Genomic DNA, 57,671 nt, shown 5'->3' with positions numbered 1-57,671 from the left:
TCGTCGGCAGCACCGTTACCGGTGGCCTGCTTGGCGCAGGGGTAGGCGCATTCGCCGGCGGCGCCGGAACCATTCCGTTCGCTGGCGCAGGCGCGGCCATGGGCCTCAAGGTCAGCGGCTGGATCCTCGGTGCGCTGGGGCTGGCCTCCATCGCCGAGTTCTTCATCGACGGCTTGCCGCGTATCGGCGAGTACTACGTCGATGGCATCCGCTTCGCCTGGGAAGGCACCTGCGGCAATGAAGGCACCGGCCCGTTCTGCCGGGACGACCCCTATGCGATATCCCGGGCCACGCATCAGATTGCCCAAGGCCATGTGGAAGTCGTGGTGCTGTTGTTGGGGGCAATTGTGTCGTACCTCACCCGCGGGCGCGGCGATGCCCGGGTGCTGGCCCAGGAAATGGCGGCCAGCCGCAAAGGCGCGCGGCTGGGGCAATGGATGCTCCAGCATGAAGAGGGGTTGAAGAAACGGCCGGATCTGCAGGTGCCGGAGCGGCGCAAGGGGGCGATGGATGATCCGCAGCCCGTTAGCCCGAATCAGCCCAGGAAAGCACCAACAAAGACCCATCCGGGCGCGATGGCATTGCATAACGTTGAATGTTTCAAAGCTGATAAAGTACCGGAATACAAAATAGGCGAATTCAAACGACAGTTGAATGGCCAGGAAGATGGGCTCAACTGGATGACCGTTGAAGAATTTTTGGAAAAAGTTGAAAACCCAAATCAGCGCAATAAAGGGCTCGCCCAGAGAGCGAGAAAAAAGGAGCAAGAATTTATCAAGGAAAAAATTGAAAAAGAGCTCAGGAAAACCATGGGCCCATTTGAAGCGCAACGGGTTGCAATAGAAAAAGCCAGAAACCGGATGTCAATTACAGCAGCACTGCACAATCCGGATCTCGTCGCCGGAGGTAGAGACGTCATATCGGACTTTGGGGACCGTCAGGTAAACTCAGTGATAGGCGCCCAATGGAAAACCAGGATACCCAACTTAAAGAAAGCGGCCGAAACGGTACCCCTGGAGTCCAGAGGCTCAATCCGCATGAATGTCAAATTACATAAGTGCTAAGGTGAGAAGGTTGAAATGGATAAAGTATTTGCCAATTTGATTGAGAGTTTCGGTCCGTCGATTGACCGCCGGGAAGTACCTGGCTCCACAATCGAAAGATACAGAGACAAGCTTCCTCCCAAGCTTTTGGAATATTGGTCCGAGCATGGCTGGGGGGGCTACGGTGAGGGCATATTCTGGCTAGTCGATCCGCAAGAATATGACGCCGTAGTTTCCTGCTGGATTGCAGGCACGGCACTTGCTTCGCACGACAACTATCATTTGATTGCGAGAAGTGCCTTCGGAGACTTGTATCTTTGGGGAGAGAAAACTGGCTTTTCATTGGAGATAACAAGCGTTGGGTCTCAGTACATATTTTATCGAACTGAATTCACAAAGGAACAACTAAATGCTGAGCTTCAAGGCTTTATTTTGTCAAGAGAAGTGGAGTCAATGGATTTCAATGGTCTCTTCAATCCCGCCAAGGAAAAACTGGGTAGGCTTAAACATGACGAGATGTACGGCTTTTTCCCCGCGCTCATGCTGGGCGGGGCAGACTCCCTGCAACATCTTAGAAAAGTCAGTGCTGTTGAACACTTGATCTTTCTGGCGCAATTGACAGATCTTCAACCTTACTCCTTTTCCGAGCAGCCAGATTAATGCCGCAGTCAACCAGCACCGCCACCGAGGAAATCGCCCGGGTGATGGATGTGGTGGAACAGTTTTCCAGTCGGTTGAGTCTTTGATAATTTGTAATGGCCATGGGATCGAGTTTCGCCTGCGCGGCGCTCGATCTAAAGAACGATAAAAATCTCCAGCCTTACCCACGGTAACAACTGAACAGCTGAACTTCTAAGTTGCAGGAGAGAATTCTGAGAGATCTTATGAGAACTATGAATGCCATTGAAGCTAGACAGCTCTCGGTGAAGCAGGCAAAGGAAAACCCTGTCATCTCTCGCAGCTTTGCATAATCCATGAATGCTAGTCGCTTGAGGGTTTCGCCGTGGATGAGGTTTTTTCCCTGTTTGTAGAACAAGTTGGTGAGCCGTTTTTTCGACAGGAGGTTCCTCCCTCAAGTCTGGATCGATACAGAGGCATCTTGCCGAACAAATTGTTAGCGTATTGGAGTGAGCACGGTTGGTGCGGGTATGGTGACGGGATATTTTGGACTGTCAATCCCCAGGAATATGAAGGGGTAACTGCCTCGCTTATCGAAGGCACAATATTGGAGAGGCGAGATAGATACCACCTTATCGCTCGCGGCGCATTTGGTGACCTGTATCTCTTTGGAGAGCAAACGGGTTTCTCAGTAAAGATTTTGGCTCATATTTCACGATACAGGGGCAGTGAATATGAGTTGACGGCGGCGGATATGGACAGGGAAGTGCAAGGTTTCTTCCTTGGCAAAGAGAAGGCGTCTGTTGACTTTGATGGTATGTTCGAGCCCGCAAAGAAGAAATTGGGCATGCTAAAGCATGATGAAATGTATGGGTTCGTTCCAGCCTTGGCGTTCGGCGGGTCAAGCGACCTTGCTAACCTCGAGAAGGTTAAGGCAGTGGAACATCTAATACTGCTTTCTCAGATTGCCACCCTCGAACCCTACAGTTTCTCCGACTTCTAAAAAGCAATCCGCAAAAAGGGGCTGCCCTGCAGCCCCTCGCTCCTTCAGCTCCGCTCCCGCACCCAGAACAACGTAGCCCCGGCCACCGCCGCCGGCATCATCAGCACGTTCACCCCTGGAATCATCAGTGCCAGGTAGGTGATGCCGCCAAAGCCCAGGCTCTGCCAGCGCTTCTGCCGCAGCCAGGCGAGCATGTCCTGCCAGCTCATCTTGTTGTTGTCCGCCGGGTAGTCGATGTACTGGATGGCCATCATCCACACGCCGAAGATCAGCCATAGCGGCGCAGCCACCACGTTGACCACCGGGATCAGCGACAGGATGAACAGGCCGATGGCGCGTGGCAGGAAGTAGCCCAGCTTGCGCATTTCGCGGCTGAAGGTGCGCGGTACCATGGCTGCCAGCTCGCCCCAGCTGAAGGCTGGGAAGGTGTCTTCGCCACGCACTACCACCTCGACCTTTTCCGCCAGAAAACCGTTGAACGGCGCGGCAATGATGTTGGCCACCAAGGTGAAGGTGAAGAACACCATCAGCACCAGCAAGGCAACGAACAGCGGCCAGAGGATGTAGCTGAGGAAGCTCAGCCAGTCAGGCAGCGTGGGCATCAGGGCATCGAGCCACAGGCCGAACTGGTGGCCGGCGAAGTAGATCAGGCCACCGAACAGCAACAGGTTGACTGCCAGTGGCAGCAGCACGAACAACCGCAGGTTGGGGCTCAGCACCAGTTTCAGGCCTTCGCGCAGGTATTGGGGGCCAGAGAGGACAGGGGCTTGCATCTAGAGACTCCGCAGAGAAGGAAAACGCGCTGACCTTACCGAGTTTGCCGCGCCGACGAAAGGCACGCCGTGGGCGGGAAACGGGATGTAACAAAAGCGCCCGGGGCTTGTTTATCGATGAAATCGCAGCATAGGCGATGCCTATGAGGTGGATTGTCTAAGGATATTTCCTTAATCTTTGCGACCTCGCTACAGTGCGCTCAACTTTTCGCTTTGCGGGCCTGCGCGTTTTAGCCTTCCCCAAGTGCTGCGTGGGTCCTTTTTAATTTCTTGGCTGGCGCAGCCGGTACACCGATGCCGGCCCTGCGGCCCGCTCGACAGGAGTTCGACATGTCTGAAGTACGTCATTCGCGCGTCATCATTCTCGGTTCCGGCCCTGCCGGTTACAGCGCTGCGGTGTATGCCGCCCGTGCCAACCTCAAGCCGCTGCTGATCACCGGCATGCAGGCGGGTGGCCAGCTGACCACCACCACCGAAGTCGACAACTGGCCGGGCGACCCCCACGGACTGACCGGCCCGGCTCTGATGCAGCGTATGCAAGAGCACGCCGAGCGTTTTGAAACCGAAATCGTCTTCGACCACATCAACGCTGTCGACCTGGCCAACAAGCCGTTCACCCTGCAGGGTGACAGCGGCAAGTACACCTGTGATGCGCTGATCATCGCCACTGGCGCCAGCGCTCGCTACCTGGGCCTGCCGTCGGAAGAAACCTTCATGGGCAAGGGGGTTTCGGCCTGTGCCACCTGTGACGGTTTCTTCTACCGCAACAAGCCGGTCGCCGTGGTCGGTGGTGGTAACACTGCCGTGGAAGAGGCACTCTACCTGGCCAACATCGCCAGCAAAGTGACCCTGGTACACCGTCGCGAAACCTTCCGCGCCGAGAAGATCCTGGTCGACAAGCTGAACGCCCGTGTGGCCGAAGGCAAGATCGAGCTCAAGCTCAACGCCACCCTGGACGAAGTGCTGGGTGACAACATGGGTGTAACCGGTGCGCGCCTGAAAAACAACGACGGCAGCAGCGACGAAATCAAGGTCGACGGCGTGTTCATCGCCATTGGCCACACCCCGAACACTTCGCTATTCGAAGGCCAGCTGACCCTGAAAGACGGCTACCTGGTAGTCAATGGCGGTCGCGAAGGCAACGCCACCGCTACCAACGTCGAGGGTGTGTTTGCCGCTGGCGACGTGGCTGACCACGTTTACCGCCAGGCCATCACGTCGGCCGGTGCGGGCTGCATGGCGGCGCTGGATGTCGAGCGCTACCTGGACGGTTTGGCCAACGCCTCGTTCTGATCTGAGAAAAAGGGGGGCAAAGCGCCCCCAATAAAAAACCGGCCAAGCGCCGGTTTTTTATTGTCTGCTATCAGCTCACAGGCTCAGTCGCATCGACAGGTCCACCGCTTTCACATCCTTGGTCATGGCGCCAATCGAGATGTAGTCCACCCCTGTCTCGGCAATCACCCGCAGGGTCGTTTCGTTGACCCCGCCGCTGGCTTCAAGTTTGGCTTTGCCAGCGGTAATGCGCACGGCTTCGCGCATTTCTTCCAGGTTCAGCTCGTCGAGCATGATGATGTCCGCGCCAGCGGCCAGCGCCTGGCGCAGTTCGTCCAGGCTTTCGACCTCGATTTCCACCGGCTTGCCCGGCGCAATGCGGTGTGCTGCGGCCACCGCCTCGGCTACGCCGCCGCTGGCGGCGATGTGGTTTTCCTTGATCAGGAAGGCGTCGTACAGGCCTATGCGGTGATTGTCGCACCCACCGCAGGTCACTGCGTATTTTTGCGCCAGGCGAAGCCCCGGCAGGGTTTTGCGGGTATCCAGCAGGCGCACCTGAGTGCCGGCTACCAGGTCGGCGAGGAAGCGCGCACGGGTGGCGACCCCCGACAGCAGCTGCAGGAAGTTCAGTGCGCTGCGCTCCCCACTGAGCAGCGAACGGGCCGGGCCTTCCAGGTGGAACAACGGCTGATTGGCAGTGGCCTGCTCACCGTCGGCCACCTGCCAGTGCACTGCAACGCGCGGGTCGAGCTGGCGGAATACGGCATCGACCCAGGCGGTACCGGCGACCACGCAGTTTTCACGGGTGATGATGGTCGCCTTGGCCAGGCGCTCGGCCGGGATCAGTTGCGCGGTGATATCGCCACTGCCGATGTCCTCCAACAGCGCGCGGCGCACGTTGGCTTCAATTTCAGCGGTCAGGTCGGCAAGGCGTAGGTTCGGCATGGTCGGCTCCACAAGCTAGGTGCCCGCGATTATAGGGCAGGGGGCCGGTGTGTACAGCCGCCTTGGCGCTGACCTTTGGTCGGACGTCGTGAGTAATCGGAGCCGATCAGGGTCATTAGCCAGCCAGCGAAACGGCGCTGGTAGCTATGCGATTTTTTACCGATAATGGTGACTGGTATTTGGCGCCATGGCTTTGACGATTTTCCAGCCCTTTCGGGCAAGACACCCTGCAAGGAGTCCAGGATGCAAAAAGAAGGCAAGGTGGTGCCCTTGGCGGCAGCCATCGACCGAGGGGGGCGCACGCCTCATCCTTGCCTTCCGGTCGTGTTGCTGCAGGTGCGCGACAAGGCCGCGTTGCAGTTGCGTCAGGGCCTGCAGGACTTGTTCGACAATGCCGATGACATGCTCTTCGAAATGGCCGACAAGGCCTTTGACCGCAGTGACCAGAACCTGTACTTCGAGGCCATGCGTGACCTGCGCCTGAAGCGCAAGAGCATCGAGCGTGGTTTTCTGGATACGTTCCATGATGCTTTCCTCCGAGCCGGCCAGGTCGACTTGCTGGCAAACCTGGTCGAGCCGGGCAACCCGCGCAGCAAGGCTCAAATGGAGCGGGCCGCCGCCATCGAGGGCATGGTGGCGCGGGTGCTGTCACGCGATGGCATCGCCCTGCAGCAACTGGGTCTGCGCCTGCAGGCATTGCTCGACCGCCCCCTGTACGAGCAGCACAACCCATTGGGGCCAGCCGCGCTGTGTCGTTACTTTCTCGATGCCGGGCGTAATCTGGGCGTTGGCCTGCGGGTCAAGCTGGTGTTGCTGAAGCTGTTCGAGCGTTATGTACTGCGCGATGTCGATGTGATCTATGGCGAAGCCAACCAGTTGCTGGCCGCTGCCGGCGTGCTGCCCGAGCTGCAACCGGCGCCGCGCCGGCGTGCCGAAGACCGGCGCATGCGTGCGCGACCCGGGCCGGCGAACCTTGGCCAGGAGGAGGGGGCGGACGCCGCAGGGCAGGCGTTGTTTGCCTCGTTGCAGGCACTGCTGGCGCCGGTGCGCGGGCAGTTCGCTCCGCGCTTGCACGCGGTGGCTGCCGCCCAGCCGATCAGTACCGCCGACCTGCTCCGGCTACTGTCGCATTTGCAGCGCTATGTGCCCGCCACGTACGAGGCCGATGACTTCGAGCTCGGCCAGCAGCTTGAGCAACTGCTGTTGCGGGTGAGTGTGCGCAGCGGCACGCGTCGGCGCCTTCACGTGGCTGACGAAGACATGATCAACCTGGTTGGCCTGCTGTTCGCGTTCATCCACAACGACGACAACCTGCCGGCCAGCCTGCGGGCGCTGATTACCCGCCTTCATATTCCCCTGCTCAAGGTGGCACTACTGGACAAGGGGCTGTTCAGCCGGAGTAGCCACCCGGCGCGCCGTTTGCTCAACGAAATCGCCGGCGCCGCGATTGGCTGGGAGTGCGGCAGCGAGTGCCAGCGTGACAGCTTGCACATGCGGGTAGAGCGGATCGTCCAGCGCCTGCTCAATGATTTTGCCGACGATGCCAGCCTGTTCGCCGAGTTGCTCGACGACTTCCTGGCATTCAATCAGGACGAACGGCGACGTAACGAGTTGCTGGAGCAACGCACTCGCGACGCCGAAGAAGGCCGTGCCCGGGCAATGCAGGCCAGGCAGCAGGTGCAGCACGTGCTCAACCAGCGCCTGCGTGGCCGGGTACTGCCGCAGGTGGTGGTGCAAATGCTGGTGCAGGCCTGGAGCCAGGTACTGCTGCTGGCTTGGCTGAAACAGGGCGAGGCCTCACAGGCCTGGCACGACGCAGTGCAGACGATGGACATGCTGCTGGCCAGCATCACGCCGCCACATGAGCCACAAGCCTTGCTGCAGCAGGTGCCAGGCCTGCTCAAGGCGCTGCGCGATGGCCTGGCCAGCGTAGCCCTGGACGCGGTGGCGACTCGCGAGTTCTTCCTGCAACTGGAACAGTTGCACCTGCGGGCCTGCGCAGGTAATGAGGCGCTGCCGGGGGGCCAATCCTTGGGCGATGTGCGGGTGGCTGAAGAGATTGTGCTGACGATTGCCGAAGAGCCCGCCTGCGTGCCCCTGCACGCTGCCGACGGGCAGGCTGCAGCGCTGCGCCAGGCGCAACGCCTGCGCATCGGCACCTGGGTCGAGGTGCTCGACGAGGATGAACCACTGCGCTGCAAGCTAGTCGCGCGCATCGACAGCAGTGACAGGCTGGTGTTTGCCAACCGCACCGGCATGAAAGTGCGCGAGTGGAGCAGCGCCAGCCTGGCCCAGGCACTGCAGCGGCACGAAGTGCGCGTGCTGGATGACCGCCTGTTATTCGAACGGGCGCTGGAGGCGGTACTTGAGAGCTTGCGGCAAGGGCAGGCGCAATAGGTCGACGCATTACAATCATTCACATGCACACGGCGTGGGCCGCAGGGCATACTGTGGGCATGTTCACGGCGTTTTTCAGGATCTGCCCATGCAATTGGACCGTGCCACAGGCTGGTTCCACGGAATCGGAATCACCCACTGCCCCTCGCCGAACTTCAATGCGCGCCCCGAAGGCGAATCGATTTCCCTGCTGGTGATCCACAACATCAGCCTGCCCCCGGCCTGTTTCGGCACGGGCAAGGTGCAGCAATTCTTCCAGAACCGCCTGGCCCCTGATGAACACCCGTATTTTGCCAGCATCACCCACCTGACCGTGTCGGCGCACCTGTTCGTCGAGCGTGACGGCGCGGTGACGCAGTTCGTGTCGTTGCATGACCGTGCCTGGCATGCGGGTGTGTCGAGCTTTGACGGGCGCGAAGGCTGTAACGACTTTTCCATCGGCATCGAACTGGAAGGCACCGACGACCTGCCCTATACCGATGCCCAGTATGCGGTGCTGGAGCAACTCACCCGGCACATCCGCAGTGCCTGGCCGGCCATCGACCTGAACCGCATTCAGGGCCACAGCGACATTGCCCCGCAGCGCAAGACCGACCCCGGCCCGGCCTTCGACTGGCCGCGCTACCGCCAGGCGCTGCAGCACAATGAGGACAAGGCATGAGTTTTCTGGTGTTGTTGCTGGCGCTGTGGGTCGAGAAGTTTTCGGCCCTGCGCCATCAGGTGCAGCGCGACGGGTTCTTTCTTGGCGAACTGGTGCGTCTGGAACGCAACGGCAAGGTGCACCCATGGTGGACGTTGGCCATCCTGGTGTTGGCACCGGTAGCGCTGCTGGTGTTGCTACTGCATGTGCTGGAGCCGGTGGCCTATGGTTTGCTGGCGTTGCCGGTGCACCTGTTGGTGCTGATCTACAGCCTGGGCCGTGGCGATGCCAAGGCATCGTTGGGGGCGTTTCGTGATGCCTGGCGGCGGGGGGACGATCAGGCGGCGCTGCACGCGGCCGAGCGCGACCTGGGCCTGGTGGCCGATGAACCGCACAGCTTGCTGGTGCGGGTGCAGGGTAACTTGCTGTGGCAGGTGTACCAGGGCTTTTTTGCGGTGATCTTCTGGTATTTCGTACTGGGCCCTGGCGCTGCGCTGGCTTATCGATTGTTGGCGCTGTGTAGTGAGCACAGCAAGCAGCCGGCTTTGAAGGCGCGTGCCGAGCAGTTGCGGCACATCATGGACTGGTTGCCGGTGCGGGCGTTGGCATTGAGCTTTGCCCTGGTGGGCAACTTCCTCGCGGTGACACGGGTGATGCTGCACGAGGTGCTCAACTGGCACATCAGCGCCGGGCACCTGGTGGCTCGGGTGGGGCGGATTGCCGATGACATTCCCGAGGAAGAGGACAGCCAGCGCGGTTTGGGGCGGCTGGACAGCCTGTGGGAATTGCTGTTGCGCTGTGCAGTGCTGTGGTATGCCGGGTTCGCGCTGTGGACCGTGCTGGTCTGATTCGGGGCCAATCGCGGAATCCCGGTCCCCCGAGTGTTACCAGCCAAACAACGTGCAAGCATTGCGGGTGCTGGCCTGTGCCAGCTTCTCGACATCCAGCCCCATCACGTGCGCCAGCGCCGTGGCAATTTCCGGTAGATGCTCCGGGCTGTTGCGTACCCCCGGGTACATCGCCGGTGCCATGTCCGGTGCATCAGTCTCCAGCACCACACTGTCCAGTGGCAGCCGCGCCAGAGTCTTGCGCAGCCGCAGCGCCTGCGGCCAGGTACCCGCACCGCCCAACCCCAGCAGGAAGCCCAGCTTGATGTACTCGCGGGCCTCTTCGTAGCTGCCGGCAAACGCATGAATCACCCCCGCCCGCGCTGGCTTGTAGCGCTTGAGTGTGGCAATCACCTGGGCATGGCTGCGGCGCACGTGCAGCAGGGCCGGTAGTTCGAAGTCGCAAGCCATCTGCAGTTGCGCTTCGAACAGCGCCTGCTGGCGGGTCTTGTCAAGGTCTGCGAGGTAATAGTCCAGACCAAACTCACCTACGGCACATAGCCGCGGGTTGTCGCGCAGGCGCTCCAGCCACTCGCGCAGCTGCACCAGGTGCTCAGGGCGATACTGGTCGAGGTAGACCGGGTGCAGGCCAAGCGCGGCGAACAGGCGCGGCTCGGCGCAGGCCAGCTCCCACACGCGCTGGAAATTCGCCTGGCACACCCCCAGCACCACCATCCGCTCCAGCCCACGGGCCGCCGCGTTGGCCAGCAGGCGCGGACGGTCGGCGTCGAAGTCGGGGAAGTCCAGGTGGGTGTGGGTGTCGATCAGGCGCATGTTCAGGCCGCTGAGATGCGTTGCTTGAAGGTGCGGCCAACGGCGTGCACGCCGGGTTCATAGCGGTTTTCCTCGATGGCGGCCAGTGCCAGTTCAAGCGCAGTGGCGGCAATCTGGCCATGCTGCTGGGCCATGGCATTGACCGGCAGCGGCAGGAAGTCGAGCAACTGGTTGTCGCCAAAGGTACCCAGCTGCAGTTGGCGCGAGTCGACCGGGCGCGCCTGGAGGGTGTCGAACACGCCCTGCAACAGCACGTACGAAGTGGTCACCAGAGCATCCGGCAGGCCCCCCAGGTCGTCGATCAGTTGCTGCATCAGGCGTTGGCCGCACTCACGGCTGAACGCTTCGCCCTGATAGCGGCGCACTTCGCCGGTATAGCCTTGCAGGGCTTCGTCGAATCCGCCGGCACGCGCCTGGCTAACCGACAGCTCGGGGCGCGCGCCTATCAGGGCGATGCTGCGTGGGGCCGAGCTGAGCAGGCTGGCGGCCAACTGGCGGCTGGCATCGCGGTCGTCGCTGATCACCGAGCAGAAGTGTGCGGGGTCCAGGCGGCGGTCGATGGCAATCACTGGCAGGCCTTTGTCCTGCAGCTCGCGGTAGCTGTCATCTTCTGGGGGCAGGCAACTGGCAACGAACAGCGCATCGCATCGGCGCGCACGGAACAGTTGCTGCAGTTGGCGCTCGCTGTCTGGCTGGTCGTCGCTGCTGGCGATCAGCAGTTGGTAGCCGCGGGCGCGGGCGCCTTGCTCCAGTTGCTTGGCAATGCGGGCGTAGCTGGGGTTCTCCAGATCCGGGAGAATGAAGCCCAGGGTGCGGGTATGCCGGCTGCGCAGCCCAGCAGCCTGTGGGTTGGGGGTGAAGCCGTGGGCTTCGACCACCGCGCGTACCCGCTCGACAGTACTGTTACTGATGCGCTGCTGTTCAGCCTTGCCATTGATGACGTAGCTGGCAGTGGTCACGGACACACCGGCCAGACGGGCGATATCGCTGAGTTTCACCGAATTTTCCTTGTTATTTCCGGGGCTGCCTGTAAGGCCAGACCGGGTAGTTTGACCCGGTACAGGCATCACGCGCAGACGACCATTGTCGCAATTGTCCGACAGGATGGGGCTTTTTACTGGGCAGATTATCGAGTAACGTGGCCGTCTGGTCAGATTAAACGTTTCAGCTGCCGAATTTTCTGCCTCGGCTGCCACCTGCGCAAGGCTGCTGAACTGGCCCTTTATGTGAATTTCACAACAATACTCCAGTACCCGAACGGGAACTGCAAAAGGAGAAGGTCATGCTCGAGCTCGCCAATGAGCAGATAGCCATGGGCCAGAAGGCCGCCGACAAGGCCGAGGCATTGCGCCTTTTGGCGGATCGGCTGGTTGCGGACGGCCTGGTCGCCGACGGTTACCTGCAAGGGCTGCAGGCCCGGGAGGTACAAGGCTCCACGTTCCTTGGCCAGGGCATCGCCATTCCCCATGGTACGCCGCAAACACGTGACCTGGTGTATGCCACCGGCGTACGCCTGCTGCAGTTCCCCGAGGGAGTAGACTGGGGTGACGGGCAAATGGTCTACCTGGCCATTGGTATTGCCGCCCGCTCCGACGAACACCTGCGCCTGCTGCAGCTGTTGACCCGGGCGCTGGGCGAGACCGACCTGGCCGAAGCCTTGCGCCGGGCCAGCTCTGCCGAAGCGCTGCTCAAGCTGCTGCAGGGCGCGCCCCAGGCGCTGGCGCTGGATGCGCAGCTGGTCGGCCTGAACGTGCCGGCAGAAGACTTCGACGAACTGGCCTGGCGCGGTGCCCGCCTGCTGCAACGTGCCGACTGTGTCGACAGTGGCTTTGCCGCCGTGCTGCAGCAGGCCGAGCCGCTGCCGCTGGGAGAGGGCCTGTGGTGGCTGCACAGCGAGCGCCAGGTTCGTCAACCGGGCCTCGCCTTCATCACCCCGCAGCAGCCGCTGCGTTACCGCGACCAGCCGCTCAACGGTCTGTTCTGCCTGGCCAGCCTTGGGGCCGCTCACGAGGCCCTGCTCGAGCGTCTGTGCGAAGTGTTGATCGAAGGCCGCGGGCAGATGCTCTACCAGGCCACCAGCAGCCGTGCGGTACTGGAAGTGTTGGGCGGTGAAGCGCCGGCGGACTGGCCTAGCGCACGTGTCGTGCTGGCCAATCCACATGGCTTGCATGCGCGCCCGGCCAAGGTGCTTGCACAACTGGCCAAAGGCTTTGAAGGGGAAATCCGTGTGCGCCTGGTCGATAGCGCGCAGCCAGCCGTATCGGTGAAGAGCCTGAGCAAGCTGCTCAGCCTCGGCGCACGCCGTGGTCAGGCACTGGAACTGGTCGCCGAACCGAGCATCGCTGCCGATGCCTTGCCGGTGCTGCTGGCGGCTATCGAACAAGGCTTGGGTGAAGAGGTAGAACCGCTACCGCAGAGCGTCGCGCCCATTGCCGATGACGTACCCGAAGTACTGCAAGCACCAGCGGCCGGCAGCCGTATCCAGGGTGTGGGCGCCGCCCCCGGCATTGCCAGCGGCCCGGCGCATGTCTGTGTCGAGCGTGAGTTCGACTATCCCTTGCGGGGTGAATCGTGCGCCGTGGAGCGGCAGAAACTGCGCGAAGCCTTGGCTACCGTCAACGGCGAACTGCAGGCTTTGGTCCTGCGCAGCGACAAGGCCATTGGCGAAATTTTCGTCACCCACCAGGAAATGCTTGCCGACCCGGCCCTGACCGATGATGTCGAACAGCGCCTGGCCCAGGGCGAAAGCGCTGCGGCCGCGTGGATGGCCGTGATCGAAGCTGCGGCCCGTCAGCAAGAGGCGTTGCACGATGCGCTGCTCGCCGAGCGCGCCGCCGACCTGCGCGATATTGGCCGCCGCGTGCTGGCGCAGCTGTGTGGTGTGCAGGCGCAGACTGAACCCGAGCAACCCTATGTGCTGGTGATGACCGAAGTCGGTCCATCCGATGTCGCTCGCCTGGACCCCAACCGGGTTGCCGGCATTGTCACGGCCCAGGGCGGCGCCACGGCCCACAGTGCCATCGTCGCCCGGGCGTTGGGCATACCAGCAGTGGTCGGCGCGGGTGCATCGATACTGCTGTTGGAGAGTGGTACGGCGCTGCTGCTCGATGGCCAGCGTGGTATGGTCAGCGTCGCACCGCCAGCGGATGAGCTGCAGCGGGCGCTGGCCGAGCGTGACCTGCGCGAGCAACGCCTGCAGGCCGCTTGGGCCAACCGCTTCGAGCCGGCTATCACCCGTGATGGGCATGCCGTCGAGGTGTTTGCCAACATCGGCGATAGCAACGGCATCGCCAAGGTGGTGGAGCAGGGCGCCGAAGGTGTCGGCCTGCTGCGCACCGAACTGATTTTCATGGCCCACCCTCAAGCGCCGGATGTGGCTACCCAGGAAGCCGAGTACCGCCGCGTGCTCGATGGCCTCGATGGGCGCCCGCTGGTGGTGCGCACCCTGGATGTTGGCGGCGACAAACCGTTGCCTTACTGGCCGATCGCTGCCGAGGAAAATCCCTTCCTCGGCGTGCGCGGCGTGCGCTTGACCCTGCAGCGCCCGCAAGTGATGGAAGACCAGTTGCGCGCGTTGTTGCGGGCTGCCGACCAGCGCCCGTTGCGTATCATGTTCCCGATGGTTGGCCAGGTGCACGAGTGGCGTGAGGCTCGGGCCATGGTAGAGCGCCTGCGTGCAGAAATCCCGGTAGCCGACCTGCAACTGGGCATTATGGTCGAGGTACCTTCAGCGGCCCTGCTGGCAGCGCAATTGGCGCGCGAGGTGGACTTCTTCAGCATCGGCACCAACGACCTGACTCAATACACCTTGGCCATCGACCGTGGCCATCCCAGCCTGTCGGCACAGGCCGATGGCCTGCACCCGGCGGTATTGAGCCTGATCGACATGACCGTGCGCGCCGCCCATGCCCACGGCAAGTGGGTGGGCGTGTGTGGCGAGCTGGCGGCCGACCCGCAGGCGGTGGCCGTGCTGCTGGGGCTGGACGTGGACGAACTCAGCGTCTCCGCGCGCAGCATCGCCGAAGTCAAGGCACTGGTTCGCCAGGCCGATCATCAGACAGCCCGCGCCCTGGCGCGCGAGGCCCTGCAACAGGACAGCGCCGCAGCAGTTCGCGCGCTGGTGGAGCGTTACTGAATGGCCAAGATCCTCACTCTCACCCTGAACCCTGCGCTGGATATCACCATCGGCCTGGACACTCTGCGCCCAGGGCAGGTCAACCGTAGCCAGGCGCAGCACAGTCACGCCGCGGGCAAGGGGCTGAACGTTGCCCAGGTACTGGCCGACCTGGGGCACAGCGTAACCGTGGGCGGTTTCCTGGGGGCCGACAATCTGCAGCCCTTCGAGGCGCTGATCGACGGCCGCGGTTTTATCGACTGCTTTGTCCGTGTGCCGGGCGAAACCCGCAGCAATATCAAACTGGTCGAGGCCGATGGCCGCGTGACCGACATCAACGGGCAGGGCCCGGAGGTCGACGAGGCGGCACGCAGTGCCTTGCTGCACAGGCTGGAACAGATTGCCCCCGGTCACGATGCCGTGGTGGTGGCCGGTAGCCTGCCGCGTGGAATCAGTGCCGACTGGTTCCGCCAGTTGCTCGAACGGTTGAAGGCCCAAGGCCTCAAGGTAGTCCTGGACAGCAGTGGTGAAGCCCTGCGTGTCGGCTTGCAAAGCGCGCCCTGGCTGGTCAAGCCCAATACCGAAGAACTGGGCGAAGTGCTGGGCCTGGCTGTGGATAACCTGGCGCAACAGCGCGCCGCCGCCAAGCGCCTGCTGGACAGTGGCGTTGAACACGTGGTGGTGTCTGCGGGCGAGCAGGGCGTCACTTGGTTCAGTCGCGATCTGGCCCTGCAGGCCCGCCCACCCAAGGTGCGGGTGGCCAGCACGGTGGGGGCGGGGGATTCGCTCGTGGCCGGCATGGTCCACGGCCTGCTGCTGGCCGAGGCGCCTGCACAGACGCTGACCCGGGCCACTGCCATCGCCGCCCAGGCCGTTACCCAGGTTGGCTTCGGCATCCATGACCGCGAGCACCTGGCGCAGTTGGAAGCGGCCGTGCAACTGACAGAACAACAAGAGGGTTGCCGATGAACATTGCCATAGTCACCGCCTGCCCCAACGGCCAGGTATCGAGTGTACTGAGCGCACGCTTGCTGTCCGCCGCTGCCCAGCGGCGCGGCTGGAGCACCAGCGTCGAAGTACAGAATACTGAACACCCCGAGCGGCAACTGAGCGCCGCACAGATCGCCGAGGCTGACTGGGTGCTTGTGGTCAGCACCGGGCCGGTGGACCTGGCCCGCTTCGTCGGCAAGCGCCTGTACCAAAGCACGCCGTCCCAGGCGCTGGCTGATCGCGAAGGCTTTCTCGACGAAGCGGCAGCCAACGCTGAACTGCTGGCCGCTGTGACAGGCACCCCCGCCGCAGTTGGCAGTGCTGGCGCTCGCATCGTTGCCGTCACTGCATGCCCGACCGGCGTAGCCCATACCTTCATGGCCGCAGAAGCCTTGCAGCAAGCCGCACAGCAACTGGGCTACCAGTTGACCGTCGAGACCCAGGGCTCGGTCGGTGCGCGCAACCCCTTGTCCGCTGACGCCATCGCTGCGGCCGATGTGGTGCTGCTGGCCGCCGACATTGAAGTACCCACTGCACGTTTCGCCGGTAAACGTATTTACCGTTGTGGTACCGGCATTGCCCTCAAGCAGGCCCGCGCTACCCTGGACAAAGCCTTGGCGCAGGCCACGGTGGAAAACGCTGCCGACGCTGCAGCGGCGGCCACGCCGGCCAAGGGCGAGAAAACCGGCGTGTACAAGCACTTGCTGACCGGTGTGTCGTTCATGCTGCCGATGGTGGTGGCCGGCGGTCTGCTGATTGCCCTGTCGTTCGTGTTCGGTATCGAGGCCTACAAAGAGGCGGGCACCTTGCCGGCGGCGTTGATGCAGATTGGCGGTGAAGCCGCCTTCAAACTGATGGTTCCGCTACTGGCAGGCTATATCGCCTGGTCCATCGCCGACCGCCCCGGGCTGGCCCCGGGCATGATCGGCGGCCTGTTGGCCAGCACCTTGGGGGCCGGCTTTATCGGTGGCATCGTCGCCGGTTTCCTCGCCGGTTACAGCGCCAAGGCCATTGCCCGATGGGCGCGCTTGCCCAGCAGCCTGGAGGCGCTCAAGCCGATCCTTATCATTCCATTGCTGGCCAGTCTGTTCACCGGCCTGGTGATGATTTACGTGGTCGGCCAGCCGGTAGCGGCGATGCTCGAAGGCCTGACGCACTTCCTCGACAGCATGGGCACCACCAATGCCATCCTGCTGGGGCTGTTGCTGGGCGGCATGATGTGCGTCGACCTTGGCGGGCCGATCAACAAGGCCGCCTATGCGTTCTCGGTGGGGCTGTTGGCCTCATCGAGCTACGCGCCAATGGCGGCGACCATGGCCGCCGGCATGGTGCCGCCGATTGGCTTGGGTATCGCCACCTTCCTGGCCCGGCGCAAGTTTGCTCAGAGCGAGCGCGAGGCGGGCAAGGCGGCGCTGGCGCTGGGGCTGTGCTTCATCTCCGAGGGGGCGATTCCGTTTGCCGCCAAGGACCCGTTGCGGGTGATTCCGGCCAGTATCGCCGGTGGTGCGTTGACCGGGGCATTGTCGATGTATTTTGGCTGCAAGCTGATGGCGCCGCATGGCGGCTTGTTCGTGTTGTTGATCCCCAACGCGATCAACCATGCGTTGCTGTATTTGCTGGCGATTGTGGCGGGTAGCCTGGTGACAGCGGTGGTGTATGCGGTTATCAAGAAGAGCGAGGGTGTGGAGTTGGCCGTGGCGCCTGCTAAAAGTGTCTGAGCAGACCTCGTTCTGTGGGAGCGGCCTTGTGTCGCGAAAGGGCCGCGAAGCGGCCCCGGCATTATTTGCATCGACACTGAGATCCCGGGGCTGCTGTGTAGCCCTTTCGCGACGCAAGGCCGCTCCCACACGGATCGCGCCAGCTTTCAGAAATTGAGCAAGACAGTTGGTCCCACAGAGCCCGCGTTGGCCTTTCAACGGCGATGCTTCTGCCGCAACGGCACCAGTAGATCACCCAGCCCGTTGTGATCGATCTCATGCATCAATGCCAGCAACCCGCCCAGTTCTCCTGCCGGGAAGCCCTTGCGCGCAAACCACGCCAGGTAGTCACCGGGCAGGTCGGCAATGATCCTTCCCTGGTACTTGCCGAACGGCATGCTGCGGGTCACCAGTAGTTCGAGGGTTTCCGGCTTCATCTTCGCGCACCTGGCTGTGGAAAGGCGCCGACCATACTGCAATCTGCACGAAGCCCCAAGCGGCAATCATGCAGAACGCCGTAATCAGCAGTCGACAATAAAGCTATAAGTTATTGAATCATAATGGTTTTGCGTTTTTTAAAAGCGTGGCACGAACACTGCAACTCTCTAGAGGACTATCACCTGCCAAGGAGTTCGACCATGAGCAACCCCAACAAAGACGTGATCGACGTACTCAACGACCTGATCGAGTACAGCAAGGATGGCGAGAAAGGTTTCAAGGCCTCGGCCGATGATGTTAAGAATCCCGAACTGAAAGCGTTCTTCGTCCAGCGTGCGGGTGAGTGCGCCAACGCTGCCAGTGAATTGCAGGGCGAAGTACGCCGCCTGGGCGGCGACCCGGAAACCTCTACCAGCATCAGTGGCGACCTGCACCGCGGCTGGGTCAACCTCAAGTCGATGGTCACCGGCAAGGACGAAGAAGCCGTGCTGAACGAGGTGGAGCGTGGCGAGGACCACGCCCTCAAGGCCTACAAGGAAGCCCGCGAAAAGCTGGTGAAACTGGGCCGCACTGCCAGCGACATGACCTACAGCCTGGTGGAAAAGCAGCTGCAAGGCGTGCAGCGCAACCATGACCAGGTCAAGGCCCTGCGCAACGCTGCCCGCGCCCGCTCCTAATCGAGCGGGCCCTCTACCCGATTTCGGCCATTGGCCTTGGCGCGGTAGAGCGCTTCGTCCGCAGCACCCAGCACCCTGCCAAGGTCATGCTGGGTGCCGGACAGACCGATACCGATGCTCACGGTCACTGCGTGGGCATCATCCGCAAACGGCGCCAGCGCCTCGACGCTGGCGCGGATGCGTTCAGCCAGTAGCTGGGCCCCGGCCAGATCGGTTTCTGGCAGCACTACCTGAAACTCCTCCCCACCATAGCGCGCAGCCAGGTCTGCGGGGCGACGAATGCAGGCCTCGATGGCCTTCGCCACTTCGCGCAAGGCATGGTCGCCACCGGCATGGCCATGGCGCTGGTTGAATGCCTTGAAGTGGTCCACGTCCACCATCAGTATCGCCAGCGGCTTACGGCTGCGTTGGGCGCGGGCCCATTCCTGGCGAAGCACATGGTCCAGCCTGCGGCGGTTAGCCAGGCCAGTCAGGCTATCGGTGGAAGCGAGCATCGCCAGGTTTTCTTCGGCTTCGTGGCGGCGGCGCAGTTCGCGGCCGAGCAGCAACGTCAGCCACAGAATGCCCACGCACAGACCGCCGGTGGCGACGCTGACCAGAATGGCGGTGCGGCGCCAGGACTCGAAAACCTCGTCGGCCGAGTGCGCCACCAGCACGATCAGGGGCAATTGCGCGACCCGGGCGAAGGTGAATATGCGCGGCTTGCCGCTGCTGTGGGAGCGGGCGGTGAAGCTACCGCTCTGTTCACTGAGGATGCGTTTGAAATTGGGCCGTTCGGTGTAGTAGGTGCCAATCAGTGGGTCCTGCCCGCGGTAGGGCTGGCGGACGAGCAACTGCCCATCGGTATTGAACAGGTTGATGCTGCTTTCGTGGCCAATGTCCAGGCGCTGGAACAACTCATTGAAGTACGACAGGCGCAGCGCACCCGCTGCCAACCCGGCGAACTCGCCATTGGGGCCGGAGATACGTCGGCTGAAACTGATACACCAGTCCAGGTCGCCAAGCTTGGCCTTGAACGGGGGGCCCACCAGCAAGCCGAGATTGGCATTGTGCTGGTGGGCCTTGAACACCCCGGTGTCGCCGAAGTTGGCCTTGCGCGGCACGCTGCTGGTGGAGTCGCCGACGACATTGCCTTGCTTGTCCAGCCACAGCACGTCACCGCGCTTGCGGTCGACGAAGGCTTCATTGAACAGCAGGCGCTGGCGTATCGGGCCGGGGACTTCCGGCAGTTCCTTGCGCCCGACGGCCCAGATCAGGCCTTGCAGTGATTGGTCGTAGAGTTCGACGTTGCGCAGAATGTCGCTTTCAATCAGCTGGACGATGTTGTTCGAGGAGCGCACCGCCGACTGCTCGACACTCTCGCGCTCGCGGGCAAGCAGGTAGCTGACGATGGCCACGATGGCGAGCACGGCAAGGCAACTGCCCAGATTGAGGATCAGCTCGGGGTGCGACCTGTAGATTGCGAAACGCGGGGATTGGGTGGGCATGCTCGCTACTGCGTGGGCAGGGCCATTCGCGGCGGCGGTATTCTAGGGAAGCAGGGATTGTCGGACAAGATTTGTCCGACGGAAGCACGGTGTACTGTTCTTTTCGAGTTGCCGTGTGCCCCTGTAGGAGCGGATTTACCCGCGAACATCGGCGAAGCCTTCTTCGCGGGTGAACCCGCTCCTACACTGGCAGCAAAAGATCAGAACACGTTCAGTGGGTAGTCGACGATGACCCGCACTTCATCGTTGTCGCTGTTGCTGTCGATCGACGCATAACCCTGGCTGCCGCGGTGGGTGGCATAACGCACCAGCACCGACAGGTCCTTGAGGTCACCTTCCTGGAACACGTATTTCACGTCCAGGTCGCGTTCCCAGTGCATGGCGTTCTTGCCATCTTCACGGTAGTAGTCGTAGTGAGTGGTGTCCTGAGTGGCCTTGGTCAGGTCAGCCTCGCCGCGCGAGTAGGACAGCGAGGTAGACAAACCAGGCACGCCGACACCGGCGAAGTCATAGCCGTACTGCAGTTTCCACGAACGCTCGTTCGGCGCGTTGAAGTCCGAGTACATGCGCGAGTTGTCCAGGTACACGCTGTCGCCCAGGTTGATGTAGTCGAATGGCGTGTTGCCGTTCACTCGCTGGTAGGCGGCGGTGACGCTGTGGAAGCCTGCGTTGACGGTGAAGTGCACGCTGTAGGTGTTGTTGTCGATCTTGCCTAGCAGGGCCTGGCCGGTGTCCTGGGTGTGATAGAAGTGCACGCCCGGGTTCAGGCTGACCAGGTCATTGACCACATAGGTGTAGTCGAAGTCCGCGTAGTACTGGTTCCAGATGTCCTTCAGCTCGGCGGCGTACAGGTTGGCGGTGATGTGCTCGGTACCGCTCCACGACGCGCCGGCCCAGTTCAGGTGCTTGCTCTTGTCGTGCTCGTCCAGTGACCCGTAGTAGGTGTCGATGCGGCGGTGGCCGCTCTGGTTGTACGGGTGGGTGAAGCTGACCTGGCCGCCTTCGAGCAACAGGCCATCAATGCTGGTGTTGGTCAGGCTTACACCGCGGAAAGTTTGCGGCAGCATGCGCGTTTCACCGCCGGCGATCACCGGGTTGGTGAGGAACAGGTCACCGGCTTTCAGTTCGGTGTCGAAGGCCTTGAGCTTGACCGCAGCACCGGCAGTGGAGAACGAATGCGGGGCAGCGCCCAGTTCGCCGTCGTCCTTGATGTGTTCGGGCAGGATGCTGGTGCCGGCATGGCCGCCACCGCCGTCGAGCTTCAGGCCCAGCATGGCATGTGCATCCAGGCCAAAGCCGACCACACCTGGGGTGTAGCCCGACTCGAAACGCGCTACCGCGCCTTGGCCCCACTCGCGGGTGTCGCGCACGCCGGCGTTGTGGTTGTCGCGGTTGAAGTAGGCATTACGAAAATGCAGGTTGAAGGACGAACCTTCGATGAAGCCATCAGCCTTGTCTTCATCTGCCTGGGCGGCGAAAGGGATCGTTGCAGTCAACGCAATGAAAAGCGGGGTAAAACGAAACGCGGAAGGCACCGGTACTAGCTCCTTTGGTCTGACGGTGGGGCAGTTTTTATATTTGAATGTGCGTCTTTTTTATAGGTACACGTTACAGCCGGGCTGAGTGTTAAAGCACATAAAAAAAGCCGCTGATCGGCAGCGGCTTTAAAAGGCTAACATATCGGCACCGGAGGTGCCCATGGCGTAGCCAAGGGAAAGAAGGAACAGCGACAGCGTTTGATCAGCTGTCGGCATTGGCATCGACGGTCACTTTGGAAGCTGTCTGTTTCGCGTCTTTTGCGGTATCTGCCTTGTTTGCGGCAACAGCCTCACGGGCCTCTTGATGGACCGCCGCGAACGCTGCATTACGGGTAACGAAAGCCGGGGATTCTTCGGCCATGGCCAGGGGCGACAACAACAGGGAAGACAGGACGAAGACGCTGGCAATACCCATACTGTTGGACATTTGAAACTACCTTCTTGCGGTGCAAGTGCTAATGAGGACAGGGGTAAAGTTAGTCCTTTCAGTGCACTCGAAACAGAGCGAAGTGCGATAAGCACTGTTGCGCAAAAGGTAACGATCCTTGCAAAAATCAATAGGACTTTCGGCGAAAGTCCCGTGCTAGAGCACCTGCACAGGGTGCCGCCTTGGGCAAAATGGTCAGGCTAGAAACCGATAAAGGCGTAATAAACCGGGGTTTGATGGGTTGTGCGCAAACCCAGTGCCTGCAAGCTTGCCGTCAGCGCTTCATCCTGCACATGCAAGGTCCACTGCGCCCCTTCATTCCCCTGTACCTGTGCCAGCGCCGCAGCAAAGGCCCCCATATCCGGCAAGTAGGCGGTAAACCCATTCCCCTTGAGCGCACTGGTCGTCATGCCCAATGCCTGGCACACCGCCACCTTGGCGGCAATGTCATCGCGGTCGGCCTGGCGCGAAGCCTGTACCAGTGCCTGCAGTTCCACATCGACCAGTTGCGCGCCATGAATCAGCTCCGGCCCCTGTTGCCAAGCCTCAGGCGGGCAGTCTTTGCTGTCTGGCCGCAGCGGGATATGCGGGTTGATTTCTACCGGATAGATGCGACACACCAGCGGGCGCTGCTCATAGATGGTGCAGAGGTCGTTGGCGTCGAGGTTACGGCAACGTCCGGGGTTGAATGCAGCAAAGGTCACCGAGACGCGTGCCTCGCCCTTGCCGCAATGCACTGGATGGGAGCGTCGCAGCACATGGTCACGCTGCTCCAGCGGCATGCCGGGGCCGTCCACGACGAAGGCCTCGATCAGTACCACCACCTGGCCGGCATCGTCCGCCCAGCGACGCGCTTCGGCCAGCGTCAGTGGCACATGGTGGCCGGTGCAGCATTTGCCGCAGCCGGTACAGCCGAAACGTAAGCGGTCGGTCACTTGGCCTCCGGGCTCCATTCACTGACGAAAGCACGCTGGTGCTGGCGGTCGTACAGGCACAGTTCGGTGCCGGTGCGCTGCTGCATGTGCTTCTGTGGGTAGACGCCTTCGATCAGCAGGGCACTCATGCCGACCTGGTCATCAAACTCGGCGGGCTTGCCGCGGGCATGGGCGTCCTTGAACTGGCTGGCGGTCAGGCAAGCCTTGAGCATCTGCTGGCGTTGCTCGTTCCAGGCCTGGCTACTGGAGGCCTGGGCAATACCGCTGAAGAGGGCGCAGCTGATCAAGATAGAGCTGAGAAGCTTCATACGCGATTCCGGCAATTTTCTTGCGAGGGGCGCGAATTATGCCCGAGTCACCCCCGGCGGCAAGCCGGGGAGTTTGTCGCTGAATATATCAGTGCTCGGCGAACACCACGGTACGCGCAGCCACCACCAGACAATCGGTCAGCTCTGGCGAGGAGAACTTGGTAAGGATGGCATTGGCCCCGGCCTGGGTCGCCTTTTCACTGCTCATGGCACTGTCCAGCGAGGTGTGCAGCAGCACATACAGGTGCTGGAAGTCGGGGGTTTCACGCAGTGTGCGGGTGAAGGCGTAGCCGTCCATTTCGCTCATTTCGATGTCGGAGACGATGATGTTGATCTCCTGCGCGGTGCCTTGCAGCTCCAGCAGCACGTTGATGGCGTCTTTGGCGCTGCGCGCGGTGTGGCATTCGATACCGAGGTTGCGCAGGGTGTGCACTGACTGCTGCAGGGCCACCTGGCTGTCGTCCACCACCAGGATGTTGGCGGCGGCCAGCAGGCTGGCGTCTTCTTCGTTCAAGGTGCCGTGCACTGGTTCGGCGACGGGCGGGGCGATGGCGTGTATGACTTTTTCGATGTCCAGCACCTGCACCAGGGTGTTGTCCACGCGCGTCACACCGGTGATGAACGAGCGGGTGCCCGAGGCGTAGGGCGGCGGTTTGATGTCGGTGCTCAGGCAATGCACGATGCGGCTGACTGCCTGTACATGCAGGCCTTGGCGCGAGCGGCTGATCTCTGTAACGATCAGGCAGCCACCCTGCGGGTCGACCAGTGGCTGTTCGCCAATGGCGCGAGACAAGTCGATGACCGACAGCGAGTGGCCCCGCAGGGTTGCCACACCTTTTACGTGGGGGTGTGACTCGGGCAGCTTGGTCAGCGGCGGGCAGGGGATGATCTCGCTGACCTTGAGCAGGTTGATTGCCATCAGCTTGCCGCTGCGCAGGGTGAACAGCAGCAGGGATAGCGAATCCGCGCGGGCATTTTGCGTGGCCATGGTGACCTTCGGTGAGGAGCAGGGGATAACCGGTTATCGGCCTGTTTGGGTTGGGCTTTAGGCATTTTGCACAGAACCCAGGAGGGCTAGGGACCCTTGTGGAAGCGGGCATGCCACGCGGTACATGGCACCGGCTTCGCCGGTGTTCGCGGGCATGCCCGCTCCCACAGGGATGTGTGTAAATGCTCGGTTCAGCGGCTTGAACAGGTAACCCAGGATGGTTTCTGGCCAGGGTGTCCGGCGAGATGCCCACTACCCAAGAGTGCTAGGGTGGACTTGTGGGAGCGGGCATGCCCGCGAAGCGTGCGACGCGGTACATGGCACCGGCTTTCGCCGGTGTTCGCGGGCATGTCCACGCCCACAGGGGGAGGTGTTTAAACGCCTGGATCAGCGTTCACGCAGGGCCTCCTTGGCCCGGTTCAGCGGCTTGATCAGGTAATCGAGGATGGTTTTCTCGCCCGTTCGGATATCCACCGTGGCAATCATCCCTGGCACGATCGCAAAACGCTTGCCGGCCTTGTTTTGCAAGCTGTCCTGTTCGGTGCGGATGAACACGCGGTAGTAGTAGATTTCCGGTTTGACCTCGTCCTGCAGGGTGTCCGGCGAAATGCCCACCACCTTGCCGTCCAGCCCGCCATAGACCGAGTAGTCATAGGCACTGATCTTGACCTTGGCCGCCTGGTCGGGGTGAATGAAGGCGATGTCCCGTGGCGCGATGCGGGTTTCGATCAGCAGGCGTTCGTCCATCGGCACGATCTTCATCACCTGGCCACCGGGCTGCACCACGCCACCCAGGGTGTTGACCTCGATGTCCTTTACGATGCCGCGCACCGGCGAGCGCAGGGTCAGGCGGGTGAGCGAGTCGCTGCGTCCGCGGATCACTTCCGACAGGGCGTCCGCTTCGGCGCTGGCCTTGGCCAGTTCTTCCCGGGCGCGCACCAGATAGTCTGAGCGCGCCTCGTTGGCTTTGAGTTCCAGCTCGGAACGCTGGCGGTTCAGGCGGATCACTTCAACCCGGCTGGAGGCACCCATCTTTGCCAGGTTCTCGGTGATCTTCAGCTCGCTGCGCACCAGCTGCAACGAGTCCTGAATACCCGCCAGGGTCTGTTCCAGGCCGCGGCGGCGGGTCTGGTACAACGCGGTTTCGGCATCGATCAGGTCAGGAGAGTCGCGCAGGCTCGCCGGGAAGGTCAGGGGCTTGCCGGTCACCTCTGCCTGCAGGCGAGCCTGACTGGCTTTGGCAGCCCGGTACTTGGCCTCGCTTTCACCCACGCTGGAAGCCGTCTTGGTCGGGTCGAGCTGGGCCAGTACCTGGCCGCGCTCGACCAGGTCGCCTTCGGCCACGCTCATCTGCGCGACGATACCGCCCTCGAACGATTGGATGACCTGCTCTCGCGAACTTGGAATGACCTTGCCTGTGCCGGTGGATACCTCGGTCACCTCGAACCAGGCGGCCCAGGCCAGGAACGCCGCCAGCATCAGCGCGCAGAGGGTGATGATGCGGCCGGCGCGGAATACCGCCTGGTCGTCCTGCCCGTCCAGGTAGGAGGCCGGGAGTTCATGGTTGCTCATGCCTGGGCTCCTTGCAGTTTGGCCAGGGCGGCATCGCGCGCGTCATCGATGACGATGCGCCCGGCGTCCAGCACCAGGATGCGGTCGACCCGCTGAAGAACACTCAGTCGGTGGGTTGCGATCACCAGTGTACGGCCCTGACAGAAGCGCTCCAGGTTATCCAGCAGCTTGCGCTCGGTCATGTCGTCCAGCGACGCGGTCGGCTCGTCCAGCAGCAGCACCTGCGGCTGGCGTACCAGCAGGCGCGACAGCACCAGGGCTTGGCGCTGGCCGCCAGACAAGCCCAGGCCTCCTTCGAGGATCAAGTGGTCCATGCCCTTGGGCAGGCGGCGGACGAAGTCCAGTGCGCCAGTGGCGGCCAGCGCGGCCACCAGTTCCTGGTCGCTGGCCTGGCCGGCGCCGAGGGTGAGGTTTTCCCGCAGGGTGCCGTGGAACAGCCTCGCGTACTGCGGCAGCAGGCCGACGTCACGGCGCAGGTCAGCAGGGTCGAGGTGGGCCATGGCGATACCGTCCAGGCTGATCTCGCCCTGTACCAGGTCCATGGCCCCACCCAGCGCCTGCAGCAAGGTTGATTTGCCGGCGCCGTTGCGGCCCAGCACGGCAATGCGCTCGCCCGGCTGGATGTCCAGCCGGCCAATGTTCAGCACTGGCGGGTAGTCTTCGCTGTAGCGGAAGTTGGCCTGGCGCAGGCGGTACTCGCCGTGAATGGCTGGCAGGTGCACGCGGGCTTCGCCTTCGGGGTGGTCGACTGGCGACTGCATCAGCTTGTCCAGGCCTTGCAGCGCTACCTTGGCCTGCTGCCAGCGGGTCAGCACATGGGTCAGCTGGGCGAGCGGTGCCATCATCCGCGACGAAAGCATGGATGCCGCCACCAGGCTACCCGTGGTGAGGTCGCCGGCGATGACCATGGGTGCGCCGATCACGATGACCACGGCAAACACGGCACCCTGCACGTTCTGCGTCCAGGTCACCAGGCCGTTGGTGAGGGTGCGCAGGCGCAGGTTGGTGTGCGCGCAGGCCGCGTTGTACTGGTTCCACTGCCGTTCGAAGCGTGCCTCCGCCTGCAGTGCCTTGATCTCGTCCAAGCCTTGGATACTTTCCACCAGCATGGCGTTGCGCAGTGCCGACTCACGCATCGAGGCATTGGCCAACCGTGCCAGGCGCCGTTGTGCAAGCAACCCGGGTAACACCATGGCCAGCAGCGCGACCAGCGGGATGAACACCAGTACGCCGCCGATCAGCCAGAACACGAACAGGAACAGCAGGAAGAACGGCAGGTCGGCCAGCACCGTGGCGGTGCTGGACGTGATCAGGTCGCGGATCGACTCCAGCTCGCGCAACTGCGAGATGAACGAGCCGGTGGACTTCGGCCGCACCGAGTTGCGCAGGCGCAGGGCATGGCCGTAGACCAGGTCGCTCACCCGCAGGTCGGCGCGCTTGCCGAGCAGATCGGTCACCTTTAGCCGCAGCAGGCGCATGCTGAAGTCGAACACCAGTGCCAACACCACACCGCCAAACAGGACGTAGAGGGTGGGCAGGGATTCAGCCGGTATCACTCGGTCGTACACCTGCATCGAGAACAGCACGCCGGCCAGCGCCAGCACGTTGGCCACCAGTGACGCGACCATCACCTGCCCATAGGGACGCAGGTCGCGTAGTACGATGCGGGCGAACCAGTGGCGGTCGTAAGGCGCGGTGTAGTCGTCGGTGCGCACATCGCGCAGTGGCCGGGCCGGGCGCAGCAGGGCCACGCGGTTGATACGGCCTTTCAGGGTGTCGCGGGGCAGACGCGAAGTCAGGCCCTGGTCACCGGCGAACACCACTGCCAGGTCGTCCTCTTCGGTCACCGACTCGACCACCGCCAGCTGCCCATCGTCCAGCTCCAGCACCAGCGGCGTGCGCCATTGCCGCAGGCCCTTGGCATCGAAGTGCACGAAGCGCAATGCCAGCCCCGCCTGACGTGCCATGTGGCGGAGGATTTCATTCAACGGGCGGGCATCCTCCGCAGCGGCCAGGCGAATACGCTGGGGTGATACGTCCAGGCGGTAGTGGTGTGCCACCTGCAACATCACCTCAAGCCAGGGGCCCAGGTCTGGCCGGTGGGCGGCGGCCTGCTCCGGCGCGGGCGCCTGGTTGGGCAGGGTCACATCGATCGAATCACTCATGGCTGGATCTCCACACCTTGCAGGTTGCGCCCCTCAAGGCCAAAGGCCGTGCGCAGGGCGCCGGTGTTGTACAGGCAGTCGACATCCAGGCGCAGCAGATCGGAGCGGGTGCCGGCAAGTTCGAAGCGTGACTGGTAGATCTCCTGCTCGGCGTTGAGCAGGTCGAGCAGTGGCCGTGTGCCCAGGTCCAGGTACTGACGCCCGTAGAGCATGCGTGCCTCCTGAATGCTGACCTGGCGTGCTTCCAGCGAGGTCAGCCTGCGGCCCAGCCCGGAGGTTTGCGCCTTGGCCTCGGCCAGGCCCCGACGCGCCTGCAGGCGTGCGGCGTCTTCGGCGGAATCGGCGGCGGTCAGCGCGTGGCCGGCAGCGCGGGTACGGGCGCTGATGGAGCCCCCTTGGTAGATGGGGACTTCGACGTTCAGGTAGATGCCCGCCTGGGTGCGGTCCAGCCGTGCGTTATCGCGGTTGTAGTCGTCGTCCAGGTAATGATTGACCTGCGGTTGCAACGACAGGGTAGGGTAGGCCTCCGCCTTTGCCTGGGCCAGCTCGGCCTGGCCCTGTGCGCGCTGGGCCAGGGCCATCAGCACGGCTGGCAGGCGGTCATCACCCTGTGCAGGGCGCTTGCAGGCCTGGTTCAGCTCGGCGGGTGAGCCTTCGGCCAGTGCCGGTGGGGTAACGCGGCCCATCAGCGCCGCCAGGGTCGAGCGCCAGCGCTCGTACTGCGACTGGTACTCCTCCAGGGTGGCACGGGCGCTTTCCACGCGGGACTCGGCCTGTACCACGTCGGAACGGGTGCTGGCGCCCATGTCGCTGCGCTGGCGCGCCATGCCGGCAATGTCGCCCACGCCGCGAATCTGGTCGCGGGCAATCGTCATCAGTTGCTCGTAGCGGCGGGTTTCGATCCAGGCATAGGCTGTGTCGCGGGCCAGGTCGTCGACCACCAGCAGGATATTGGCCTGGGCCCGGGCGGCGGCAGCCTGGGCCGCGTTGACGGCGCTGTCGACCTTGCCGAAGTCATAGAGCATTTGCTTGAGCGACAGGTTCAGGGCCTGGCTATTGCGGTCGCCGCCATAGCCGGTGTCATAACCGGTGCGGATACCGCCGGAAATCTGTGGGTAATACCCCGCACGGGCGACGTTGATGCCTTCGCCCTGCTTGTAAAGGTTGCCGATGGCCTCAGCGATGCTCGGGTGCCATTGCGCTGCCTGCAGCACCGCGTCGGTAAGGCTCAGCCGTTCGCCACTGGCGACCGGGGCCATGCCGATGGGGGGCCGGGCGGGCACCGCTTCGGGCGCATCGCGTAGCAGCGACGGCCCGATCTGGCGCAGGTGGGGGTCTATATCATCGGCTGCCTGGGCAACCGGGTGGAAGTTCAGGGCCAGGAGCCCGAAGGCTCCCAGCAACAGCGGTGACAGCGGACTGCTTCGCTTCACATAATTCCCTTACTGCTGGTCGTCCATGCCGCCGGGTATTCACCCGACGGGTTTACAGCGGCCTCAAACCACATGGATACCGTTCTGTACCCACAGGTGATGGCTTGGATCCTCCTGGGCCGTGTACTGGTTATAGTCGATGCCGTCGGCAGTTTGGTTCCCGACCAGCGTCCAGTTGTCCGTCATGTGAACCGAGTCTTTGTCGTCCCCCTTGATGATCAGTGTGTCGGTACCGGTTTCGGTGATGGCCACCACATCCGCCAGGTTGAGGGTGAGCGCCACCGAACTGGTGTCGTTGAGGTCGAGGATTTCGATGTCGTGTACGCGCCCGGCCAGGTTGCCCAGGTCAATGCTGGCATCACCGCCGCCCCACAGCAGGGTGTCGGTTCCCGAGCCACCGTCGACGCTGGCGAAGTTCTGGTCGACCACCACCAGTGTGTCGTCACCCGCACCACCCTGCAGGGTGATGTGGCCACCCTGGCTGCCATCGAGGTGGTCGTTGCCGTCAGTGCCGGCGATCACATCGGTGGCCGCTGCCAGGCTGGCGAGTGCCGCGGACTCGTCGCCAGTATCGGCCAGCAGCGATGTGGTGGCGGTGAGGCCGGCGGCGCTGTCCACGTTGATGGTGAGGGTTGCGGTGTCGGTCGTGCCGTTCGGGTGGCTTAGCTCGTAGGTGAAGGTGTCGTGCTGGCCTACCACCGCCGAGGTGAGCCCTGCGTTGAGGGTGTAGGTGTAGCTGCCGTCGGCATGCACCAGCAACGTGCCGTAGGTGCCGGCCACGCTTACCCCGTTGTAGCCCGGGATGGTGTAGGTGTTGGCCGCTGTCAGCACGCTCAGCACGGTCAGGGCCGAACCGACGTTGTCGTCAGCCAGCAGGTTGCCGGTGGCGGCTGTCGCGCCACTGACCACGAACTCGGTCAGGTACGTTGTGGTGGTGTTCAGGCTGGTGGTGATGGAGCTGAGCAAGCCAATGCCGCCGGCGGTGACACGTACGTGGTAGGTACCGGCGCCCTGGTTCTCGAAGGTATACCCGGCGCCGCCGCCCAGGATGCTGACCAGCGAACCACCTGGCACCGACTGCACCAGCACGTACTGGCCGGTGGCCGGGTTGAGCTTGAGCAGCTCGATGGTGGTGCCGTTGAGCAGGCTCAACAGGTTGGTGGAGTTGACCACCACCTGCAGGTCGGCCGTGGTATTGGCGGCAACCGTGGTGGTGTAGGTGGCCTGGCGGGTACCGATCACTGGCAGGTTCAGCGAGCCCAGCGTACTGCTGCTGGTGTCCACGCGGTTGTCCAGGGTGACCTGGCTGGTACCTACGTCGTTGACTGCGTCGACCACCGTGGCCGGTGCACCGTAGTTGGTGTCGCTCCAGACCTCCGTGGCTTGCGGGCTGTCGATGCGCACGTACAGGTTGGCGGCATCGGACAGGCCGTTAGGGTGCACCAGTTGGTAGCTGAACACGTCCACCTTGCCGACACTGTTCGGGCTGCCGTTCGGCGTGTAGGTGTAGCTGCCGTCCGCACGGATGACCAGGGTGCCGTACTGGCCCTGAACCGTCGTGGCGGTCCCGGCCGAGACGTAGCTGCCGTCTTTGAGCACTTGCAGCACGGCGGCGCTGTCCGGGCCACGAGCATCCACTGCGCCATCGGTACCCACGTCGGTAATGACGTTGCCAGAGGTGGCAATGCCGGTGCCGGTGAATTGGGTCAGGCTGGTGGAGACGATGTCCAGCGTGGTGCTCACTTCGGTGATCAGGCCAATGCCGCCACTGCCCACGGTCAGTCGGTAATCACCGGCTTGCAGCACGCCGATGTCCACCTGCAAGCCGATTGGCAACACGATCAGGTCGAGCAGGCCCTGAGTGTTACCGGTGGCGATGGTCACCCAGGTGCCGCTGGCGTCTTTCACCTGCAGGGTGAAGCTGGTGTTATTGAGCAATGCCAGCACGCTGTTGGTGGTCAGTGTGAGGGTAGGGTCGGCCGTGGTGCCTGCTGCCACCGTCCAGGTGTAGGTCTTGGAGAACCCCGACAGTAGCGTGGTGAAGCTGTCGGTGTAGGTCTTCGTGGCGCTGACCGCTGCCAGGTTGACCGTGGCCGTGGCCAGGTTGTCGCTGGCGATGACCGGCGCGTTGGCATCCACATCCGGTGCAGTGACGTTGACGTTGCCCGACACGTTGCCGCGCGGGTCGCTGAGGGTCACCGAAAGGATCTGGCCGTTGTCCTGAGGCGGGCTCAGGGTCACGGTGAAGGTGCCGTCCGCCTGCACCGTCGCGGTCTGCAGCACGGTCCCGCCGGCGCTGCGTACGGTGACGGTGGCACCCACTTCGCCAGTACCGGTGAGGGTACTGCCGTCGGCACTGAACAGCAGGTTGCCGGCAGCCGCAGGCGGGGTCAGGTCCGGTGCGGTCAGTGCAGTGCCTGTGGACACGTTACCGGCGCTGTCGGTGAGGGTGACGCTGAGCGCCTGGTTGTCGATCTGCGCCGCAGTCAGGCTGACCACGAACAGGCCGTTGCTGCCCACCGTTGCGGTACCCAGTACGGTACCGGCGCTGTTGCGCACGGTGACCGTGCTGCCGACCTGGCCAGCACCACTGACCGAGGTGCCGTTGGCGTTGATGGTGGCCAGCGGGGCGGCTGGCGGGGTGGTGTCCGGCGCAGTCAGGCTGGTGCTGGCGGACAGGTTGCCGGCAGCATCGGCCTGGCGTACCACCAGCAGTTGCCCGTCGTTCTGTGGCGAGGTCAAGGTAATGCTGAAGGTGCCGTTGGCTTGTACCACACCGGTACCCACCTGGCCGTTCGGGCCTTGGACGGTAATGGTAGCGCCCGCCTCACCGCTACCGGTAAGCACGGTACCGGTGCCGTTGATGGCGACGTTGGTGGGGGCAGCAGGTGGCTGCAGGTCTGCGGCGGTGTAGCTTGTGCTGCCGGACACATTGCCTGCAGTGTCAGCCTGGCTCACGCCCAGTACCTGGCCGTTGAGCTGCGCGGCGTTCAGGTTGACGGTGAACACGCCACCGCCATTCACCACCGCCGTGCCGAGCACGTTGTTGCCGGCATCACGCACTGTCACCGTGGCACCGGCTTCACCCGTGCCGGTCAGCACCAGGCCATTGACAGACAGGCTGGTGACCACCGGGTTGGTCGGTGGCGTGATGTCGGCCGCTTGCAGGAAGGTCGGCTGCGATTCGCCGCCTATCAGCGCCACCGCTGTCACCGAAATGTGTTCGCCATTGAGCTGGGCTGCGTCCAGCGTCAGGGTGAAGGAGCCGTTCAGGCTTGCGACCCCTGTACCGATCAGGTTGCCTGCAGCGTCGTACACGCGAATGCCCACACCGCTGGGTGCACTGCCTGTCAGGGTCAGGCCGTCGCTGCCCAAGGTCACGTCGGTGGGCGGCACGGGTGGTGCGATCAAGGGTGTGAGGTAGGTCGCGACCGCAGACGTATTGATGCCGTCGGACTGTGTCACTTCCAGGGTTGCGAGCGAGCCCGCCGCCGGCACCAGCGTTATCTGGAAGTTGCCAGCGGCATCCACCACGCCGGTACCGATCACGTCTCCGTCGAGGCTGACGGTGACCGTGGCATTGGCTTCGCCCTTGCCGGTCAGCACGTTGAAGGTGTTGTTGATCGCCAGGTTGGTCACCAGGTCGGGTGGCGAGGTGTCGTTGGTCTGGTAAGGGACAGCCACCGAAGCGTTGCCGGCATCATCGGTGGACACCACCGTCAGCAACTGGCCGTTGTTCTGTGCCGGGCTGATCGGCACAGTGAACTGGCCGTTCTCACCCACTTCCACCGTGCCCACGATGTTGTTGTTCGGGCCGCGCACCGTGATCGTGCTGCCGGCTTCGGCCGTACCCGTCATCGACGTACCGGCTGCGTTGAGCAGCAGGTCGGTCGGCTGCACCGGTGGCGTCAGGTCTGGCGCAGTCACTGCCAGCGGTACCGACGGGTTGCCAGTGGCGTCCTGGGCGATGATGGTCAGCGTTTCGCCGTTGATTTGCGGGCGGTTCAGGTCAAGGACGAAGGTGCCGTCCGGCTCCACCGTTACCTGGCCCAGCAGGTCGCCGTTGTTGTTGACCACCGTGACGCGGGTGCCGGCTTCGGCAGTACCGATCACCTGGGTACCGCTGTCGTTGATGGTGGCGACCACGGTGGCCGGTGGTGTTGTGTCCACGGCCGTGACCGAACTGATTGGCGAGATGTTGCCGGCTGCATCGGTCAGGGTGACCTGCAGCACCTGGCCATCGAGCTGCGCTGCATCCAGCTCGACGATGAAGGTCCCGTCGACGCCCACTGTGCCGGTACCCACCTGCGTGATACCGACGTACACGCGCACGGTGGCGCCCACTTCGCCGACACCGCCCAACTCGTCACCTGCCGCATTGAGCCGCAGCTCGGTTGCTGCCGCTGGCGGCGTGAGGTCCGGCGCTTGCACGTTGACCGGCAGGCTGACGTTGCCGGGTGGATCGGCCTGCAGTACCGACAGTGTCTGGTTGTTGATTTGTGCGGGTGACAGTTCGACGCTGAAGCTGCCATCAGCCAGTACGATACCCGTGCCCAGTACGGTACCGGCCGCGTTACTGACGATTACCGTGGCGCCGGCCTCGCCCAGGCCGCTGACCACACTGCCGTCGGCGTTGATCACCACTTGGGTGAGTGGGTCGGGCGGGGTGAAGTCGGGGGTTTGCAGGGTTGCCACTGCCGACACGTTACCGGCCGCATCGGCCTGGGTGAAGCTGAGCAGCTCGGCGTTGCCCAGTGCCGGGCTCAGCGTGATGGTGAAGTGGCCACTGGCATCGACGGTGGCGCTGCCGATTTCCTCGCCTGCCGGGTTGGTCACGGTCACCCGCGCGCCCACTTCGCCGCGGCCGGTGAGGGTGACACCATCACCGGAAACGGCCAGTTCGCCGGGTGCCGCTGGCGGTGTGGTATCGGGTGCGGTGATGGCGCTGGCGGCAGACTGGTTGCCGGCCGCATCGGTCAGTACCACCTGCACCTGTTGGCCGTTGGCCTGGGGCGATGCGAGGTTGACCTGGAAAGTCCCGTCGGCGCGCACCGTGGCGCTGCCCAGCACCGAACCATCGGCGGCGAGCACACGCACGGCGGCACCCGCTTCGCCGGTACCGTTCAACAAGCTGCCACCCCCGGCGAAGGCCAGGTTGCCGGCAGCATCCGGCGCGACGCGGTCAGGGGCTGTCAGGCTGACGCTGTTGGACTCGTTGCCGGCCACATCGGACTGGCTGGCGCTGAGCTGTTCGCCGTTAATCTGCGCGCTGTTCAGGTTGACATTGAAGTTGCCATTGGCATCGACCACGGCAGTGCCCAGGTCGATACCGCCTTCGCCAATCACGGTAACGGTGGCACCTGCTTCACCGCGGCCACTGAGTACCAGGCCGTCGCTGGACAACGCCAGGTTGGTCAGTGGTTGCGGTGCCGTGGTGTCGGGTGCCTGCAGGGTAGCGGGTAGCGATACGCTGCCATCGGGGCCCGTTGCGCTGACCTGCAGCACTTCGCCATTGGCCTGCGCACTGCCGAGATTGACAGTGAACGTGCCGTCGTTGGCGACCGGGCTGCTGCCCAGCAATACGCCGTTGGTGCCGTACACTTTGATTGTGCTACCCGCCTCGGCGGTGCCGGTCACCGACAGGCCGTCGGCGGCCAGTATCAGGTTGTCCGGCGTGGCCGGTGCCAGCGCGCCTGGCGCCGTCACGCTCTGTGCAGGGGAGACGTTCTGTGCGGCATCGGCCTGGACCACGCTCAGGCTTTCACCCGTAATCGCTGCCGGCGACAGGGATACGCTGAAGTGACCGTCGGCGGCCACTGTAGCGTTGCCCAGCACGGTACCGTCCGGCGCCCGTACGGTCACGGTTGCGCCTGCTTCGCCATCGCCTGTCAGGGTGGCGCCATTGGCGGAGACAGCCAGGTTGGTCACGGCGGCCGGCGGCGTGGTGTCGGCTGCAGTATAAGGTGCGGCCGGCGACACGTTGCCGGCTGCGTCGGTGGCGGTCACCTGCAGCATCTGGCCATTGGTCTGGGCACTGTTCAGGGTGACCTGGAAGGTGCCGTTGCTGCCGGCTACCGCTGTGCCCAGCACGTTGCCGCTGGCATCGCGCACGGTCACGGTGCTGCCGGCTTCGGCGTTACCGGTCAGTTGCAGCCCGGTACCGGACAGCGCGAGTGCTGTCGGTGCCGTAGGCGGGGTGAAGTCCGGCGCGGTGACCGCCACGGCGGTGGAGGTGTTGTTGCCCGCGTCGGTCTGCGTAACGCTCAGGTGCTGGGCGTTGAGCTGGGCGCTGTTCAGGGTGAGGGTAAAGCTGCCATTGGCCGCCACCAGGCCGGTGCCGATGATGGTCCCGTCCTGGCCGTGAACGGTGACCCTGGCACCGGCTTCGCCCAGGCCGGTCAGGGTCAGGCCGTTGTTGTTCAGCACCACGTTGGTCAGCGGCGCGGGTGGGGTCAGGTCCGGGGTTGTCACATTGATTGCCGGCGAGGTGTTGCTGGCGGCATCCACTTGCGTCACGCCGATGACCTGGCCGTTGGTTTGCGGCGTGTCGAATGTCACCGTGAAGCGACCGTCAGCGCCCACCGTGGCGGAGCCGAGCAAGGCACCGGCGGCGTTGCGTACCTGTACCGTGGCGCCCGCTTCACCGCTGCCGGAAAGCTGCCGGCCGTCCTGGCTCAGCACCGGGTTACTGATGGCCGCTGGCGGCGTGTGGTCTGGCGTGGCCAGGCTGGCCGGGCCGGACACATTGCCCGCGGCATCACTGAGGGTGACCTGTAGCGGGCTACCGGTCACCTGCGCGCTGGGCAGGGTGATCTGGAACTGGCCGCTCTGGTTGACGGTGCCGGTGGCCAGGATGGCGCCGCTGGCGTCGCGCACGGTGACGCTGGCACCGGCTTCGCCCTGGCCGCTGAGCACGGTGGCTGCGCTATTGAGGCTGAGGTTACTGGCCGCCAGCGGTGCCTGCAGGTCAGGCGCTTGCAGGGTGGCCGCGAGCGAAACGTTACCTGCAGCATCAGCCTGGGTGACGATCAGGTTCTGCCCATTGGCCACGGCCGGCGAGAAGCTGACGCTGAACAGGCCATTGCTGTCGACGGTTGCAGTCCCCAGCAAGGTGCCTTGTAGGTCTGTCACGCGCACAGTTGCACCCACCTCGCCTTGGCCGGTCAGCGTACTGCCGGTGGCGTTGAGGTTTACCTGAGTCGGCACGTCCGGTGCCGTGGTGTCATTGGCCACGATAATGGCCGGCACCGAAGGCTGGCCATCGACGGTAGCCTTGGCACTGACCTGCAAGATCTGGGCGTTGAGCTGGGCGTTCTGGAAGAACACACGGAAGGTGCCGTCGCTGCCGACCGTGGCGCTGCCCAGCGTGGTGCCCCCGGAGGTTACGGTAATCAGCGAGCCGACCGTACCCTGGCCGGTCAGCAGGAAACCGTCGGCGCTGATGGCAAGGGCTGAAGGCGTGGCCACTTCGGTACCGGTCGGGCCAGCCAGTGGTATTTCAGGCGATTCGTTACCGGCAGGGTCGATCACCACCACTTCGACGGTTTCACCTGATGCCAGCGGTGGGGCGACCGGGATCACGAAGGTGCCGTCCGGCCCTGCAGTTACAGTGCCGCGCACGGTGTCATCCGGGTTGCGGATTTCCACTGTGCTGCCAGGCTCGGCTGTGCCGCCGACCGTGCTGCCATCCGGGCTTACGGTAAGCCCGGTCGCCGGTTCTGGGTTGGTCGTGTCCGGCGCGGTGACAGAGACCGGTGCCGAGTCGTTGCCGGCTGCGTCGGTCACTACCACGGTTACGGTCTGGCCGTTGTTCTGTGGTGTATCCAGCGGCACGCTGAAACTGCCATCCGGGTTGACCGCAACAGTGATCACATTGCCGGCCCCATCGCTCACGGTCACCGAACTGGCGCCAGGTGCGTTACCGGTCACAGCCGTGCCATCGCTGCTGACTGCAACGTCGGTGGGCAGTGCCGGTGGCGTGATGTCAGGCGCAAGGATCTGGCTGGGCTGCGAAATGTTGCCGGCCGCATCGGTCAGCGTCACATCCAGGGCCTGGCCGTCCAACTGGGCGGGCGATAGTGGGACCGTGAAGCTGCCGCCTGCGGGCACGACGACGGTGCCTACCAACGTGCCGTCGGCAAGCTTCACTTCCACCGTGGAGCCAGCTTCACCGGTACCCTGGATGGCACTGCCGCCCGGGGTGATCGTGAGGCCGGCAGGCGCAGCTGGCGCGGTACTGTCGTCAGCGGTGAAAGTGGCCGACGGCGAGGCATTGCCGCCGCCATCGATCAGCACCACCGACAGCACTTCACCGTTGGTCTGGGCCGGGGAGAGTGCCACTTCGAACGTACCGTCTGCATTCACCGGGATGGTGCCTAGCAGGTTGCCTGCGGCATCACGTACCTCTACCGTGCTGCCTGCCTCGCCCTGCCCGCTGAGCAGTGTGCCGGTAGGATCAAGGCCCAGCCCTTGCGCCGGCAGCGGTGCCTCGAAGTCAGGTGCGGTCACGGTGCCAGCGGGCGAGCCGTTGCCGCTGTTGTCCGCCTGAGTGACAGACAGCGTCTGGCCATTGAGCTGTGGCGGGTCGATGGCCACCTGGAAGGAGCCATCGGGCTGGACCGTTGCGGTGCCCAGTACTGTGCCGCCAGTGCCGGTCACGGTCACCTGCGCACCCGGCTCGCCGCTGCCGCTCAGGCTGCTGCCGTCGCCAGCCAGGACCAGACCGGTGGGGCTATCGGGTGCCTGGGTATCCGGTGCCGACACGTCGACTGCCGCCGACAGGTTGCCGGCCGCGTCGCGTTGCTCCACGGTCAGTGCCTGGCCGTTGGTTTGCGGCGTGTCGAGGGTGATTTCGAAAGCGCCACCCGCGCCAACCACCGTGCTGCCCAGCACGCTGCCATCCGGCCCGCGCACGGTCACGGTGGCGCCCGGTTCGCCGTTGCCGGTGATCGTGGTACCGGTGCCGTCGATGGCCGGGTTGGTGACCACTTGCGGCGGGGTAGAGTCGGGGGCGGTGAAGTCCACCGGCCCTGCGCTATTGCCCAGGTTGTCGGTCGCTTCGACGGTCAGGCTTTCGCCATTGCGCTGTGGCGCGTTGAGGGTGACGTCGAAACGGCCGTCGCCGCCCACGGTGGCAGTGCCCAGCACATTGCCGTCGGCGTCACGCACGGTGACGATTGAGCCGCTTTGACCCTGGCCGGTAAGGTGGATGCCAGCGGTATCGATGGCCAGCCCGGAGGGTTGCAGCGGGCCGTCGGTATCGGGCGCGACGATGTTGGCGGTCGAGGTGTTGCCAGCGGGGTCGCGCAGGACCACGTCCAGTTCCTGGCCGTCGGTCTGCGCTGGGTTCAGGACCACGCTGATCACACCGTCGGCACCGACCTGGGCGTTGCCCAGCACAGTGCCGTCGGCGTTGATGACCTGCACGGTGGTGCCTGGTTCGCCGCGACCGGTGAGCAGGCCGCCATCGGCACTCAGTTGCAGTTCACTGGCTTCATTGGGCGGGGTGATATCGGGCGCGGTGATCTGGGTCGGCAACGAACTGTTGCCAGCTTCGTCAACCGCGACGACATCCAGTGCTTCCCCGTTGGCCTGTGCGGGGGTCAGGCCGATGGTGAAGCTGCCATCCGGGCCGGCCTGGGTGCTGCCCAGGACATTGCCCTGCGCGTCGCGCACTTGCACTTGCGTATCTGCCGGTGCGGTACCGGAAACACTGGAGCCGTCACCGGCCACCACCACGCCGCTCGGGCTTTCGGGCAGCGGTGTATCGGCCACGGTCACGCTGACCCCTGCCGAGGTATTGCCAGCGGCATCGGTCTGCACCAGCACGAGGTTCTCACCTGCGGCCAACGGTGCCTCCAGGTCAATCACGAAGGTGCCATTTGGCGCCACGGTGCCAGTACCGATGACTGCGCCTTGGGCATTACGCACTTCGACTGTGGCCCCTGGCTCACCACGGCCAGACACGGCCAGGCTGCCATCGCCTGCCAGCACGTCAGTGACGATCGCCGGTGCGGTAATGTCCGGGGCCACGTAACTCAGCGGCACCGAGGTATTGCCTGCCGCATCGGTCACGGTGATGGACAAGGTTTCGCCATTGGCCTGGGGCGGGTCGAGGGTCAGGCTGAAGCTGCCATCCGGCTCGGCAATGGCGCTACCGATCAGGTTGCCCGAGGCATCTTTGACCTCAATCCGTGCGCCCCCTTCTGCAGTACCGACCAGGCTGTCACCATTACTCAGCACCAGGTCGGTGGGTTGCAGCGGTGCTACCTGGTCGGGCGCCGTCAGCGGGCTAGGTGTAGAGACGTTGCCGGCGGCATCGGTCAGGGTCACTTGCAGGGACGAGCCATCCACTACCGGGGTTGGCAGTTGCACGTTGAAGCTGCCATCGGGCTGAACGGTGCCGCTCACCAGCACCTGCCCCTGATCGTTGCGCACCTCCACGGTGGCGCCCGCTTCGCCGCGCCCGGAGACTGTGCGGCCATCGTTACTGATGGCCAGCTCGGTAGCGGGCTCCGGCGGTGTGGTGTCGCCGCCGTTGTCCACGATCGGTGCGGTGACGCTGCCGGCCGTGGAGGCGTTGCCTGCGACATCGGTGGCCGTCACCTGCAACTGCTCGCCTGCCACTTGTGGCGGGGTGAGGCCGATGCTGAAGGCACCGCTGGCCCCCACCACGACACTGCCCAGTACAGTGGTGCCATCGGCGGCCAGCACACGGACGGTGCTGCCTGCTTCGGCGCGGCCGCTGACAACGGTACCGTCGCCACTGATTGCCAGATCGCTTGGCGCCACAGGCGCGGTGATGTCTGGTGCGGCGACCTGCACCGGCAACGACGAGGTGCCGTTGTCGTCGATCGCCACCACGTCCAGTAATTCGCCATTGGCCTGGGCCGGTGTAAGCACCACGGTGAAGGTGCCCTCGGCACCCACCACGATGCTACCGACCAGCGTGCCGTTGGCATCATGCACTTCCACGCGGCTACCAGCAGGAGCAGAACCGCTGATGCTGCTGCCATTGGCGGCGACGACCAGTTCGCTCGGGCTGGTCGGGGTGACCACCAGTGGCACGTCGTAGGTCAGCGCTTCAGAGGCGTTGCCGCTCGGGTCGGTCTGTACCAGGCTCAGGCGTTCACCCGGCAGTGCAGCTGGATCGAGGTCGATCAGGAAAGTACCGTTCGCGGTCACTGTGCCGGTACCGATCAGCGTGCCATTGGCATCGCGCACCTCGACGGTAGCACCGGCTTCGCCGCGACCGCCCAAGGTCAGGCCGTCGGCGCCGACGACAATGTTGCTGACTGCGGCAGGCACGGTGATGTCCGGGGCCTCGAACTGCAAGGGGGAAGAGACATTGCCGGCGGCATCGATCAGACGGATGTCGAGGATTTCGCCATTGGCCTGGGCCGGCGACAGGCTGATGCTGAAACTGCCGGTTTCAGTGACCAGGCCAGTGCCGAGCAAGTTGCCCAAGGCATCGCGTACCTGCACGGTCGCGCCTGGCTCGCCGTTGCCGCTCAGGGTCACGCCGTCGGCCAAGGCTACACCGGTCGGTTGAGCCGGGGCCTGCAAGTCCGGGGTAACCACCGACGCCGGGGCAGAAGCATTGCCGCTGGCATCGGTCAGCACCACTTGCAGGTTGCTGCCATCTTTCACCGGTGGGTCAAGGGTGATCTGGAAGGTGCCGTCCGGGTTGACCGAGCCGTTGGCCAGTACATTGCCCTGGGCATCGCGCACCTGCACGCTGGCCCCGGCTTCGCCGCGGCCATTGAGCTGGGCGCCGGCCAGGCCGACTACCAAGTTGGTTGCGGCATCCGGTGGTGTGGTGTCGCCACCGTCGATGTCCGGCGCGGTGATGTCGCCGGCCGTGGAGGTGTTGCCGGCGGCGTCGGTGGCAGTGACTTGGAGTTCCTCACCACTCACCTGCGGCGGGTCGAGGGTGATGCTGAAACTGCCAGTGGCGTCGACCACCACACTACCCAGCACGGTGGTGCCATCGGCGGCCAGCACACGCACGGTGCTGCCCACTTCGGCGCGGCCGGTGACCTCGCTGCCGTTGGCACTGATCGCTAGCTCGCTCGGGGTGACCGGCGGGGTGATGTCTGGCGCAGCGATTTGCACCGGCAGGGACGAAGCGCCGGTGCCATCGATGGCCACCACGTCCAGCAGTTCGCCGTTGGCCTGGGCCGGGTTGAGGATGACGGTGAAGGTGCCACCGGCACCTACCACCACACTGCCGACCAGTGTGCCGTTGGCATCGTGTACTTCCACACGGCTGCCCGTCGGGGCTGTACCAGTGATGCTGGCGCCGTTCGCAGCCACCACCAGGTCGCTTGGGCTGGCTGGGGTCGTGGTTGCCGGGACTTCATATTGCAGGGCTTCAGAGGCGTTGCCGCTCGCATCGGTCTGCACCAGGCTCAATTGCTCGCCCGGTTGCGCGGCTGGGGTGAGGTCGACAAAGAAGGTTCCGTTGGCGCCGACTGTGGCGGTGCCTATGACAGAGCCGTTGGCATCACGTACCTGTACGGTAGCGCCGGCCTCGCCACGGCCACTGAGCACCAGGCCATCGGCGCCCACCACGACGTTGCTGACGGCAGCTGGCGGCGTGACGTCCGGTGCAGTGAACGCCAGCGGCGTTGAACTGTTGCCGGCGGCGTCTACCACGCGAATGTCCAGGGCCTCACCATTGGCCTGGGCGGGGAACAGCGTGACGCTGAAGGTGCCGTCTTCGTTGACCAAGCCAGTGCCGATCAGGCTGCCGGTGGCATTGCGCACCTGTACGGTGGCACCGGGCTCGCCGCGGCCGGTAAAGGTCACGCCATCAACCAAGGCCAGCTCGGTTGGCTGCGCTGGGGCCAGCAGGTCTGGCGCGGCGACCGAACCGGGTTGCGAGACATTGCCGGCAGTGTCGGTCAGGGTCACTTGCAGGGTACTGCCATCGGTGATGGCCGGGTTCAAGGTGATGGCGAAGGTACCATCGGGATTGACTGTGCCCGTGGCAACTACGGTGCCTGCGTCATCGCGCACCTGAACGCTGGTACCGGCTTCGCCACGACCGCTGAGTTGGCTGCCGGCAGCACTGATCACCAGGTTGGTCGGGGTCTGCGGTGGCGTTGTGTCGCCGCCATCGATGTCTGGCGCGGTAAGGTTACTGGCGGTGGAGGCGTTGCCTGCCGCATCGGTGGCCGTCACTTGCAGCACTTCGCCGTCTACCTGTGGCGGGTCGAGGGTGATGCTGAAGCTGCCGGTAGCGCCAACTACCACGCTACCCAGCACAGTGGTGCCGTCGGCGGCCAGCACGCGTACGGTGCTGCCCGGTTCGGCACGGCCGGTGACCACGCTGCCGTCGGCATTGATCACCAGTTCGGTCGGTGCGGCAGGGGCGGTGATATCTGGTGCGATGATTTGGGCGGGCAGCGAGGAAACACCGCCGTCATCAATGGCCACCACGTCCAGCAGTTCGCCGTTGGCCTGGGCCGGGTCGAGGGTGACGGTGAAGCTGCCGTCGGGGCCCGCCACCACAGTGCCAATCAGCGTGCCGTTGGCGTCATGCACTTCCACACGGGTGCCGGCAGGTGCGGTACCGCTGATGCTGCTGCCGTCTTCGGCGAATACCAGGTCGCTGGGGCTGGCAGGCGCAGTGGTGACCGGGACTTCGAATTGCAGTGCCGAGGAAGCGTTGCCGCTTGGGTCGGTCTGCACCAGGGTCAACTGCTCGCCCGGCTGCGCGGCTGGGGCGAGGTCGATCAGGAAGGTGCCGTTGGCACCCACCACACCCGTGCCGATCACGGTGCCATTGGCATCACGCACTTCCACAGTGGCACCCGGCTCGCCGCGACCGCTCAGGGCCAGGCCGTCAGCACCAACCGTAATATTGGTTACTGCCTCAGGTGGGGTGATGTCCGGCGCATCGAATTGCAGTGGCGCCGAGGCGTTGCCGGCGGCATCCACCAGACGCACATCGAGCGCTTCACCATTGGCCTGGGCAGGCGACAGGGTGAGGCTGAACAGGCCGTCGGCACCGACGACGCCGGTGCCAATTAGGTTGCCGGCAGCATCGCGCACTTGCACGGTAGCGCCGGGCTCGCCGCGACCGGTGAAGGTGACGCCATCGACCAAGGCCAGGTCAGTCGGTTGTGCAGGCGGCAGCAAGTCGGCCGAGGTGACCGAGCCCGGTTGGGATACGTTGCCGGCGGCATCGGTGAGGGTGACTTGCAAGGTGCTGCCGTCGTTCACGGCAGGATTCAGGGTGGCGGTGAAGGTGCCATCCGCGGCGACGGTACCGGTCGCGAGGATGTTGCCGGCCGCGTCACGCACCTGCACGGTAGTGCCGGCTTCGCCTCGACCACTGAGCTGGCTGCCGGCAAGGCCGATCACCAGATTGGTCGGTGCTTCAGGCGGGGTGGTATCGCCGCCGTCAATGTCCGGCGCGGTAAGGTTACTGGCGGTGGAGGCGTTGCCTGCCGCGTCGGTGGCCGTCACCTGCAGCACTTCACCGTCTATCTGTGGCGGGTCGAGGGTGATGCTGAAGCTGCCGGTAGCGCCAACTACCACGCTACCCAGCACAGTGGTGCCGTCGGCGGCCAGCACGCGTACGGTGCTGCCCGGTTCGGCACGGCCGGTGACCACGCTGCCGTCGGCATTGATCACCAGTTCGGTCGGTGCGGCAGGGGCGGTGATATCCGGTGCGGTGATTTGAGCGGGCAGCGAGGAAACGCCGCTGTCATCAATGGCGACCACGTCCAGCAGTTCGCCGTTGGCCTGGGCCGGGTCGAGGGTAACGGTGAAGCTGCCGTCGGGGCCCGCCACCACACTGCCAATCAGCGTGCCGTTGGCGTCATGCACTTCCACACGGGTGCCGGCAGGTGCGGTACCGCTGATGCTGCTGCCGTCTTCGGCGAATACCAGGTCGCTGGGGCTGGCAGGCGCAGTGGTGACCGGGACTTCGAATTGCAGTGCCGAGGAAGCGTTGCCGCTTGGGTCGGTCTGCACCAGGGTCAACTGCTCGCCCGGCTGCGCGGCCGGGGCGAGGTCGATCAGGAAGGTGCCGTTGGCACCCACCACACCCGTGCCGATCACGGTGCCATTGGCATCACGCACTTCCACAGTGGCACCCGGCTCGCCGCGACCGCTCAGGGCCAGGCCGTCAGCACCAACTGTAATATTGGTTACTGCGTCAGGCGGTGTGATGTCCGGCGCATCGAATTGCAGTGGCGCCGAGGCGTTGCCGGCGGCATCCACCAGACGCACATCGAGCGCTTCACCATTGGCCTGGGCAGGCGACAAGGTGAGGCTGAACAGGCCGTCGGCACCGACGACACCGGTGCCAATCAGGTTGCCGGCAGCATCGCGCACTTGCACGGTAGCGCCGGGCTCGCCGCGACCGGTGAAGGTGACGCCATCGGCCAGGGCCAGGTCAGTCGGTTGTGCTGGCGGCAGCAAGTCGGCCGAGGTGACCGAGCCCGGTTGGGATATGTTGCCAGCGGCGTCGGTGAGGGTGACTTGCAGCGTACTGCCATCGGTGATGGCCGGGTTCAAGGTGATCGCGAAGGTACCATCCGGATTGACCGTGCCCGTGGCAATTACGGTGCCTGCGTCATCGCGCACCTGAACGCTGGTACCGGCTTCGCCACGACCGCTGAGTTGGCTGCCGGCAACGCCGATCACCAGATTGGTCGGTGCTTCAGGCGGGGTGGTATCGCCGCCGTCGATGTCCGGCGCGGTAAGGTTACTGGCGGTGGAGGCGTTGCCTGCCGCATCGGTGGCCGTCACTTGCAGCACTTCGCCGTCTATCTGTGGCGGGTCGAGGGTGATGCTGAAGCTGCCGGTAGCGCCAACTACCACGCTACCCAGCACAGTGGTGCCGTCGGCGGCCAGCACGCGTACGGTGCTGCCCGGTTCGGCACGGCCGGTGACCACGCTGCCGTCGGCATTGATCACCAGTTCGGTCGGTGCGGCAGGGGCGGTGATATCCGGTGCGGTGATTTGGGCGGGCAGCGAGGAAACGCCGCTGTCATCAATGGCGACCACGTCCAGCAGTTCGCCGTTGGCTTGTGCGGGATTCAGTTCGATGCTGAAGCTGCCATCGGCGTTGGCAATGGCACTGCCAATCAGCGTGCCGTTGGCGTCATGCACTTCCACACGGGTGCCGGCCGGTGCGGTACCGGTGAGGGTGGTGCCATCAGCATTGATGGCCAGATTGCTCGGGCTGTCGGGCGCGGTGGTCAGTGGTACATCGTACTCGGTAGCCACCGAAGCATTACCGCTTGGGTCGGTCTGCACCAGGCTCAACTGCTCGCCTGGCTGTGCGGCTGGGGCGAGGTCGATCAGGAAGGTGCCGTTGGCACCCACGACACCCGTGCCGATCACGGTGCCACTGGCATCACGCACTTCGACAGTGGCACCCGGTTCGCCGCGACCACTCAGGGCCGTGCCACCTGGGCCGACCAGGATGTCGGTGACCGCCTCGGGCGGTGTGATATCCGGGGCTGTGAACTCCAGCGGTATCGAACTGTTGCCGGCGGCATCCACCAGACGCACGTCGAGTGCTTCACCATTGGTCTGGGCAGGCGACAGGGTGAGGCTGAACAGGCCGTCGGCACCGACGACACCAGTACCGATGACAGCACCGCCGGCATCGCGTACCTGCACGGTAGCGCCGGGTTCGCCGCGACCGGTGAAGGTGACACCATCGGCTAGGGCCAGGTCAGTCGGTTGTGCGGGCGGCAGCAAGTCGGCCGAGGTGACCGAGCCTGGTTGGGATACGTTGCCGGCAGCGTCGGTGAGGGTGACTTGTAAGGTGCTGCCATCGTTCACGGCGGGGTCCAGGGCGATGACGAAGGTGCCATCTGCAGCGACGGTGCCAGTCGCGAGGATGTTGCCGGCCTTGTCACGCACCTGCACGGTAGAGCCGGTTTCGCCTCGACCGCTGAGCTGGCTGCCGGCAAGGCCGATCACCAAGTCAGTCGGGGCTGCGGGTGGCGTGGTATCGATACCGTCGATATCCGGTGCGGTAACTGCGCTGCTTGGCGATGTGTTGCCAGCGGCATCGGTCGCCGTGGCTTGCAGCACTTCGCCGTCAACTTGTGGCGGGTTGAGGTTGAGGCTGAACACGCCGGTCGGGCCGACCACGGCAGTGCCCAGTTCGGTTCCGTCGGCAGCCACGATGCGCACGGTGCTGCCCGGTTCGGCACGGCCGGTGATAACGCTGCCGTCCGCGCTCACCGCCAGTTCGGTCGGTGCGGCAGGGGCGGTGATGTCGGGCGCGGTGATCTGTGCGGGCAGCGAGGAAACGCCGCCGTCATCGATGGCAACCACGTCCAGCAGTTCGCCGTTGGCTTGTGCGGGATTCAGTTCGATGCTGAAGCTGCCATCGGCGTTGGCAATGGCACTGCCAATCAGCGTGCCGTTGGCGTCATGCACCTCCACACGGCTGCCAGCCGGCGCGGTACCGGTGAGGGTGGTGCCATCAGCATCGATGGCCAGATTGCTCGGGCTGTCGGGCGCGGTGGTCAGTGGTACATCGTACTCGGTAGCCACTGAAGCATTACCGCTTGGGTCGGTCTGCACCAGGCTCAACTGCTCGCCCGGCTGTGCGGCTGGGGCGAGGTCGATCAGGAAGGTGCCGTTGGCACCCACGACACCCGTGCCGATCACAGTGCCATTGGCATCGCGCACTTCGACAGTGGCACCTGGCTCGCCGCGACCGCTCAGGGCCAGGCCGTCAGCACCAACTGTAATATTGGTTACTGCGTCAGGCGGTGTGATGTCCGGCGCATCGAATTGCAATGGGGCAGAGCTGTTGCCGGCGGCATCCACCAGACGCACGTCGAGTGCTTCACCATTGGTCTGGGCAGGCGACAGGGTGAGGCTGAACAGGCCATCGGCACCGACGACACCGGTGCCAATCAGGTTGCCGGCAGCATCGCGCACCTGCACGGTAGCACCAGGCTCACCGCGTCCGGTGAAAGTGACGCCATCGGCCAAGGCCAGGTCGGTCGGTTGTTCAGGGGCTGTGGTATCTGGGGTGTCGACGTCCGGCGCCGTGATGCTGGCAACTGGCGAGATATTGCCAGCCGCGTCTGCGGCGCTGATCTCCAGGGCCTGGCCGTCGATTTGTGGCGGTTGCAGAGTGATGCTGAACTGGCCGTCCGCACCGGCCACCGCAGTGCCCAGCAATACGCCACCAGCGCCTCGCACGGAAACCGTCGAGCCGGGCTCGGCACGACCGGTGAGGGTGTTACCCTGCTCATCGATAGCCAGGTCGGTCGGCGCCAGTGGTGCAGTTGCGTCCGGCGCAGTGACAGTGCCAGGCGCCGAGACATTGCCGGCGGCGTCGGTCAGGGTGACATCAAGGTTTTCGCTGTTGATCTGCGGTGCATTCAACGTCACGTTGAAATTGCCGTCGGCACCCACTGTGCCGCTGCCGATCAGGTTGCCGGCGGCGTCGCGGATGTTCACCGTGGTGCCTGCTTCGCCACGGCCGGTCAGACGCAAGCCATCCGGCGAAACCAGCAGGTCGATCGGTGTGGCCGGTGCGCTGGTGTCGGGGTCGGAACCGCCGCTGCTGCCCCCGCCTCCATTGTCCGCCGCTGCTGCTGCGCCGCCCACGCCCAGCAGGCTGAGCCCGGCAATCGCCCAAGTTGGCATGGCACTGCCTGCAGTACCGATGCCTGCGACCAGTTCGTCCAGCGAGGCCACTTCTTCGAAGGTGAAACCGGTGAACGCTGCCGCATCGTACTGGGCATGCCACAGGGTGCCGTCTTCGCCGACGAAGACCATATCGCTGCCGACCCCGGCCTGGTCCACGGCGAAGAAGTTACCGATGGTGATCTTTTCCCCCGACTTCAGGGTGACGATCAGGTCCTGCCCGCGCTGGGTGACCGTGGCCACTTTGTCTGGAGAAACCGGTACCTGCACGACGCTTGGTGCGTTTAGATTGATATTGCCCCAGGCGCTCTGAGTGGCGACTTCGGATTGCTTATCGGCGACGACGATGTTGTCCATGGATGCTCCCTGCTGATATCCGGATCCCCCGGCCCGAGTGTTCGGGCCACAACCGACGTAACAGAGCCCTTTCAGGGGTCTTACGCACAGCCTCGACCAGGCAGTCGACAAACGGGTGGTTAGGGAGATATAGCAGCCGGTGGGGAAGCAACCAGATGGCTTTCTGGGTTAATCCTTTGGTAGAAAAGCCTCAGCGAAGCCCTAGCCTGCGGGCCAAACGGCTCAGGTTTGCGCGGTCCAGACCGAGTTCCCGGGCCGCTGCTGCCCAGTTGTCCTGATGCCGCTGCAGGCAGGCTTCGATCACCTGTCGCTGGTAAATATCGACGGCTTCACGCAAGCCGCCTTCAGGCGGGGTGACCACTTGCAGCGGTGCAGCGGGGGAGGGCAGCGTGCCTGGCGTGGTTGCCGACACACGCAGGTCCAGGTCGATGGCTTCGAGAGTGAGGATACGTGGCCGATCAGGGTGCTGGCCCAGCGCCTTGAGTGCCGAGCGGCCGATCAGGTGTTCCAGTTCGCGCACATTGCCTGGCCAGTCGTAGGCGATCAACGCGGCTTGGGCCTCATGGCTCAGGCGCAGGCTGTTCAGGCCAAGCCGTGAACGGTTCTGTTCGAGGAAGTAGCCCGCCAATAGCAGCACGTCTCGCCCACGTTCGCGCAAAGGTGGCACATGCAGCGGGTAAACGCTGAGGCGGTGATAGAAGTCGGCGCGAAAGTTGCCCGTACGCACCTCGGCAGCGAGGTCGCGGTTGGTAGCGGCGATCAGGCGCACGTCCACCCGGTGCTCGCGGTCCGAACCCAGGCGCTGCAGCTGGCCGCTTTGCAGCACGCGTAGCAGTTTCGCCTGCACCGTCAGCGGCAGTTCGCCCACTTCGTCGAGGAACAGCGTGCCGCCGTTGGCCAGTTCGAACTTGCCGCGGCGCTCGCCATGCGCGCCGGTGAAGGCGCCGCGCACATGGCCGAACAGTTCGCTTTCCACCAAGGTGTCGGGCAGGGCGGCGCAGTTGAGGCTGACCAGCGGCTTGTCGGCGCGGTTACTGGCCTGGTGCAGGGCCTGGGCCACCAGCTCCTTGCCAACCCCGGTTTCGCCGGTGATCAGCACGGTCAGGTCGCTGCTGCCGACCAGACGAATTTCCTCCACCAGGCGTTTGTGCGCGGGGCTCTGGCCAATCAGCTCTCTATCCTGGCCGCTGGCCTGGCGGTAGAGCTCGGCGCGATGGTGTTCGTCTTCGGCGCGCAGGGCCAGGTGCTCGATACGCTCGGCCACGGTAACGGTGGCGGCAGCCAGGCTGGCAAAGGCCTGCAGGGCATCCAGCTCCAGGCTCTGGAACTGCCCGGGGGTGAGGGCGTCGAGGGTGACCAGGCCCCATGGGCGCTCATCGACCATCAACGGGCAGCCCATGCAGTCGTGCACTTCAAGGTCGGCATCGGGGGCATTGACCAAACCATCGTAGGGGTCGGGCAGTTCGGAATCGCTGGCGAAACGGGTGGGTTCCGGGCGGCTGAGCAGTATCTGGAAACGCGGGTGCTCGCTGACCCGAAAGCGCCGGCCGAGGGTGTCGGGGCTAAGGCCATCCACTGCCAGCGGCACCAGCCATTCCCCGTCCAGCCGCAGCAGTGCTGCAGCATCGCACGGCAGCAGGCCACGCATGGCTTGCAACAGGCGGCGGTAGCGTTCCTGGTCGGGCAAATCGCGGGACAGGTCGCTGACCAGAGGCAGGAGGGTGGTGAGCAGTGGCTGTGTAGTCATATGGACTCCTATGGGTCGATATGACTATACGCAGGGGTGGGTCGTTTTGACATGACCTGCATCAAACCCCTGATTTTGCTGGCGATAAAAGTTGGCACGATTGCTGTAATGGCAGGGGCAGTCATTTGAAGCCACAGGCTCAGGAGTTGTTGCAATGCTCAATGCCGAACAACGTGCAATCATCAAGGCCACTGTACCTCTGCTGGAAAGCGGCGGCGAAGCGCTGACCACCCACTTCTACAAGATGATGCTCAGCGAATACCCCGAGGTACGGCCGCTGTTCAACCAGGCCCACCAGGCCAGTGGCGATCAGCCGCGTGCGCTGGCTAACGGCGTGTTGATGTATGCCCGCCATATCGACCAGCTGGAGCAACTGGGCGGCCTGGTCGGGCAGATCATCAACAAGCATGTTGCCCTGCAGATTCTGCCGGAGCACTACCCGATTGTCGGAAGCTGCCTGCTGCGCGCCATTGAGGAAGTGCTGGGCAAGGACATTGCCACCCCTGCGGTGATCGACGCGTGGGGCGCGGCCTATGGCCAGCTGGCCGACATTCTGATTGGCGCTGAAGAAAACCTCTATAAAGAGAAGGAAGAGGCCGAGGGTGGCTGGCGCGGTACCCGTGAATTCCGCCTGGTACGCCGCGAGCAGGAAAGCAGCGAGATCGTTTCGTTCTACTTCGCCCCGGTGGATGGCATGCCGGTGCTCAAGGCAGAACCTGGCCAGTACATCGGTCTGAAACTTGACATTGACGGTGCCGAGCAGCGCCGCAACTATTCTCTGTCGGCGCTGTGCGACGGCAAGGAATACCGCATTAGCGTCAAGCGCGAGGCGGGCGGCAAGGTCTCCAACTACCTGCACGATGAGCTGGTGGTGGGCGATACCCTGAAACTGTTCCCGCCTGCGGGTGACTTCACCCTGGCAGCCAGCGACAAGCCGCTGGTGCTGATCAGCGGAGGGGTGGGCATTACCCCGACCCTGGCGATGCTGCAGGCAGCACTGCAAACCCGGCGCGAGGTGCATTTCATCCACTGTGCGCGTAATGGCGCGGTGCATGCCTTCCGGGACTGGATCGATGGCCTGGCGGCGCGCCATCCACAGCTCAAGCGCTTCTACTGCTATGCCGAGCCGGAAGGTGGCGCTGCGGCCGACGCCGTGGGTTTGCTCAGTGAAGACCTGCTTGCCGAGTGGCTGCCGCAGGAGCGTGACGTGGACGCCTACTTCCTCGGGCCGAAAGGCTTCATGGCGGCGGTCAAACGCCAGCTGAAGGGCCTGGGTGTGCCGGAGCAGCAGAGCCGCTACGAGTTCTTCGGGCCGGCGGCAGCGCTGGAGTGATATAGCGCCTGTGCCGGCCTCTTCGCGGGCACGCCCGCTCCCACAGGTATTGCACCGGTCTTGAATGTGGTGCCGTCTCTGTAGGAGCGGGTTTACCCGCGAAGGGGCCGGTACAGGCTTATAAAGTGCTCGTCCCCCAGCTGCAGCACACCTTTCTGCCTATATATAAAGGAAAGATGAAACCGGGCGCTGCGCTTTCATCCTTAATCATCCTTTAATCACGGTATCCTTCACTCCCGGGTGTCGAGGGGCTTGCCCCTGCGCGGCACCTGGGCAGCCGTTTTTTTGCCGCCCGGCGTTGAACCGACGTCGTTGCGGCCGGTCTCAGCCACACTGGATAGCCCTGCGCAGTGCTTCCGCGACGCTCCCTCGGCATGCTCACAGGCCATGCCCAGCGTGTAGACTTGCGCCCAGGCAGGCGGACCACGCTGCCACTATCCATCGAAGGAACCGGCAATGAACGAACAAACATCGCGCCTGAATCGGGAACGGCGCTTTCTGGTGCTGTTGGGGCTGATCTGCCTTTCACTGATCGGCGGCGCCCTCTACATGCAGGTGGTGCTAGGCGAGGCACCCTGCCCGTTGTGCATCCTGCAGCGTTATGCGTTGCTGTTCATTGCCGTGTTTGCCTTCATCGCTGCGGCGATGCCTGGGCGCCGCAGCCTGACCTTCTTCGAGGCATTGGTGGTGCTCAGTGCAATTGGCGGAATCGTTGCGGCTGGCAACCATGTGTATATACTCGCCAACCCCATGGTCAGTTGCGGTATCGATACCCTGCAGCCGATCGTGGATGACCTGCCACTGGCAAAGCTGTGGCCACTGGCGTTTCAGGTCGACGGCTTCTGCAGCACGCCGTATCCGCCGATCCTCGGCCTGTCGCTGGCGCAATGGGCACTTGTGGCGTTCGTGCTGACCGCTATCCTCGTCCCGCTCGGTATCTACCGCAATCGACGCCAGGCTTAGACAAAAGTCCCGAATTGCATGGGGTCTTTTGCACCGCATGAGAAGAGGGAAAAGTTGCGCACCGCTTGATCCAGATCAACCCACAGGCCTTGCAGAATGCGGCTTTGAGGCCTAGCAAGCGGGGTGCGACAAACTGTCGCGAAGTTGAATTATTGAGCAGCATTGTTACGGATTCTGTAAAAGACTGTTGCTCAATAAGTCATAGTCAAGGGTTGGCGACCTATCTACAATCGCCCCCAATTTCCGTTCGGCACTGCTTGCGAGTCGCAGGATTGAAGGAAGCCCCAGCGCTCCTTTTTGCTGACTTCGTCAAGTTTCGCCCAACGGCGATACCGGGCGGACACCCCTCCGCGTTTTCCCGCACCAAATGGACTTGGTCTGAAGTACAGGCCTGTTGCCTACGAAACCATAAGCACCGCTAACCCGCTTGAAGCCAAGGTCCTGCAGTCGGACCCCAGGCAGGAGCGAGTACGGGCGCGAAATGCCTCACTTGGCAGGACGAAGTGTTGGCTACCAAAACACAAATTGCATTGAAGCAAGCTGATCTAGAGGTCGTGAGATGAGTAAAAAGCGTTACCCCAGACTGTTTGGCATATTGCCCTTTTTAGGCATGCTTTTACTCAGTGGGTGCAACTGGACCCTGCTCGACCCGAAGGGCCAGGTCGGCATTGAGCAAAAGAACCTGATCCTGATCGCTACCGGCCTGATGCTGCTGGTGGTAATCCCTGTGATCATCATGACCCTGGCGTTCGCCTGGAAGTACCGTGCTTCCAACAAGGCAGCCACCTACACCCCTGACTGGTCGCACTCGACCAAGATCGAGGCCGCGGTGTGGATCATCCCGATCCTGATCATCATCGCCCTGGGTTACGTCACCTACCACTCCACCCACAAGCTGGACCCTTATCGTCCGCTGGATTCGGACGTTAAGCCGATTCAGATCGACGTGGTCGCGCTGGACTGGAAGTGGCTGTTCATCTACCCGGAGCAGGGCATTGCCACGGTCAACAAGATCGTCTTCCCGGCTAACACTCCGGTCAACTTCCGCGTCACTTCCGACGCCGTGATGAACTCGTTCTTCATCCCGGGCCTGGGCGGCCAGATCTACGCCATGGCCGGCATGACCACCAAGCTGCACCTGATCGCCAACGAAAACGGCGAATTCGACGGTATCAGCGCCAACTACAGCGGTGCTGGCTTCACCGGCATGAAATTCAAGGCTACTGCCACCTCTCAGGAAGACTTCGACAAGTGGGTCGCTGAAGTCAAGCAGTCGCCGAAGAAGCTGGACAAGGCCGAATACGACGCCTTGGCCAAACCAAGCGAAAACAACCCGGTCGCGCTGTATAGCGAGGCTTCGCCTGAGCAGTTCCAGCTGATCGTCGACAAGTACGAAGGCATGAACCGCGGTCGTAGCCACGAAGAAGCAGGCAGCAAAGATCTGGCCACAACCAAGGGTGTGGAATCGAGTATGCAACCAGCTGCCGGTGCAGAGGAGTAAGAGATGTTCGGTAAATTAAGCCTGGAGGCGATACCCTATCACGAGCCGATAGTCATGGTGACGCTTGCCATGATCGCGCTCGGCGGTATCGCTGTCGTCGGTCTTATCACCTATTTCCGCAAGTGGACCTACTTGTGGAGCGAGTGGCTGACTACTGTCGACCACAAAAAGATCGGCGTGATGTACATCATCGTCGCGATGGTCATGCTGCTGCGCGGCTTTGCCGACGCCATCATGATGCGTACCCAGCTGGCTGCCGCAACCGGCGGCTCCGAAGGCTACCTGCCGCCTGAACACTATGACCAGATCTTCACCGCTCACGGTGTGATCATGATCATCTTCATGGCGATGCCGTTCTTCACCGGCCTGATGAACCTGGCGGTTCCTCTGCAGATCGGTGCACGTGACGTTGCCTTCCCGTTCCTGAACTCCCTGAGCTTCTACCTGCTGCTGGCAGGCGTGCTGCTGGTCAACATCTCGCTGGGCGTTGGTGAATTCGCCAAGACCGGCTGGGTTGCCTATCCGCCGCTCGCGGGCATTCAGTACAGCCCTGGGGTGGGTGTCGACTACTACATCTGGGCGCTACAGCTATCCGGATTGGGTACGACGCTTACCGGCGTGAACTTCCTCGTCACCGTGATGAAGATGCGCGCACCTGGCATGAAACTGATGGACATGCCGATCTTCACCTGGACCTGCACCTGGGCCAACGTACTGATCGTCGCTTCGTTCCCGATCCTGACTGCTGCACTCGCTCTGCTGACTGTTGACCGTTATCTGGACTTCCACATCTTCACCAACGAGCTTGGTGGGAACCCGATGATGTACGTCAACCTGTTCTGGGCGTGGGGTCACCCTGAGGTTTACATCCTGATCCTGCCGGCCTTCGGCGTGTTCTCGGAAGTCACTTCGACGTTCTCTGGCAAACGCCTGTTCGGCCACCACTCGATGATTTACGCATCGGGCGCGATCGCCATCCTCGGCTTTGCTGTATGGCTGCACCACTTCTTCACCATGGGTGCCGGCGCCAGCGTCAACACCTTCTTCGGCCTGGCGACGATGCTGATCTCCATTCCGACCGGTGTGAAGCTGTTCAACTGGCTGTTCACCATGTACCAAGGCCGTGTGCGCTTCACCGCACCGATGCTCTGGACCCTGGGCTTCATGGTCACCTTCTCCATCGGTGGCATGACCGGCGTACTGCTGGCCGTTCCGGGTGCTGACTTCGTCCTGCACAACAGCCTGTTCGTAATTGCGCACTTCCACAACGTGATCATCGGTGGCGCGGTATTCGGCTACATCGCCGGTTTCGCCTTCTGGTTCCCGAAAGCCTTCGGCTTCACCCTGAACGAGAAGTGGGGCAAAGCTGCCTTCTGGTTCTGGCTGTCGGGCTTCTACGTTGCGTTCATGCCGCTGTACGCCCTGGGCTTCATGGGCATGACCCGTCGTCTGAACCACTCCGACAACCCACTGTGGGAACCCTACCTGTACGTAGCCGTTGTCGGCGCCGTGCTGATCCTGTTCGGTATCGCTTGCCAGCTGATCCAGATCTTCGTTTCGGTCCGCGACCGCAACCAGAACCTGGACGTGACCGGCGACCCATGGGGCGGCCGTACCCTGGAATGGTCGACTTCTTCGCCACCTCCGTTCTACAACTTCGCTCACATGCCTGAGAAAGTTGGCCTGGACTGCTGGCACGAAGCCAAGGAAGCAGGCGTTGCGTACAAGGCCCCGGCCAAGTACGAAGCCATCCACATGCCGAGCAACACTGCTACCGGTCTGTTCATGGGCCTGTTCCTGACCGTCTTCGGCTTCGCCTTCATCTGGCACATCTGGTGGCTGGTGGGCGCGAGCCTGGTTGCAACCATCGCTGTCTTCGTTCGCCACGCTGCACGTGACGACCAGGGCTACATGGTTCCGGCCGAAGAAGTGGCGCGCATCGAAGGCGAGCGTATGAAAGCGCTGGCCAAAGCAGGTGCTCTGCCTGCCGGCGCACGTGTCGAATCGTTTGAGCGGGTGTAATCAATGTCCAGTCAAGTAATGCACGGCGGCGCTGCTCATGGTCACGACCATGGGCATGACGACCACCACCACGACTCGGGCCAGATGACCGTACTGGGTTTCTGGCTGTACCTGATGACCGACTGCATCCTGTTTGCGTCGCTCTTCGCCACCTACGCGGTGCTGTCCGGCAGTTTTGCCGGCGGCCCGTCGGGTCATGACATCTTCCAGCTCGATTTCGTAGCTGTTGAAACGCTGTTCCTGCTGCTGTCCTCGATCACCTTCGGCTTCGCCATGCTGAAGATGTTCGATGGCAAGAAAGCAGGTGTACTGGGCTGGTTGGCTGTGACCTTCCTGTTCGGTGCAGGCTTCATCGCGATGGAGATCTATGAGTTCCATCACCTGATCAGCGAGGGCTTCGGCCCGCAGCGCAGTGGCTTCCTGTCGGGCTTCTTCGCCCTGGTAGGTACCCACGGTCTGCACGTGACTGCTGGTCTGATCTGGATGGCAATCATGATGTACCAGATCAACAAGCACGGCATCACGCCGACCGCCAAGACCCGCATGAGCTGCCTGAGCCTGTTCTGGCACTTCCTGGACGTGGTCTGGATCTGCGTATTCACCGTCGTTTACCTGCTGGGGGTTCTGTAATGGCTAACGCACACGACACTCATCACGAAGGTAATCACGGCAGCGTCAAGTCGTACATGATCGGTTTTGTACTGTCGATCATCCTGACTGCGATCCCGTTCGGCCTGGCCATGACTGCCAGCCTGCCGAAGAACCTGACCGTTCTGATCATTGTTGCCATGGCCGTGATCCAGGTAGTTGTTCACCTGGTTTACTTCCTGCACATGGACCGCTCGAAAGAGCAACGCAACAACGTTTCGACGTTCCTGTTCACCACCCTGGTGATCGCTCTGCTTGTCGGCCTGTCGCTGTGGATCATGTTCAGCATCCACTTCGAAATGTTGGCCAAGTGAGGTAAGACTGCATGTCCGTTAAGCACTTTATCCAAATCACCAAACCGGGGATCATTTTCGGTAACGTGCTTTCCGTGGCAGGCGGTTTCTTCCTTGCCTCGAAGGGCCATGTGGATTTCGCCCTGTTCCTGGCGGTGGTGATCGGTACTTCGCTGGTGGTTGCGTCCGGATGCGTGTTCAACAACTGCATCGACCGTGACATCGACCACAAGATGGAGCGCACCAAGAACCGCGTCATGGTCCAGGGCGGCATGTCGCTGCCCCTCGCGCTGATCTACGCCACCCTGCTCGGGGTGGCGGGTTTCAGCCTGCTGTATGTCCAGGCCAACCCGCTGTCTGCGTTCTGCGCACTGATTGGCTTTGTCGTCTATGTCGGTTTCTACAGCCTGTGGCTGAAGCGTAAATCGGTGCACGGCACCTTGGTCGGCAGCCTGTCCGGTGCCATGCCTCCGGTGATCGGCTACTGCGCCGTGAGCAACAGCTTCGACCTGGCTGCGGTAACCCTGCTGGTGATGTTCAGCCTTTGGCAAATGCCGCACAGCTTTGCCATCGCGATCTTCCGCTTCAAGGATTACAGCGCTGCCAACATTCCGGTCCTGCCGGTGGCACGTGGCATCCTCGCGGCGAAGAAGCAGATTGTGCTGTACGTGCTGGCCTTTGTGCTCGCCACCTTGATGCTCACCCTCGGCGGTTACGCCGGCCTCGGCTACCTGGCCGTGGCAGCTGCCATGGGCCTGTACTGGTTGTACATGGCCTGGGGTGGTTACAAGGCCGAGGACGACAGCAAGTGGGCCCGCAAGGTGTTCGGCTTCTCCATCCTTACCGTCACTGCCCTGAGCGTGATGATGGGGGTGGACAGCCAGACCGCTGCGGATGTGCTGATGACCTACGCACGCTGAAACTGCTGCCTGTTTCACGAAAACCCCGGCCACTGTGCCGGGGTTTTTTTTGGGTATTTTTCCTGTGCCGGCCTCTTCGCGGGTAAACCCGCTCCTACAAGGTTCCTGTAGGAGCGGGTTTACC

The 57,671-nt window shown here is 63.4% G+C and carries 34 protein-coding genes (1 of these 34 running past the window's edge); 18 read left to right on the top strand and 16 right to left on the bottom strand.

What is annotated here, in order from left to right:
• The 3 genes from AC3WLP_RS20465 to AC3WLP_RS20455 form a co-directional block, all read left to right on the top strand.
• Window positions 1–1,064: the 3' portion of a DUF6861 domain-containing protein gene (locus AC3WLP_RS20465; protein WP_064590532.1), read on the top strand. 274 nt of this gene lie to the left of the window's left edge; 1,064 of the gene's 1,338 nt are visible here — the last part of the coding sequence; the start codon falls outside the window, past its left edge; the stop codon is at window positions 1,062–1,064.
• A gap of 15 nt (window positions 1,065–1,079) precedes the next feature.
• Complete coding sequence (locus AC3WLP_RS20460) at window positions 1,080–1,703, top strand: GAD-like domain-containing protein (protein WP_014755351.1); 624 nt, start codon at window positions 1,080–1,082, stop codon at window positions 1,701–1,703.
• A 343-nt stretch (window positions 1,704–2,046) separates the two neighbouring features.
• On the top strand, window positions 2,047–2,664 hold the full coding sequence (locus tag AC3WLP_RS20455; RefSeq protein ID WP_014755353.1) for a GAD-like domain-containing protein: 618 nt from the start codon (window positions 2,047–2,049) through the stop codon (window positions 2,662–2,664).
• A gap of 44 nt (window positions 2,665–2,708) precedes the next feature.
• Here AC3WLP_RS20455 and cysZ read toward each other — a convergent pair whose 3' ends face one another.
• A complete protein-coding gene (gene cysZ, locus AC3WLP_RS20450; protein WP_004575866.1) occupies window positions 2,709–3,437 on the bottom strand; it encodes a sulfate transporter CysZ in 729 nt (242 codons plus the stop codon).
• Between the two features lie 330 nt (window positions 3,438–3,767).
• Between cysZ and trxB the strand changes: the two genes are divergently transcribed.
• On the top strand, window positions 3,768–4,730 hold the full coding sequence (gene trxB, locus AC3WLP_RS20445; RefSeq protein WP_003247318.1) for a thioredoxin-disulfide reductase: 963 nt from the start codon (window positions 3,768–3,770) through the stop codon (window positions 4,728–4,730).
• 75 nt (window positions 4,731–4,805) lie between these two features.
• Here trxB and nadC read toward each other — a convergent pair whose 3' ends face one another.
• Window positions 4,806–5,654: a carboxylating nicotinate-nucleotide diphosphorylase gene (gene nadC / locus AC3WLP_RS20440; protein ID WP_012051209.1), complete on the bottom strand. Its 849-nt coding sequence runs from the start codon at window positions 5,652–5,654 to the stop codon at window positions 4,806–4,808.
• Window positions 5,655–5,897: 243 nt separating this feature from the next.
• Between nadC and AC3WLP_RS20435 the strand changes: the two genes are divergently transcribed.
• From AC3WLP_RS20435 to ampE, 3 genes are all read left to right on the top strand, one after another.
• The gene (locus tag AC3WLP_RS20435; protein ID WP_088513043.1) at window positions 5,898–8,051 is read left to right on the top strand and encodes a DUF1631 domain-containing protein; all 2,154 of its coding nucleotides are present in this window, start codon (window positions 5,898–5,900) and stop codon (window positions 8,049–8,051) included.
• Window positions 8,052–8,139: 88 nt separating this feature from the next.
• Window positions 8,140–8,712, top strand: coding sequence for a 1,6-anhydro-N-acetylmuramyl-L-alanine amidase AmpD (gene ampD / locus AC3WLP_RS20430; protein ID WP_012051211.1), 573 nt, complete (start codon window positions 8,140–8,142; stop codon window positions 8,710–8,712).
• Window positions 8,709–9,539, top strand: a complete 831-nt coding sequence (gene ampE / locus AC3WLP_RS20425; protein ID WP_014589705.1) for a regulatory signaling modulator protein AmpE — start codon at window positions 8,709–8,711, stop codon at window positions 9,537–9,539. Before ampD ends, ampE begins: the two co-directional genes overlap by 4 nt.
• Window positions 9,540–9,575: 36 nt before the next feature.
• Here ampE and AC3WLP_RS20420 read toward each other — a convergent pair whose 3' ends face one another.
• Complete coding sequence (locus tag AC3WLP_RS20420) at window positions 9,576–10,352, bottom strand: TatD family hydrolase (RefSeq protein WP_088513042.1); 777 nt, start codon at window positions 10,350–10,352, stop codon at window positions 9,576–9,578.
• A gap of 2 nt (window positions 10,353–10,354) precedes the next feature.
• On the bottom strand, window positions 10,355–11,350 hold the full coding sequence (gene cra / locus AC3WLP_RS20415) for a catabolite repressor/activator (protein WP_017148101.1): 996 nt from the start codon (window positions 11,348–11,350) through the stop codon (window positions 10,355–10,357).
• A gap of 284 nt (window positions 11,351–11,634) precedes the next feature.
• Between cra and ptsP the strand changes: the two genes are divergently transcribed.
• The 3 genes from ptsP to AC3WLP_RS20400 are packed head-to-tail and all read left to right on the top strand — an operon-like array spanning window position 11,635 to window position 17,174.
• Complete coding sequence (ptsP, locus tag AC3WLP_RS20410; protein WP_088513041.1) at window positions 11,635–14,487, top strand: phosphoenolpyruvate--protein phosphotransferase; 2,853 nt, start codon at window positions 11,635–11,637, stop codon at window positions 14,485–14,487.
• Entirely contained in the window at window positions 14,488–15,435 is a 948-nt protein-coding gene (gene pfkB / locus AC3WLP_RS20405; RefSeq protein ID WP_088513040.1) for a 1-phosphofructokinase, read from the top strand.
• A complete protein-coding gene (locus AC3WLP_RS20400) occupies window positions 15,432–17,174 on the top strand; it encodes a PTS fructose-like transporter subunit IIB (protein ID WP_088513039.1) in 1,743 nt (580 codons plus the stop codon). The genes pfkB and AC3WLP_RS20400 overlap by 4 nt, the downstream gene beginning before the upstream one ends.
• Window positions 17,175–17,368: 194 nt before the next feature.
• Here AC3WLP_RS20400 and AC3WLP_RS20395 read toward each other — a convergent pair whose 3' ends face one another.
• The gene (locus AC3WLP_RS20395) at window positions 17,369–17,590 is read right to left on the bottom strand and encodes a DUF3820 family protein (protein WP_003247308.1); all 222 of its coding nucleotides are present in this window, start codon (window positions 17,588–17,590) and stop codon (window positions 17,369–17,371) included.
• A gap of 201 nt (window positions 17,591–17,791) precedes the next feature.
• Between AC3WLP_RS20395 and AC3WLP_RS20390 the strand changes: the two genes are divergently transcribed.
• Complete coding sequence (locus AC3WLP_RS20390; protein WP_003247307.1) at window positions 17,792–18,268, top strand: ferritin-like domain-containing protein; 477 nt, start codon at window positions 17,792–17,794, stop codon at window positions 18,266–18,268.
• Here AC3WLP_RS20390 and AC3WLP_RS20385 read toward each other — a convergent pair.
• From AC3WLP_RS20385 to norR, 11 genes are all read right to left on the bottom strand, one after another.
• A complete protein-coding gene (locus tag AC3WLP_RS20385) occupies window positions 18,265–19,755 on the bottom strand; it encodes a sensor domain-containing diguanylate cyclase (protein ID WP_014755361.1) in 1,491 nt (496 codons plus the stop codon). The genes AC3WLP_RS20390 and AC3WLP_RS20385 overlap by 4 nt on opposite strands.
• A 200-nt stretch (window positions 19,756–19,955) precedes the next feature.
• Window positions 19,956–21,290 carry an OprD family porin gene (locus tag AC3WLP_RS20380; protein ID WP_003247305.1) on the bottom strand — a complete coding sequence of 445 codons (1,335 nt, stop codon included), beginning with the start codon at window positions 21,288–21,290 and terminating at the stop codon, window positions 19,956–19,958.
• A gap of 205 nt (window positions 21,291–21,495) precedes the next feature.
• On the bottom strand, window positions 21,496–21,720 hold the full coding sequence (locus tag AC3WLP_RS20375) for a hypothetical protein (RefSeq protein WP_012051219.1): 225 nt from the start codon (window positions 21,718–21,720) through the stop codon (window positions 21,496–21,498).
• Window positions 21,721–21,920: 200 nt separating this feature from the next.
• The gene (locus AC3WLP_RS20370) at window positions 21,921–22,655 is read right to left on the bottom strand and encodes a YkgJ family cysteine cluster protein (protein WP_088513038.1); all 735 of its coding nucleotides are present in this window, start codon (window positions 22,653–22,655) and stop codon (window positions 21,921–21,923) included.
• On the bottom strand, window positions 22,652–22,963 hold the full coding sequence (locus AC3WLP_RS20365; RefSeq protein ID WP_003247302.1) for a hypothetical protein: 312 nt from the start codon (window positions 22,961–22,963) through the stop codon (window positions 22,652–22,654). The genes AC3WLP_RS20370 and AC3WLP_RS20365 overlap by 4 nt, the downstream gene beginning before the upstream one ends.
• A gap of 88 nt (window positions 22,964–23,051) precedes the next feature.
• Complete coding sequence (locus tag AC3WLP_RS20360) at window positions 23,052–23,951, bottom strand: chemotaxis protein (protein WP_088513037.1); 900 nt, start codon at window positions 23,949–23,951, stop codon at window positions 23,052–23,054.
• 387 nt (window positions 23,952–24,338) lie between these two features.
• A complete protein-coding gene (locus tag AC3WLP_RS20355; RefSeq protein ID WP_003247300.1) occupies window positions 24,339–25,523 on the bottom strand; it encodes an HlyD family type I secretion periplasmic adaptor subunit in 1,185 nt (394 codons plus the stop codon).
• Complete coding sequence (locus AC3WLP_RS20350) at window positions 25,520–27,688, bottom strand: type I secretion system permease/ATPase (protein WP_003247299.1); 2,169 nt, start codon at window positions 27,686–27,688, stop codon at window positions 25,520–25,522. The genes AC3WLP_RS20355 and AC3WLP_RS20350 overlap by 4 nt, the downstream gene beginning before the upstream one ends.
• Window positions 27,685–29,121 carry a TolC family outer membrane protein gene (locus tag AC3WLP_RS20345; RefSeq protein WP_088513036.1) on the bottom strand — a complete coding sequence of 479 codons (1,437 nt, stop codon included), beginning with the start codon at window positions 29,119–29,121 and terminating at the stop codon, window positions 27,685–27,687. The genes AC3WLP_RS20350 and AC3WLP_RS20345 overlap by 4 nt, the downstream gene beginning before the upstream one ends.
• 63 nt (window positions 29,122–29,184) lie before the next feature.
• A complete protein-coding gene (locus tag AC3WLP_RS20340) occupies window positions 29,185–48,120 on the bottom strand; it encodes a BapA/Bap/LapF family large adhesin (RefSeq protein ID WP_088513035.1) in 18,936 nt (6,311 codons plus the stop codon).
• A 190-nt stretch (window positions 48,121–48,310) separates the two neighbouring features.
• Window positions 48,311–49,867: a nitric oxide reductase transcriptional regulator NorR gene (gene norR / locus AC3WLP_RS20335; RefSeq protein WP_003248614.1), complete on the bottom strand. Its 1,557-nt coding sequence runs from the start codon at window positions 49,865–49,867 to the stop codon at window positions 48,311–48,313.
• Between the two features lie 154 nt (window positions 49,868–50,021).
• Between norR and hmpA the strand changes: the two genes are divergently transcribed.
• From hmpA to cyoE, 7 genes are all read left to right on the top strand, one after another.
• Complete coding sequence (hmpA, locus tag AC3WLP_RS20330; protein ID WP_012051223.1) at window positions 50,022–51,200, top strand: NO-inducible flavohemoprotein; 1,179 nt, start codon at window positions 50,022–50,024, stop codon at window positions 51,198–51,200.
• Window positions 51,201–51,656: 456 nt separating this feature from the next.
• Window positions 51,657–52,163 (top strand): disulfide bond formation protein B, encoded by a 507-nt coding sequence (locus AC3WLP_RS20325; RefSeq protein ID WP_012051224.1) that lies wholly within the window; start codon window positions 51,657–51,659, stop codon window positions 52,161–52,163.
• 559 nt (window positions 52,164–52,722) lie between these two features.
• Window positions 52,723–53,664, top strand: coding sequence for a ubiquinol oxidase subunit II (cyoA, locus tag AC3WLP_RS20320; RefSeq protein WP_003248605.1), 942 nt, complete (start codon window positions 52,723–52,725; stop codon window positions 53,662–53,664).
• Between the two features lie 3 nt (window positions 53,665–53,667).
• Window positions 53,668–55,686, top strand: coding sequence for a cytochrome o ubiquinol oxidase subunit I (gene cyoB, locus AC3WLP_RS20315; RefSeq protein ID WP_003248603.1), 2,019 nt, complete (start codon window positions 53,668–53,670; stop codon window positions 55,684–55,686).
• 3 nt (window positions 55,687–55,689) lie between these two features.
• On the top strand, window positions 55,690–56,316 hold the full coding sequence (gene cyoC, locus AC3WLP_RS20310) for a cytochrome o ubiquinol oxidase subunit III (protein ID WP_012051225.1): 627 nt from the start codon (window positions 55,690–55,692) through the stop codon (window positions 56,314–56,316).
• Window positions 56,316–56,648 (top strand): cytochrome o ubiquinol oxidase subunit IV, encoded by a 333-nt coding sequence (cyoD, locus tag AC3WLP_RS20305; RefSeq protein ID WP_003248599.1) that lies wholly within the window; start codon window positions 56,316–56,318, stop codon window positions 56,646–56,648. Before cyoC ends, cyoD begins: the two co-directional genes overlap by 1 nt.
• A gap of 11 nt (window positions 56,649–56,659) precedes the next feature.
• Window positions 56,660–57,547, top strand: coding sequence for a heme o synthase (gene cyoE, locus AC3WLP_RS20300; protein ID WP_003248596.1), 888 nt, complete (start codon window positions 56,660–56,662; stop codon window positions 57,545–57,547).
• Window positions 57,548–57,671 lie beyond the last annotated feature (124 nt).

The sequence above is a fragment of the Pseudomonas sp. FW305-E2 genome, assembly GCF_058782925.1.
Note: the sequence above shows the minus strand (reverse complement) of the source record. Positions and strands in the feature narration are given on the sequence as shown.

Bases quoted from the DNA above. Each gene is read 5' to 3' on its own strand.
- AC3WLP_RS20460 (WP_014755351.1), top strand. From the start codon at position 1,080: ATGGATAAAGTATTTGCCAATTTGATTGAGAGTTTCGGTCCGTCGATT.
- cysZ (WP_004575866.1), bottom strand. From the start codon at position 3,437: ATGCAAGCCCCTGTCCTCTCTGGCCCCCAATACCTGCGCGAAGGCCTG.
- trxB (WP_003247318.1), top strand. From the start codon at position 3,768: ATGTCTGAAGTACGTCATTCGCGCGTCATCATTCTCGGTTCCGGCCCT.
- nadC (WP_012051209.1), bottom strand. From the start codon at position 5,654: ATGCCGAACCTACGCCTTGCCGACCTGACCGCTGAAATTGAAGCCAAC.
- AC3WLP_RS20435 (WP_088513043.1), top strand. From the start codon at position 5,898: ATGCAAAAAGAAGGCAAGGTGGTGCCCTTGGCGGCAGCCATCGACCGA.
- ampD (WP_012051211.1), top strand. From the start codon at position 8,140: ATGCAATTGGACCGTGCCACAGGCTGGTTCCACGGAATCGGAATCACC.
- ampE (WP_014589705.1), top strand. From the start codon at position 8,709: ATGAGTTTTCTGGTGTTGTTGCTGGCGCTGTGGGTCGAGAAGTTTTCG.
- AC3WLP_RS20420 (WP_088513042.1), bottom strand. From the start codon at position 10,352: ATGCGCCTGATCGACACCCACACCCACCTGGACTTCCCCGACTTCGAC.
- ptsP (WP_088513041.1), top strand. From the start codon at position 11,635: ATGCTCGAGCTCGCCAATGAGCAGATAGCCATGGGCCAGAAGGCCGCC.
- pfkB (WP_088513040.1), top strand. From the start codon at position 14,488: ATGGCCAAGATCCTCACTCTCACCCTGAACCCTGCGCTGGATATCACC.
- AC3WLP_RS20400 (WP_088513039.1), top strand. From the start codon at position 15,432: ATGAACATTGCCATAGTCACCGCCTGCCCCAACGGCCAGGTATCGAGT.
- AC3WLP_RS20395 (WP_003247308.1), bottom strand. From the start codon at position 17,590: ATGAAGCCGGAAACCCTCGAACTACTGGTGACCCGCAGCATGCCGTTC.
- AC3WLP_RS20390 (WP_003247307.1), top strand. From the start codon at position 17,792: ATGAGCAACCCCAACAAAGACGTGATCGACGTACTCAACGACCTGATC.
- AC3WLP_RS20385 (WP_014755361.1), bottom strand. From the start codon at position 19,755: ATGCCCACCCAATCCCCGCGTTTCGCAATCTACAGGTCGCACCCCGAG.
- AC3WLP_RS20375 (WP_012051219.1), bottom strand. From the start codon at position 21,720: ATGTCCAACAGTATGGGTATTGCCAGCGTCTTCGTCCTGTCTTCCCTG.
- AC3WLP_RS20365 (WP_003247302.1), bottom strand. From the start codon at position 22,963: ATGAAGCTTCTCAGCTCTATCTTGATCAGCTGCGCCCTCTTCAGCGGT.
- AC3WLP_RS20360 (WP_088513037.1), bottom strand. From the start codon at position 23,951: ATGGCCACGCAAAATGCCCGCGCGGATTCGCTATCCCTGCTGCTGTTC.
- AC3WLP_RS20355 (WP_003247300.1), bottom strand. From the start codon at position 25,523: ATGAGCAACCATGAACTCCCGGCCTCCTACCTGGACGGGCAGGACGAC.
- AC3WLP_RS20350 (WP_003247299.1), bottom strand. From the start codon at position 27,688: ATGAGTGATTCGATCGATGTGACCCTGCCCAACCAGGCGCCCGCGCCG.
- AC3WLP_RS20340 (WP_088513035.1), bottom strand. From the start codon at position 48,120: ATGGACAACATCGTCGTCGCCGATAAGCAATCCGAAGTCGCCACTCAG.
- norR (WP_003248614.1), bottom strand. From the start codon at position 49,867: ATGACTACACAGCCACTGCTCACCACCCTCCTGCCTCTGGTCAGCGAC.
- hmpA (WP_012051223.1), top strand. From the start codon at position 50,022: ATGCTCAATGCCGAACAACGTGCAATCATCAAGGCCACTGTACCTCTG.
- AC3WLP_RS20325 (WP_012051224.1), top strand. From the start codon at position 51,657: ATGAACGAACAAACATCGCGCCTGAATCGGGAACGGCGCTTTCTGGTG.
- cyoA (WP_003248605.1), top strand. From the start codon at position 52,723: ATGAGTAAAAAGCGTTACCCCAGACTGTTTGGCATATTGCCCTTTTTA.
- cyoB (WP_003248603.1), top strand. From the start codon at position 53,668: ATGTTCGGTAAATTAAGCCTGGAGGCGATACCCTATCACGAGCCGATA.
- cyoC (WP_012051225.1), top strand. From the start codon at position 55,690: ATGTCCAGTCAAGTAATGCACGGCGGCGCTGCTCATGGTCACGACCAT.
- cyoD (WP_003248599.1), top strand. From the start codon at position 56,316: ATGGCTAACGCACACGACACTCATCACGAAGGTAATCACGGCAGCGTC.
- cyoE (WP_003248596.1), top strand. From the start codon at position 56,660: ATGTCCGTTAAGCACTTTATCCAAATCACCAAACCGGGGATCATTTTC.